This is a genomic window from Pseudomonas sp. ME-P-057 (assembly GCF_030208975.1).
GTDB lineage: Bacteria > Pseudomonadota > Gammaproteobacteria > Pseudomonadales > Pseudomonadaceae > Aquipseudomonas > Aquipseudomonas lutea.
In genome coordinates, this window is record NZ_JARVSX010000045.1 from 1 (window position 1) to 57671 (window position 57671).

The window sequence follows — 57671 nt, forward strand, 5'->3', positions numbered from 1 at the left end:
CGGTATTCCCTATGGAAGCTGGTAATCCTGCCATGGGCGCTCACAAGGACTTTCGGTTCAATAGTCGTGTGGTGCCGCCAAGCCCACGGCGCCCGCATAAGCAACCTGAAGCCGACTGTGTATCGAGAATGAGGCGCCTGGCCTGTGCGGTAGTTTTGTTGTGCAGCTTAAGTGCGTGTGCGAATGGGCCGAGATTGCCGCCGACGCCTAATCTGCCGTACCCGGCTTGGTATGTGGGCTTCGCTGCACCCAAACATATGGAGGTGTGGGTGGAGACCGTCGATGTGCTGGACAAGCGCGGACTTGCTTTCTATCGGGTACATGGTGGTGTTGCCAGCTATACCGGAAAAACCGAGGGCTGGCACCGGGGGGGTTCAGGAGGGAAACCTATCAATAACGTCGATCTCCCTGACCAGATCTTCCTGCGCTGGCAGTCTTTGGTCGAGCCGCAGGCTTATAAGCTCAAAATTCAAATTCCGCAGTGGGTACGCGATGAGATGGTTAGGCCCGAACGGGTTCTATGCCAGTGGAATCAGCAATGGAAGATCGACTATCGGGAAACAATCTCGCTTGGCATGGCACCCGGAGGAATTGTAAAAATCTGGGTCGGCGGCTCCTGCCTGGGTTTCACCGAAATCGGTCGTTTTCAGGCCGAAGTAGAGCCGCGTGGTCCTTACCGCGGAGCCAGCAAAGGCAAGTACATACCACTTGAGCCTGAGAACAAAGCCTACATCGACCAACACGGTATTCCCTATGGCAGTTGGTAATCCTGCCCAAAGCACAAGAAAAACCGAGCACACCTAATATCTGTTCTCGCCGCCAACATCTATAAACCCCAAGCCAAAAAAAACCGCGCCGTCTCTCATGGAGACCAGCGCGGTTTCTAGACCACTATATCAATGCACAAACAGTGCAATCAAAATAATGATCGGGATTGGGATGCCGAGGAACCAAAGAAGTAATGAACGCATGATGACTCTCCTTAATCAGCGGATGCTGGAAGTATTGGTATAGGTGCGGGTGTCGACATAAGTCACCGCATCACGGCGACGGCCACCCCAGATAGCGGCGAGGCTGGCTATGAAAGCACCACACAGCAGGGCAACGAAGGTCCACAGCGCGCTCATTGCAGCAACTTTCGCAGCAGCGTCAGCGGCTTGTTGGGCTTTCAGCTTGGCGTCTGCTATAGCTTGCTTGGCTTGGCCGTAAACCTGATCAACGCGGGCCTGTGCATCGGCCTGGCTCATGTTGGTACGTTGAGCGACCAGTTGTGCAAGGTAGGTGCGGTCTTCCGGGGCCAGCTGACCGTCATTGGACATGGTTTTGGTGAAGATACGCACCACCACGCCACGTGCAGCATCGTCGCTGACGGCAGCAGGGCGGTCGTCGCGGAACAGTGAATCAACAAAATAACCGTACTGGTCGCTACTGGTATTGCCGGCAGCAGAGCCTGCGGCTGTAGCCGCTGTGCCTGCGACGCCCGCTGCTGCGGTGGCGCCGGCTTTAACGCCGCTGCCAACGATGCCGCTGACCGAGCCTACGATCAGCACCGCAGCCACGAGCGTGGCGACTGCCCACGACAGGAAGCCATGCGCGGTATCACGGAAGTAGACTTCATCGCCATGCATGTTGGACCACTTGACACGCAGACGCCCGGCTAGGTATCCACCAAGGCCCGACGCAACGATCTGCGTCAGCGCCAGCCAGACAACGGTTGAGATGCCAATGGTCTTGGCACTGGCGCCTTCATTCGCCCAAGGCGACATGGCCGAGAATCCGAGACCGGACCCCAGCAGCACCAAAATCAGAGACAACGCAGCAGCGCCCGCGGCGCCTGCGAAGATGGCGCCCCAGGACACGCCCGAGACCGAGGTGGTTTCCTCAACAGCGGCAGGATAGGAATCAGGTGTGACGTTCATGGTGCTGCTCCGTGCGAGTGATTTTGTGCTTCTCCCCAAAACGGTGCACCGCTTGTGCCAGTTCTGGAATCGGGGATAAAATCGTTTTAAATCATAGACTTATGCGATTTTACGCTGCGCTTTGGTCATGCAAAATGCATGACGTAGCTCTAAGGCATGGGCGTTCTGCCCGGTCAGCGGAATCGCTGACGCGTCAAAGGGTTGCGAGGCCTGGTTAACAGCGGCTCGGCAAACTTGTAACATTCAGGCACATTCTGTTCGGGATGGTGTCTTATGACGTCGACGCACGGCGTCTGCAGCTATAGTCCGCTCACGGCTCCACTTTCTTCGAGAGGTTAACCCGCATGTTTCTTCATCGCCCCCTGGAAGAAAAAGACGTTCCTTTCATATGCGAAATGCCACAGAGCATTGATGAGCTCTTCTATATGTTTCCCAAAGCGGTCTATCCGCTGACCCCAGAGCAGCTCAACGAGTCCATTGAGCAGCGTTCCGATAACACCGTGATCGAACTGGACGGGCAAGTGGTCGGGTTCGCCAACTTCTCCCGGTATGACTTCCGCGGCCGCTGTTCGATGGGCAATGTGATCATCGATCCGCGTTTTCGCTCCAAAGGGGTAGGGCGGTACATGATCGGCTGCATGATGGAGCTTGCATTCGGCAAGCACGAAGCCGCAGAACTGACGGCCTCCTGCTTCAATCACAATGTCCCCGGCCTGCTCTTTTATCCCAAGCTGGGTTTCAAGCCATTCGCCATCGAAGAGCGTCAGGACAAAAAAGGCGCTCGTGTCGCGCTGATCCACTTGAAACTTCCGCGCAGCTGATAATCCGATGTCACTCGTCGGCGCGCAGCGCCCTCCGACGAGTGGCGCTGCGCTTACGCTATCTCAGCCCATCTGGCAATTTCGCGTTTTCGGATCCGATTTCCTCGGCCTGAAACGATTAATGCGCACTCCTCTGTCACGTCCTGTCTCAAGCAACCGGCTGCCCTTTATCGCTCTGCATTAGAGCGGCGCCCCTGGGCGTTTGCGCCACTTTGGGGCGCGGCGTATAACCTGATATAGGCTGCCCAGCCGGATGGCGGCAGGGCGGCAAAAGGCCGTTGACACGGCACTGGGTTTATTGAAGTCAGGCGAGTGGCTGAGCGCGTCATAACAGTCCTGCCTGTGGAGGATTGAAGATGATTGCCTGCACACTTTCCAACCTGGAGCTGCGCGGAATTATAGAAAGTGCATTTCTTCCGCTGCGCTGCAATTGCACCGTCATGGAGGATGTCATGACGATGGAGGTCATAGACCCCGCCACCGAACGCGTCGAGCTGGTGGCGTCCAATATCGCTCTGGACACGCTCGACAACAGCCACGCGCTCTGCGTACTAATCCGGGAGCTGCAAGCTGAACTCGAGAAGACCCGACATTGACGGTTTGCGGCGCAGAACGGCAGAGAGGGGCTCTAGCAATAATCGCCGTTCCACTTTATGTTGATGTGCTCAGGCCGCGATCAGGCCAGGCGGGACATTGAGGATCTGCATGCCGCATACGCAACCCAACGTTGATGAGTTATCCCGGACGGGGCTGGAACAGGCCCGCCCGGACGAGCCTGTGCTTGCGGATGAGTTGCCGTTGAAGCCGTCCGACCGGCGCCGCAAGGTCGTTCTTGGAATTGGCGGGCTGGTGTGTATTGCGGTGATAGGCGGGACGACCATCAGCACGATGTTGCAGCGGCTTGAGACGCGCAATGCCAATTTTCAGCCGCCTATGACGTCGCTGGAGCGTGAGCAGCTGCTGCCTCCCGAGCCGGTCCTTGAGGTCAAGCCTCAGGTGGACGGCCTGCGTTATGGCGCTGGCAATCCGGTCGCTCAGCCCTCTGCTGTCGATGAGCAGAATTCCCCGGCGCATTCCGCGCTGGCAGCGTCGCCTTTTCAAGTGCCCCCGCCCAGTCCATTGCGCAGTCCGCCTGCGGCCCCACTCGGCGTTGCTCAGGCCGTACATGTGCACGGCACTGCGCAATAGCTCTGATCCTGATCAGTGCACCTGGTGGTGTTCGTTTTCAAACACCACCTTGAAGTGCTGCTCGCCATTGTCACGAACGACATAGTGCTCACGCACAGGACCTGCCTCTATACGTCCTTCCATTGCAACCCGAATCACGGTTGATTTGGGCAGGTACTCCGGCACGTCACCAAAGATGGTCAGCTCGCGCAGACGATGGCCGCCATGCTCCACGCTGGCCAGTTGCACCCTGCACGTTGCCTGCATCGGAATGGGCCCAAACAGCGTGTCACGCGAATAGTCAATTTCAGCGATGCTGAAAGGGTTGTCATTGTCAGTGTTCACGGGTAGTCACCTCTCTATCCCTGTCACAGTGGCGGGTCATGACAATGGAGGCACTCACGGTCTAAATAGTTCTCATCATCTATCGGCATCTGCCGCCGCCCATCGGATCGATGCACGAAAGTCGCGATTAAAGAGCCGCCTTTCCTGCAAACCTGTTAGTTGAATTTTGGCGCCAATAATGGTTCGAGGAAGTTGAAAAACTAGATGATGTTAAAAGTGCGGATCGGAAAGCGAGTTAGTGCGCGACAATCACATCGTTAAATTAAGAAATGGACTGGCTCCAACTACCCAACAGAAGGTTAAACCTATTTTATAAACAAATGACACGCCGATAGAGCGTGGTTAAAATGGCGTCAATAATAAATATGCATTTTAAATCAACGGCTTATGAGCATAGAGGTCAGTTTTTCATTCTTTCTCAAAAAATTGACACTCCATGGGTTCTTTGTAACTATCGCTTCACGTTTTCAACTTCTAAAAACGGCCGCCCCCATCAAGCGCTGAGCTTTCGTGCCAGCGGGCCATGAGTGCAGGCGCGGAGCGAGTTGACGGTAGCGTCTCGACACAGAGGCCGCGGCGTTTGTCTCATCTGTCGGGCATTTGGGTCCTGTCTGCGACCGTTGTGTCGCTGGAAACCCCAAGCCAGAGCCCTGGCCGTCATGAGCGGTTATGCGCTGATTTCGATCCTTAGATACGTGTGACGGCACAGTCGTCACTGCGGTAGTCATGCCTGCCAGGCAGCACGCCATTACGGCACTTAGTTGATTTAACTTGAACGTCAAAACATCGCGTCAGCCAAACGCCAGTAAACCGCGCACCTCATCGTGGGCGTTTATAACGACAGCGGCGATACGGTAACGACCCAGCGTGGAGTAACAGTTATGCAAGGAGATCATCTGGAAACCGTTTGCGGTTGCGTAGTGGGAGGTGCAGGACCTGCGGGAATGGGACTGCTTTTCAATGCACTGAAAAGTGGCGCCATGCCAGAACTCGCCAAGGAAGGCTTAATCATCGTCGACGCAAGTCCCACGCCGGGCACGGGTCGTTTGGGTGATTACCGCATCACGGCCAACTCGGTCGGCGATGTGTTCCTGGATTGTCTGCGCGATCCTGCCCTGCGCGACGTGTTCGAACCCCTGGAACAATCACCAGCCTATTGGCGCATCCGCCATCAGGCGCAGAGCGCACCTCAGCTGGCCGATGTCGCCGAACTGCTGGCCGAAGCCTCAAAGCTGGTGCTCGATTTTATCGTCGAACGCTATGGCGTGCAGTTATGGACCGCCACGACCATTACCGAGATCGTTCGCGATGGCGACGATTATCAGGTGTGGGTCGAATCCGAGGGCCGCACGCGACGCATACGCAGCCGTGCAGTAGTCCTCAACCTGGGCGGCTGGCAAAACCCGCAACACTTGCTCGACAGCCTGGCGGATCAGGGCCTGGCAGTGCCCCCCTCGGCGCAGATCCAGAGCGCCGATGCCCTGTTGAGGATGAATGCAGTGCAACTGCGTCATCTGTTCGCCAAGGCACTGGCTGCCAAGGGCAAGGTTTGTGTGGTCGGCGGGTCGCACAGCGCGTTCTCGGTGCTTGAGAATCTTGCGGACGCGCTGGAGTTCGCCGGGCTGGAAGAGGTCACGCTTGTCCATCGCTCGCCCATTCGCCTGTTCTACGAGACCGCTCAGGCCGCGCTCGACGCCGGCTATGCATTTGATGAAGCCAAGGACGTGTGTCCCGTTTCAGGTCGCGTCAATCGCTCGGGAGGCCTGCGTTATCGAGCACTGGACGTTGGCCGTGAAGCGCTGTCCAAAGGACGGATCGGCAAAACCGGCGTACGCGTGGAGTTGCTGCAGACCGGCCATGGTGCAGGCGATCAATTCGAGCGTGCCCGTCAGGCCCTGGCCGAAGCCCACATCGTGGTGCAGTCCACCGGGTACCAGCCTTTGCTGCCGACTCTTCGTCATGCCGACGGCGAGGCTATCCGGCTGATTGAGGTCAAAGGCGGGCTTGATTCCGATCCTACCGGGTGTCCGCTGGACGCCACGGGGCAGCGGCTGCACGGCTTGCACCTCTTTGGTCTGGGGGCGGGGCTGGGGGTTGACCCACGACTGGGCAGCGAAGCGTCTTTCGACGGCCGTATCTACGGCGTCTGGCAGTTCCATAACGACGCCAGCGGCGTGGTTATCGATTCGGTCCTGACCCGCTTGCAGACGCCCGCGATGCACCCGGCCATGGCTGTCCCGCGGCTGGTCTCCAGCCGTACCGAAGAACGGCTGCCATTCCTCTGGCCCGTACTGGCTGGCGCGCAATCCTGACGCTGCTTGCAGTACCTGAATCCCGGCGCCCTAACGGTGGCCGGGATTTTTTTTGCCCGCAGTTGAGGTGTAACGCGTTTACCTGGCCGGGGTCTTGCTCGCCAGCTCCATGATCATCCGCGTCAGCAGGTAGATGCGCGGGGACACGCTCTCGACCTCTGCGTACTCCTCGGGCGTATGGATGTTGCCGCCAACAATGCCGAAGCCGTCCAGCGTTGGCACGCCCACGCCTGCCGACAAGCTGGCGTCCGCCGCGCCGCCGCTGCCCTCGACAGTCAGCTTGCGGCCCAGCTCTGCGTAAATGCCCTGAGCCATGTCGACGAGTTTGTCGGTTTCGGGTGTCTGCGGCATCGGCGGGAGGCCGCGCTCAAGGCGGGTGGTCACTTCGGTGTCCGGTATCAATTTGTCAGCCGAAACGCGCACCAGGTCTTTCTCGATGCGGTCGAATTCTTCCGGTACGGCGGCACGCACGTCCGCCTTGGCAGTGGCGTGGTCCGGGATCACGTTGGTGCGGTCGCCTGCGTCTAGCACGGTGAAGTTGATGGTGGTCTTTTTGTCGGCGTCGCCGAGTTTGCCCAGCTGCAGGATCTGGTGCGCAACCTCCATGGCAGCGTTACGCCCCAGTTCTGGCGCAACGCCGGCGTGGGAGGCCTTGCCCTTGACGTCGACCACGGCGGTTGCGCTGCCCTTGCGCCAGATGACCAGGCCGTCGGCGGGTCGCCCCGGCTCAAGGTTCAGCGTCACGTCATGCTGTTTGGCGACCTTCTGAATCAGCGCAGTGGCGGCAGCCGAGCCGGTTTCCTCGCTGGCATCCAGGAGGAAGGAGATTTGTGCGTAATCCTTGAAGTCGAGTTTCTTGAGGATTTTCAGTGCGTAAATGCCGGCCACGATACCGCCTTTGTCATCCATCACGCCGGGGCCGTATGCCCGGCCGTCCTTGATATGGAAGGGACGCGCGGCAGCCGACCCTTCTTTGAAAACAGTGTCCATGTGCGCCATCAACAGAATTTTGGCTTTGCCGGTGCCCTTGAGCGTAGCCACCACATGCTGGCTTTTATCGGGTGCTGTATTGGGGAACATTTCGATGGTCGCGCCGAGGGCTTTGAGCTGCTCGACGACAATGTCGCGTACTTGCGTCAGGCCCGGCTCGTAACCGGAGCCGGAATCTATATTGACCAGCTGCTCCAGCAGTTTCAGGGCTTCGTCCTTGTACTGGTAGGCGCTGGTCTGGACGTTTTTGTTCGGTTCGGCCGCGCAAGCGGGCGCTACTGCGCAGACGGCGATGCCAAGCGTCAGCGCACTGGCAAGAAGAGAGCGGGTGAGGGTCAATGTCATGGTCGGTCCTTGGATGGCATGAAAGGGTCTCCACCCCTACCGTAGCCCGTTGCCCGGCATTACGCATCGCAAAAAACGCTGTTCGCTTTGGCAAAAACGCCGAACCTTTGCGCTGAGCTACCCTCAACATTCCTACATTAGTCAGTCGAGGAGAGCCACTCATGCCGGTTAAGCACGATTTGTACGCAGACTTGGGCGTCACCAAAGAAGAACTCGGCAAGCGCCGGGGTGGGGACGCGAAGCTCAACGCACTGGTCGATCAATACGATGAGCTGGACGCCCAGATCGTCGGTATCGAAGACAAGGGCGATGCTTCCGACGACGAGCTGCGCACGCTCAAGGAAAAGCGCCTGCTGGCCAAAGACAAGATTGCCAGACAGTTAAGCGAAGCCAGCTGATCCGGTTTAATGCCGCAGCAACTAAAACGGCCGACCTCTTATGGAGGTCGGCCGTTTTTAGTTGGCGTCTCCTGTTGTCTGACAACTAGCCAGACTTTCAGGAAGTTCATCTTCGGCCGGGATCAATCATGGTGTTGTGCCGGGCTTAGTTAGCGCTGGCAAACAACTATGGATCCAAAGTTCGGACGAAAAAAAACGGCGTCTGGTCAGTCGCCGTCGCCGACCTGTCAGCACCGGGTGGTGGCTGACAGTGATCGAATAAGCATAAGCCGGTCGGCTTATTGCGGATCCTGGTCCGGTGCAGTCTCGGCCTTGATGCGCTTGTAGATTTCTTCGCGGTGCACTGAAACATCTTTCGGAGCGTTGATGCCGAGACGGACTTGAAGGCCCTGAACGCCCAGAATGGTAACGGTGATGTCGTCACCAATGTTTATGCTTTCGCCGACTTTACGGGTAAGTATCAACATAATCTTTTCCTTGATGGCCTCATGAAGCGCCTCTGCCGGGAGGCTGGCGTGAGCCTTTGGGTGGTGGTAAATGCCGGATGCATCCAAATGCGTTCATCAGTATGACGCCATTGGTACGATTTTAATTCCCCAGGTGCGCGGCTTTGACACAGTTGGCGTCGTTCCCGGGGCCGACCGGCATGCGAATGTTGCCTGATGCTGGCGGTATATTCCTGTGCGAATTGGCTATCACATCGATAGCCGACCCCGCGCGGCGCCTATTCCACACTCCTTTGGGCTTTATTGCAAAGAACTCGTGCCACGCGGCAATGAAATTTTCATTAGGTTGCTTTGTGTGAGTTTTCTGGAAGGAGTGTAGGAGACTTCCCGATTGATATCGGCAAAACGGCGTAACTTTAATCCAATTGATGACCGGATGTGTGAACGGTTTTGTATCTGCGAGGATTCACGCAAGCCCGCCGGTTGAAGCAGGTTCGCCGAAGAGGCCGTTTTGGATTCACCCGGCGTCAGAAACGACATGCCCACCGCGAGGGTGGGCATGGGGTGCGGCGAGCAGGATCGCAGCAGCAGAAGGCTGCGATCAGCGCATCAGACCACGAGCGACAACAGCATGATCAGGATGATGCCAACGACCGACAGGATGGTTTCCATCACGGTCCAGGTTTTCAGCGTTTCAACCACTGTCATGTTGAAGTACTGCTTCACCAGCCAGAAGCCTGCGTCGTTCACGTGGGACAGAATCAGCGAACCTGCGCCTGTCGCCAGTACCAGCAGTTCGCGGTTGACGCCGGGCACCATGCCAACCACCGGTGCGACAATGCCCGCACCGGTGATGGTCGCGACCGTTGCCGAACCCGTAGCCACCCGGATCACCGCAGCCACCAGCCACGCCAGCAAAATCGGCGAGATCTGCGCCTGAACCGCCATGTGGCCGATCAGGTTGCCCACACCGCTGTCCACCAGCATCTGCTTGAAGCCACCGCCAGCACCGACGATCAGCACGATGGCTGCGACCGGTGCCAGGCTCTGGTCCAGCAGCTTCATGACGTGCTCACGGCTGAAGCCGCGTGCCGAACCGAAGGTGTAGAAAGCCAGCAGCAGGGCGAAGAGCAGGGCCGAAATCGGGTGACCGATGAAGTCCATCCAGATGCGGAAAATATGACCGGCTGGCAGGGCAATGTCTGCAAACGTCTTGAGCAGCATCAGGAACACCGGCAGCAGGATCGTCACCAGGGTGATGGCGAAGCTTGGCAGGTTTTCGTTGGTCGACTCCTTTGCAATCTGGTCCATCAGCTCCTGCGAAGGATTGCCCGGGATGCGCTTGGCAATCCACTTGCCGAAGATCGGGCCGGCAATGATGGCCGTCGGGAACGCTACGATCAGGCCGTAGAAAATCGTCTTGCCGATGTCCGCGTTAAAGATGCCGATGGCCAGCAGCGGGCCCGGGTGCGGCGGCACCAGGCCGTGAACAGCAGACAGGCCTGCCAGCAACGGGATACCGATCTTGACGATGGACACACCGCTGCGACGGGCAACGATGAACACCAGCGGGATCAGCAGCACGAAGCCGATTTCGAAGAACAGCGGGATACCCACCAGAAACGCCGAAAACATCATGGCCCAGTGGACGCGATCCTTGCCGAAGCGACGAATCAGCGTCTGGGCGATCTGGTCGGCGCCGCCGGAGTCGGCCATCAGCTTGCCGAGCATGGTGCCCAGGCCGAGGATGATACCGACGAAGCCCAGCACGCCGCCGAAGCCGTCCTGGAACGACTTCATCACTTTTTCCACTGGCATCCCGGAGGTCAGCCCGAGAAAACCTGCGGCAATGGTCAAGGCGATGAAAGGGTGGACTTTGAACTTGGTGATCAACAGCACAAGGCCGATGATCGTCACCAACGCATCGACCAGCAGATACGTCTCTTGAGTCATACCAAACATGGGGGTGTCTCTCCGTTGTATTTTGTTTTTTTGGAGCTACTGCTCAGCGCCGTTGGTTGGGGGCCTGCCGGTTAGCCGGGCAGGTCCGTCAGAGACAGCGCTATCTTTGTCGCTCACGCCTGATCAGTGATCAAGAGCCGGTGAGAGCACTGGCAGATTGGAGTTGCGAATCGCGCCACCAGCTGGCTGCCTCAACACCGATGGTCTCGATCGGCTTTGTGGCATCCACGACCAACGTGCGGTCTTCGTTGTACGGAGGCTCGAGGGTGGCGAACTGGCTGTCGACCAGGCTGGCCGGCATGAAATGCCCGGGGCGGTGAGCGCAACGTTCGGTGGCCAATTCCCGGGTCAGCTCCAGAAACACAAAACCCAGGCCCGGCACGGCTGCACGCAGACGGTCGCGGTAGATGAGCTTGAGGGAGGAGCAGGTCAGGACAGGCTTTTCGCCTTTGGCCAGTGCTGCGGCGACTTCCTCGCCGAGGCGGGTGAGCCAGCCGGCACGGTCTTCGTCGTTGAGCGGATGGCCGTCGCTCATCTTTTTGATGTTGGCAGGAGGATGGAACGCATCACCCTCGATCAGGCGGCCGCCGCTGTTCTCAGCGATGGCAGCACCGACGGCACTCTTGCCGCAGCCGGAAACACCCATTACCACGATGGCGGAAATAGCTTGTGGAGCAGTAGTCATAAAAACCTCGTCCCGGAGACAGCGCTGTCTTCGCCGAATGGTGTGCAAGTCCGGAAAGACTGTTTCCAGGTGTAGTCATTGTTATGGGTATCTCGCTGATCCATGAGATGCACCGATCCAGTCGTTGAAGCGATCGAAAAGTTGCGGGCCTCCGTGAGATAGCGCTACCTTAGAGCCCATCCGAGACAATCGCAACCCCCGCCGCTTTCTTCCAATCAGTTGGCAACGCATGACACGAATTGGTTCCCGCTCCACTGGTCGTCCCACCCTGAATGAAGTCGCAAAACTCGCCGCTGTGTCGCCGATTACTGCCTCCCGTGCCTTGCGCGGCGTGGCCACGGTGGCGCCGGAGCTGGTTGAAAAAGTCCGCGCTGCTGCGTTGAGTCTAGGCTATGTCGCCAATCCTGCTGCGCGGGCTCTGGCATCGTCGCAAAGCCAGTCAGTTGTGGTGCTGGTGCCGTCGCTGTCCAACCAGCTGTTTATCGAAACCCTTGAGGCCATTCAAACCGTCCTGCGGCCCCGCGGGCTCGAAGTGGTGATCGGCAACTATCACTACTCGCCCATAGAAGAAGAGAACCTGTTGCGCAGTCATCTTTCCCAGCGACCGCGCGGCATCTTGCTGACCGGCTTTGACCGCAGTGCAGCGGCGCAGCAGTTGCTGGCTGCGAGCGGTGTGCCCTGCGTGCACATGATGGAACTGGACCCGTCTCGTGCCGAGCCGTGCGTGGGATTTTCCCAGCAACAGGCGGGGGCTGAGGCGGCGCGGCATTTATTGAGCCGAGGCCGGCGGCGTCTGGCCTATGTCGCGGCGCAACTCGACCCTCGTGTGCTTCAGCGCGGGGTTGGCTTTCGCAGCGCGCTGGAAGACCAGGGGCTGTATGACGAAACGCTGCAAGTGGCCTCGCCGCTGCCTTCTTCCATCGGTTTGGGCAGCGAGCTGTTCGGCCGACTGATCGAGGAACATCCGGACGTGGACGGCGTCTTTTTCTGCAACGACGACCTGGCCCAGGGAGCAACGCTGGAGGCGCTGCGGCGGGGCATCCGGATTCCGCAGCAGGTGTCGTTGATCGGCTTCAACGACCTGCCGGGCTCCGCGCACATGGTCCCCCGGCTTACCTCTATCCGCACCCCGCGTGAACAAGTCGGACAGCGCGCCGCGCAATTGCTCCTCGGTCTGCTGGACGGCACCGTTCAGCAGGCGCAGGTGGATTTGGGGTTTGAATTGGTGGTGCGGGAAAGCACCTGACGGGTTGGCCAGCAGGATGAGTGTCGGGCTTTAAAACCTTTTCGCGGGCAAGCGCGCTCCTACAGTGGTTTTGCGGCGAACGCATAATCTGTAGGAGCCGGCTTGCTGGCGAACGCGGTGTATGGGGCACACCGTCGTTCGCCTGGCGATCAATGCGCTTTCTTGAACGCCAGCCGGAACTCGTGCAGCAGCGGTTCGGTATAACCGCTCGGCTGCTCGCGGCCTTTGAACACCAATGCAGTCGCGGCCTGGAACGCCACCGACTTCTCAAAGTTGCCCGCCATCGGCGCGTAGGCCGAATCGCCGGCATTCTGCCGGTCGACCACCTTCGCCATGCGCTTCAAAGCGTCTTTCACGTAGTCCTCGGAGACCACCCCGTGGCGCAGCCAGTTGGCGATGTGCTGGCTGGAAATGCGCAGTGTCGCGCGGTCTTCCATCAGCCCTACGTTGTGAATGTCCGGCACCTTCGAGCAGCCCACGCCTTGCTCCACCCAGCGCACCACGTAGCCAAGCAACCCCTGAGCGTTGTTCTCCACCTCTTCGCGAATCTGATCCTCGTTCCACTTGGCCTCGTCGACGACGGGGATGCTGAGCAGATCAAGCAGGATGTCCTCGCTGATGCTGTCCAGATCGACCTGCTCCAGCTCCTGCTGCACGGCTTTGACGTCCACTTTGTGGTAGTGCAGCGCATGCAGCGTGGCCGCGGTCGGGGAGGGGACCCACGCGGTAGTGGCCCCGGATTTGGGATGGCCAATCTTTTGTTCCAGCATGTCGGCCATCAGGTCCGGCATCGCCCACATGCCCTTGCCGATCTGCGCGCGACCACGCAGCCCGCAGGCCAGACCGACCAGCACGTTGTTGCGCTCGTACGCCTTGATCCACGGCGTGGCTTTCATGTCGCCCTTGCGCAGCATCGGGCCAGCTTCCATGGAGCTGTGCATCTCGTCGCCGGTGCGGTCGAGGAATCCGGTGTTGATGAACGCCACCCTTGAAGAAGCAGCTTCGATGCACGCCTTGAGGTTGACGCTGGTGCGCCGCTCTTCGTCCATGATGCCCATCTTCAACGTGTTGCGCGGGATCTTGAGCACATCTTCAATACGGCTGAACAGCGTGTTGGCGAACGCAACTTCATCAGGTCCGTGCATCTTCGGCTTGACGATATAGACGCTGCCGGCACGAGAGTTGGTGCGATTGTGCAGGTCGTGCAGGGCGATCAGGCTGGTGATGACGCCGTCGAGAATGCCTTCCGGAATTTCCCTGTCACCGTCATAGAGAATCGCCGGGTTGGTCATCAGATGGCCGACGTTGCGGATGAACAGCAGCGAGCGCCCGTGCAATGTCATTTCGCTGCCGTCGGCTGCGGTGTACTGGCGGTCGGCGTTCAGGCGCCGCGTGATGGTCTTGCCGCCCTTGACGAGTGCTTCGGTCAGGTCGCCTTTCATCAGGCCCAGCCAGTTGCGGTAGATCACCAGCTTGTCTTCGGCATCCACCGCGGCCACCGAGTCCTCGCAGTCGATAATGGTCGACAGGGCTGCTTCCAGCAGCAGGTCCTTGATTCCGGCCGGGTCCGTGCCACCGATGGGGCTGGCGGGGTCGATCTGAATCTCGATGTGCAGGCCGTTGTTTTTCAGCAAGATCGCCTGCGGCTTAAGCGGCTCCCCCTGATAGCCGACGTATTTTTCCGGCTGGGCCAGACGCGACTGGCTGCCATCGGCCAGGGTTACCAGCAGCTCGCCACTGTCGACGGCATACGCTTTGGCGCCGACGTGGGAGCCTGAGGCCAATGGCGCCGCTTCATCCAGAAACGCACGGGCGAAAGCAATGACCTTCTCGCCACGCAGCGGGTTGTAACCGGCCTTGATCTCGGCGCCGTTGGCGGTAGGGATTGCGTCGGTGCCGTATAGCGCATCGTACAACGACCCCCAGCGCGCATTCGCAGCGTTCAGTGCGTAGCGGGCATTGGCCGCTGGCACGACGAGTTGCGGACCGGCCTGTTCGCTGACTTCGATGTCCACCTTGTTGGTGGAGACCGCGACCTGCTCGGGCACCGCCTTCAGGTAGCCGATGCTGTCAAGAAACGCGATGTACGCCGGCATGTCGGTCACCGGGCCGGCGTTGGATTTGTGCCACTTGTCGAGCTGCGCCTGCAGGCGATCACGCTCTTTGAGCAGCTCTCGGTTGACGGGCGCAAGGTCATGGACCAGTGAATCGAAATCGGCCCAGAACAGTTCGGGGGTCAAACCTGTGCCGGGGATCACCTCCTCGTCGACAAAGCGCTTGAGGCTGGCGGCCACCTTGAGGTTGTGGCAATTGACGAACTCGGTCATCTCGGTCTCCATCATGAATTAAGTTGGCACGTTCAGGTGCGGGCGCGAGCAGGTTCTCGCAACCGCTCTACTGAGCGCTCACCACGGCAACGCCAGCCTTGGCCACTTGCGCATCCTGATCGGCCTTGACGCCGGACACACCCACGGCGCCGATGGTCTGGCCATCGATAATGATCGGCACGCCGCCTTCCAGCGAAGTCAGCAGCGGCGCCGTTACGAATGCGGTGCGCCCGCCGTTGACCATGTCTTCGTAGCCTTTGGATTCGCGGCGGCCCAGCGCCGAGGTGCGGGCTTTCTCGATGGCGATGTAACCGCCAATCGGCGCGCAGCCGTCCAGACGCTCGAAGCCCAGCAGGTGGCCGCCGTCGTCGGTCACGGCAATCGACACCGCCCAGCCGTTGTTCTGAGCCTCGGTGCGGGCGGCGGCAAGGATCTGGGTGACTTCGGACTGCGTCAGTACGGATTTGGTTTTCATGCGGTTCTCCTGGACTTGAAAGGGGTGAGCAGCGTCATGTTCCGTGGCGCGGGTGCGCGGGGTAATCAGGTTGGAGGCAGCGCGTCCTCGACGAGTTCGATCCAGTGCATCACCGGCGTGCGGTTTGCGCTGGCCAGGTGCGTCTGGCAGCCAATGTTGGCCGTCGCGATGACGTCCGGGTTGCCGCTTTCCAGCGCGTTCATCTTGTTGTCGCGCAGCTGCGTTGCCAACACGGGCTGGGTGACCGAGTAAGTACCCGCCGAGCCACAGCATAAGTGACTGTCGGGCACCGGTGTAAGGTTGAAGCCCAGCCGAGTCAGTACCGATTCGACGGCGCCGCCAAGCTTCTGTGCGTGCTGCAGCGTACACGGGCAGTGAAAGGCCAGTGTCTGGCGGGTGCAACCGCCAAGCTGTTCCAGCGGTTCGGCGCGCAGAATTTCCACCAGGTCTTTGGTGCGCTCGCTGATCACGGCGGCTTTTTGCGCATAAGCCGGATCGTCGCGCAGCAGGTGACCGTAGTCCTTGACGAAGGCGCCGCAGCCGCTGGCTGTCTGCACGATCGCTTCCGCACCGGCTTGCACGCTGGGCCACCATGCATCGATGTTGCGACGGGCGCGCTGCAAGCCCTGTTCCTGGGCATTCAAGTGGTAATCCACCGCGCCGCAGCACCCGGCCTGGGCGATCGAGACAGTGCCGATGCCGAGGCGGTCGAGTACTCGCGCCGTGGCCGCATTGGTATTCGGCGACAAACCCGGCTGCACGCAGCCTTCGAGCATGAGCATCTGCCGAGCGTGCTGCGCCGTTGGCCGGGCCTTGGCGGGACGGATGGTGTCCGGCAGTTTCGTTTTAAGCGCGCCGGGCAACAGCGGCTTGAATGAATGGCCCAACTGAGTGAGCGTTTTAAACAGACCGGTGTTTGGCACCACCGCGCGCAAGCCCTCACGCAACAGCCGCTGGCCAAGCGGGCGCGGCACGGCGGCGTCGACCACCGCCCGGCCGATGTCCAGCAGGTTGTGGTAATCGACGCCGGAAGGGCAGGTCGTCTCGCAATTGCGGCAGGACAGGCAGCGGTCCAGATGCAGCTGGGTTTTCTCCGTGACTTCGTGGCCTTCCAGCACCTGTTTGATCAGGTAGATACGCCCGCGCGGGCCATCCAGCTCATCGCCCAGCAATTGATAGGTCGGGCAGGTGGCATTGCAGAAGCCGCAATGTACGCAGCTGCGCAGGATGCTTTCGGCTTCTTCGCCACGCGGCAGGCTTTTGGCGTGGTCGCTCAGGGTCGTCTGCATGGTTCAGATCTCCGCGTACATCCGGCCCGGATTGAAAATTCCGTGCGGGTCAAGTTGCGCCTTGAGCTGGCGGTGGTAGCGCAGCAGCGGCGTCGCCAAGGGGTGAAACGGGCTGTCGTCCAGGCCGTGGCTGTAGCAGGTGGCGTGACCGCCCGCGGCACTGACGATCCGGCGTATCTCGCTGGCACTGGCGTCGGATTTCAGCCAGCGCTGCGCGCCCGCCCAGTCAATCAGCTGGTCGCCCGGCAGATTCAGCGCCCCGGTGCTGACCGGCAGCGACAAGCGCCACAACGGACGGCCGTCGGTGAAAAAATCCAGCCGGTGCTCATTGAGCGCGCGCCAATAAGCCGGGTCGATGGATTCGCCACCCAGCCGGTCATGAGCCGCCGCCACCGAGCCTTCGCCGCCTTCAAGGCGCAACCGCAATACGCGGCCGTCGTGGCTGGCCGCGCTGATCGGCAGAGGTTCTTGCCCCCATTGAGCCAGACGGGCGAGGGCGGTGGTGCTGTCCATTTCCAGGGCGATGCTGGTGCACAGTCGCGGCCGTGGCAGGACTTTCAGCGAGACTTCGGTGATCAAGCCCAGGCAACCGAAGCTGCCGGCCATCAGGCGCGACACGTCGTAGCCCGCGACGTTCTTCATCACCTCGCCACCGAAGCGTAAGTGCTTGCCCAGACCGGTGATCACCCGCGTACCGAGGACGAAGTCCCGCACCGAGCCGGACCACGGCCTGCGCGGCCCGGACAACCCTGCGGCGACCATTCCGCCAACCGTTGCGTCGCCAGCCCCGCCATCGCTGTACGTGGGTGGCTCGCATGGGAGCATCTGGCCGGCTTGCTCCAACGCAGCATTCAGCACTGACAAGGGCGTGCCGGCACGTGCGGTGATGACCAGTTCGGTCGGGTCGTAGCTGACGATGCCGCAATGGGCGCGGGTGTCGAGCACTTCACCGGCCACCTCGCGGCCCAGAAAGGCCTTGCTGTTGGCGCCCTGAATGCGCAGCGGCAGGGCCAGCTGAATCGCTTGATTGACCTGTTCGAGCAGCGCGTCGCTGGCGTCGCGGTCCTGGGCCACAAGAGGTGACAGGCGTTGAGCATCCATCAAAAACGCTCCAGTTCAGGGAAAGGCACTTTGCCCATGTGCACGTGCATGGCACCAAATTCGGCACAGCGATGCAGCGTCGGAATATTCTTGCCGGGGTTGAGGGTGCCGGCGGGATCGAAGGCGGCCTTTACCGCATGAAACAGCGTCAGCTCATCGCTGTTGAACTGCGCGCACATCTGGTTGATTTTCTCGCGCCCGACGCCGTGCTCACCGGTGATGCTGCCGCCGACCTTCACGCACAGCTCAAGAATTTTGCCGCCCAACGCTTCAGCGCGGTCGAGCTCGCCCGGCTGGTTGGCATCAAACAGAATCAGCGGGTGCATGTTGCCGTCCCCGGCGTGGAACACGTTGGCGACGCGCAGGCCGTATTCCTCCGAGAGCGCGGAAATGCCTTTCAATACGCCCGGCAATTCCCGACGGGGGATGGTGCCATCCATGCAGTAGTAATCCGGCGACAACCTACCGACGGCGGGGAACGCGTTCTTGCGTCCGGCCCAGAAGCGCACGCGTTCGGCTTCGTCCTTCGCCTGGCGAATTTCGGTCGCACCGGCGCGCTGCAGCACGGCGCGGACCCGGTCGCAATCGTCGTGGACATCCGCTTCCACACCGTCCAGCTCACACAGCAGGATGGCTTCGGCCTCAACCGGGTAGCCCGCGTGGATGAAATCTTCGGCAGCGCGAATGGCCAGGTTGTCCATCATTTCCAGGCCGCCGGGAATGATGCCTTCGGCAATGATGTCGGCGACAGCGCGCCCGGCTTTTTCCACCGAATCGAAGGCGGCCAGCAGTACCCGCGCCACTTGCGGTTTGGGCAGCAGTTTGACCGTTACTTCGGTGATCACGCCGAGCATGCCTTCGGAGCCTGTGAACAGCGCCAACAGATCGAAGCCCGGCGAATCCAGCGCATCGGACCCCAGCACCATGTGCTCGCCTTCAACGGTCAGGATGTCGACCTTGAGCAGGTTGTGCACGGTCAGGCCGTATTTCAGACAATGCACGCCGCCCGCGTTCTCAGCGACATTGCCGCCGATCGAGCAGGCAATCTGTGAGGACGGGTCAGGCGCGTAGTAAAGATCGTGCGGCGCGGCAGCCTGGGAGATGGCCAGGTTGCGCACGCCGGGCTGCACACGGGCGTATCGCCCGGCTGGATCGATGTGAAGAATTTTGTTGAACCGCGCCATGACCAGCAGCACGCCTTTTTCCAGCGGCAGGGCGCCGCCTGAAAGCCCGGTTCCGGCACCGCGCGCAACCACTGGCACGCCGCGCTCGTGGCAGACCTTGAGCAAGGTTTGCACCTGCTCGACGCGTTGCGGCAGCACCACCAGCATTGGCGTGGTGCGGTAGGCGGAGAGGCCATCGCACTCGTAGGGGCGCAGCTCTTCCTCGCGGTGCAGAATGTCCAGATCGGGCAGGCGCGCTTGCAGGGCCTGGAGCAATTGCTGTTTGTCGATGGTCGGCAAGACGCCGTCGACGCGTTCGTCGTACAGGATATTCATGATGGGTCTGCAACCCTGTCTTGTTTTTATTGGAGGCCATGCTCAATGGAGCCCGGGTACGGAACCCGGGCACGGAACTTGAGTGGCCGACTTGCATCATTGGCTCGGCGGGGCTTAGTGTCTACCGCGTGGAGTACTGGTCGAACCAGTTTCTTGGGGCTGACACTTTGGACTTTCCGCGATTCTCCATATTTTTCAGTGAGATGCCTCCCGCTTGCCAACCCTGCGATTTAGCTGGCGTGGATGGTCTTACCAGTTCGCCGCAGGATCACTCCCGCTCTCAAGGCAATGTTGACGTTGAAGCCGCACAATTTGTAGGAGCCGGCTTGCTGGCGAAGCCGATCTGTCATTCGGCACGGTGTCGGCTGAATAATCGCGTTCGTAGGAGCCGGCTTGCTGGCGAATCCGATCTGTCATTCAGCACGGTGGTGGCGGAATAACCGCGTTCGTAGGAGCCGGCTTGCTGGCGAATGCGGTCTGGCATTCGGCACGGTGGTGGCGGAATAATCGCGTTCGTAGGAGCCGGCTTGCTGGCGAATGCGGTCTGGCATTCGGCACGTTGGTGGCGGAATAATCGCATTCGCCAGCAAGCCGGCTCCTACAGAGGAATGCGTTTGGTCAGCTCCATCCGGGTCATACAGAGGGATGTGGTTGGTCAGGTCCATTGGCGGTGCATGCCAAACCTGGTCAGCTCCATCGGCGGTGGATGACGAATCGCGTTCGCCAACAAGCCGAGTCATACGGAGGGATGTGGTTGTTCAGGTCCATTACAGTGGATGACAAAGCTGGTCAGCTCCATCCGCGGTGGATGATGAATCGCGTTCGCCAGCAAGCCGGGTCATACAGAGGGATGTGGTTGGTCAGGTTCATTGATGGTGCATGACAAATCTGGTCAGCTTCATCGGCGGTGGATGACGGATCGCGTTCGCCAGCAAGCCGGCTCCTACAGAGGGGTGTGGTTGGTCAGGTCCATTGGCGATGCATGACAAACCTGGTCAGCTCCATCGGCGGTGGATAACAAACCGCACTCACCATCACGCGGTTTTTTGACAGATCGGGTCTTGCGCCGACGCGGCGGGGCCGGCCGGCTTTAACCGAGGAAATCACCATGGAAAGCAACGCATCCCGACGCCCGCAACAGGTGGCCGATGTGGTCAGTGAGCGGATTGAGCGGCTGATCGTCGACGGGGTACTGAAGGTCGGCCAGTTGTTGCCCTCCGAGCGGCGGCTGACTGAAAAACTGGGCGTGTCGCGCACGGCCCTGCGCGAGGGGCTGCACTTGCTGCGCGCCAGAGGGATCATCGAAACACGCCACGGCAAGGGCTCGTTTGTTGCGCAGATGGGTGGCCTGGGTCTGACAGCGGCTTCGCCCCTGATGCACCTGTTTGCCTCCCAGCCGCGGACCCTCTACGACCTGTTCGAAGTGCGCAGCCTGCTCGAAGGCGAATCGGCGCGCCTGGCAGCATTGCGCGGCACCGACGCCGATTTCGTGTTGATCACCCGCGCTTACGAGGCGTTGGTGGCGGGCCACGATCACCCGCTGGCAGCATCCGAGCACGCGCGTCTCGACCATGCGTTTCATCTGGCCATCTGCGAGGCCTCTCACAACCCGGTGCTGGTGCAGACCCTGCGATCGCTGACAGACCTGTTGCTCAATACCGTGTTCGCCTCGGTCAACAACCTCTATCACCGTGACGCCCAGAAGCGCCAGATCGACCGTCATCATGCGCGGCTCTACAACGCGGTGACCGGACGCCTGCCGGAGCAGGCGCGCAAAGCGGCGGTGGCGCATATCCAGAACATCTGTGAAAACCTGCGCGAGATCGAAAGTGAGGAGCAGCGCCTGGTGCGCGCCACCCTGCGGCTGGAGGGCTGGACCTGAACTTGACAGCCCTCACGCATTACCGCAGTTTACGCATTGCGTAAGTCTTTTACGCGAGCTCCACCCCAGCGACGACCAAAACAACAACAATGACAGGCCCTGCCGTGGATCTTTTCACCTATTACCGTTCGACCTCGTCCTACCGGGTGCGCATTGCTCTGGCGCTGAAGGGCCTGGCGTTTGATGCGATCGCGGTCAACCTGATCCGGGACGGGGGCGAGCATCGTCAGCCCGATTATCTGTCGGTCAATCCTCAGGGCCGGGTGCCCTCGCTGCGGCTCGACGAGGGCGCAGTCATCATTCAGTCGATGGCGATCATCGAATACCTCGAAGAACTTTCCCCTGAACCGGCCTTGCTGCCCGCTGGCTTGCTTGCGCGTGCCCGGCATCGGCAGGTGGCCGCCTTGATCGGGTGCGACATCCATCCGCTGCACAACGTCGCGGTGCTCAATCGCTTGCGCGGCATGGGCCATGATGAAGGCGACGTGACGGCGTGGATCGGTCACTGGATCACGGAAGGATTCACGGCCGTCGAAGCCTTGATCGGCGACAGCGGCTTTTGTTTTGAGGACGTGGGCCTCGCCGATGTGTATCTGCTGCCTCAGGTATACGCCGCCCGGCGCTTCAATGTGGACCTGAGCGCCTTCCCGCGCGTCTGCCGGGTTGAAGCGCTGGCGTTGCAGCACCCGGCATTTCGGATTGCTCATCCCGATGCGCAATCGGACAAGCCGGAGTAACCTTCCCCCATGAAAAGCTTCGGTCTGCAGTTAATCTTTGGCGACTTCCTCGCCCGCAGCGTGCGGGGGATTCCCTGCGCGCCACCCGCTGAATCGTGATCCGAGCCGCTGTGCCTCTCACTTTTCAGCAGGAGCAAGACCATGACCGATCTCTACGAAAACCCGATGGGCCTGATGGGCTTCGAATTCATTGAATTCGCCTCGCCCGTGCCCAATGTCCTTGAGCCGGTGTTCCAGATAATGGGCTTCACCAAAGTCGCCCATCATCGCTCCAAAAACGTGTCCCTGTACCGGCAGGGGGCGATCAACATCATCCTCAACAACGAACCCAACAGCGAAGCGTCTTACTTTGCCGCCGAGCATGGTCCTTCCGTGTGTGGCATGGCATTCCGCGTCAAGGATTCGCAACTGGCCTACAAGCGCGCCCTGGAACTGGGCGCGCAGCCTGTCGAAATCGGCACCGGGCCCATGGAGCTGCGCTTGCCGGCCATCAAGGGCATTGGCGGCGCGCCGTTGTACCTGATTGACCGTTTCGGCGAAGGCACGTCGATCTACGACATCGACTTCGTGTTCATCGACGGTATCGACCGCCATCCGAAAGGCGCGGGCTTGCAATTCATCGACCACCTGACCCATAACGTTTATCGCGGCCGGATGGCCTATTGGGCGAACTTCTACGAGAAGCTGTTCAACTTCCGCGAACTTCGCTATTTCGACATCAAGGGCGAGTACACCGGGCTGACCTCCAAGGCGATGACCGCACCGGACGGCATGATCCGCATCCCCTTGAACGAGGAATCGTCCAAGGGGGCTGGGCAGATCGAAGAGTTCTTGATGAAGTTCAACGGCGAGGGGATTCAGCACGTCGCGTTCTTCACCGAAAACCTGGTCGATACCTGGGACCGGCTGAAAGCGCTGGGCATGCGCTTCATGACGCCACCGCCTGATACCTACTACGAAATGCTGGAAGGGCGACTGCCCAACCACGGTGAACCCGAGCATGAGCTGAAAGCGCGGGGCATCTTGCTGGACGGCAATTCGGAAGGCGGCAGCCAGCGCTTGCTCCTGCAGATATTCTCGGAAACCCTGATGGGGCCGGTGTTCTTCGAGTTCATTCAACGCAAGGGCGACGATGGATTCGGGGAGGGCAATTTCAAGGCGCTGTTTGAATCGATCGAGCGCGACCAGGTGCGGCGCGGGGTGTTGACCGCAGATTGACCTGAGTTCAAAAGGTCCGCACACCTTGTAGGCCCCGGCTTGCTGGCGAACCCGGTTGGACGTTAATGACGACGTCAGGTAAACCGCGTTCGCCAGCAAGCTGGCTCCTACAAATGTGTGTCACACCCGCTGCCTTGACCGACCGGCATCGGTGGTCGCGCTCAGTCCATTTGCGGAAGAGGCCCGTTTGAACACCATCAATTTTGTGGCGTAACCGCCGACGCCTTCCCGCTAAAGCCGGTCCTGCCAGATGCACGCGGTCCTGCCATTCTGATTCTGAAGGATCATTCCAACTGCGGCATTTCCCCGCCCATCCGCAGGCTGATGGCCTGCGCCGTCTGCAGCAATTTCTGCGCCGCGATGGCCTGGCGTTGATCGGTGAACACCGACGCCGAGCCAACAACGGTCACTACGCCCACCAACTTGTTGCCCATGGCGAACATCGGCGACGACACGGCGTTGACGCCCGCCATCAGCAGGCCGTGGATCTGATGCACGCCAGTGCTGCGGATCTCTCGAACGTGCCGATCAATCTCCTTCAACTGCGCAACGGTCAACGCGGCCGACTCGGCCTTTCTCAAGGACGCGGTTTCGGATGCCGAGAGGAACGTGTCAAACACCAGCCCCGTGGACGAGCTGAGCAATGGCAACACCGAGCCGATCTGGGTGATCAGGGTGACGGCGCCCAATGACTGCTCGACATACACCACCGTCGGTCCCTTGTTGCCCCAGACCGCGAGAAAGCAGGTTTCGTTGAGTTCGTCGCGCAGCGCAATAAGCGCTGGCGCAGAGGTCTTCAGCACATCCAGCTGGTTCAGCGCCGCCAGGCCGACCTGCAAGGCCGAGCGCCCCAGACGGTAGTGATTGCTGGCCGGGTCCTGCTCGGCAAAGCCGCTGTCCACCAGTGCCTGAAGATAGCGATGCACCTTGCTGGCGGGCATGTCGACGTGCTCGGCCAGTTTCGAGAGCGACGTCGCTGGGGACAACTCGGCGAGGGCCTTGAGAATGCCGACGCCGACTTCCGCCGACTGGACCTTCTGCTGGCGGGGCGCTGTTGCGGGGGTGGAGTCGTCGGTCATGGAAGGGAGGCCCCCAGTCTGGAAAGGCTGCTTTATAGCTTGACCCTCCAGCAAACTCAAATTACGTTATGCGTAAGCCGTTTACGCATAATCTGCGTCACATAACAATAAGAGGTCGCGATGCCGACAAACTCCGTCTCCAGTGCCTTGCGCTACCAGTGCGGCTTTGGCAATGAATTCAGCAGCGAGGCGCTGCCCGGCGGCTTGCCCCACGGGCAGAACTCACCGCAGCGCCATCCACTGGGTTTGTACGCCGAGCAATTCTCCGGCACCGCATTTACCGTACCGCGCGCCGAAGCCCGGCGCACCTGGCTTTACCGCATCCAGCCGTCCGCCGCGCATCCGCGTTATCAACGCCTTGAGCGGCAGATCGCGGGCCAGCAGCAAGGCCCGGTCACCCCAAATCGCCTGCGCTGGAATGCGTTCGACATTCCGGCTGAACCCACTGACTTCATCGACGGTCTGCACGCCCTGGCCAGCACTGCGTGTGCCGAACAGGCTGAGGGCGTAAGCATCTACGTCTACACGGCCAACCGCTCCATGCAGCGGGCATTCTTCAATGCCGACGGCGAGTGGCTGGTGGTGCCGCAACAGGGTCGACTGCGCATCACCACCGAACTGGGGTTGCTGGAGGTCGAACCGCAGCAAATCGTTGTCCTGCCCCGTGGCCTGAAATTCAGCGTCGAGCTGCTCGACGGCACGGCGCGCGGCTATATTTGCGAGAACCACGGCGGTGTACTGCGCCTGCCGGACCTCGGCCCGATTGGCAGTAACGGCCTGGCCAATCCGCGCGACTTCCAGGTCCCGCATGCGCACTTCGAAGACAGCGCGCAACCCACCGTGCTGGTGCAGAAATTTCTCGGCGAACTGTGGGTCACGCAGCTGGCGCATTCACCTTTCGATGTGGTGGCCTGGCACGGCAACAACGTTCCGTACCGTTATGACCTGCGCCTGTTCAACACCCTGGGCACAGTCAGTTACGACCATCCTGACCCGTCGATCTTCACCGTGCTCACCTCGCCGGGCGCGGTGGAAGGCCAGGCCAACGTTGACTTCGTGATTTTTCCTCCGCGCTGGATGGTGGCGGAAAATACCTTCCGGCCGCCGTGGTTTCATCGCAATCTGATGAACGAATTCATGGGGCTGATCGATGGCGCCTACGACGCCAAGGCAGCGGGTTTCATGCCTGGCGGGGCGTCGCTGCACAACTGCATGAGTGCCCACGGCCCGGACAATGCCAGCGCGGAGAAGGCCATGGCCGCCGAGCTTAAACCGCACAAGATCGAACACACCATGGCCTTCATGTTCGAGACCGGCAAAGTGCTCAGGCCCAGTTATCACGCACTGGAATGCCCGCAGCTGCAAAGCGACTACGATGCTTGCTGGGAGGGTATCGCCAGAACCTTCAAGCCTTTTGACACGGACAGCCACCGATGAACACAGCCTCTCACCCACGCAGCTGGGTCGCCAGCGCGAACGATCACGCCGACTTCCCGCTGCAAAATCTGCCGTTCGGAGTGTTCAGCCGTCCCGGTTTCGGCAGGCGCGGCGGTGTCGCCATCGGTGATTTCATTTTCGATCTGCAAACCGCTCATGAGATCAGCCTGTTCAACGGCGCTGCTCGCGTGGCCGTTGAGGCTGCAAGCCGCGGGCACTTGAACGAATTCTTCGCCCTTGGCGGCTCTTCCCGGCAAGCCCTGCGCACCGAGTTGCTGCACCTGCTGGATGAAAAAAGCCTGCAGCGTGAACGTCTCCAGGCCATGGGCTCAAGCCTGCTGGTGCCGATGGCCGACTGCCAGATGCACATGCCGGCGCAGGTCGGCGACTACACCGATTTTTACGTCGGCATTCACCACGCGATGAACGTCGGCAAACTGTTTCGCCCTGACAATCCGCTGCTCCCGAATTACAAATACGTGCCCATTGCCTATCACGGTCGGGCGTCAACGCTGGGCGTTTCCGGCATGCCGGTCAGACGTCCCAGCGGTCAGACCCTCAAACCAGGTGCCGAAGTCCCGGATTTCGGTCCGAGCAAGCGTCTGGATTACGAGCTGGAAGTGGGCGTGTGGATCGGCCAGGGCAACGAGGCCGGTGAACCGATTCACATTGGCAAGGCCGGCGAACACATCGCCGGGTTCTGCCTGCTGAACGACTGGTCAGCTCGCGACCTTCAGGCGTGGGAATATCAGCCGCTGGGACCGTTTCTGTCGAAAAGCTTCGCAACCAGCATTTCGCCTTGGGTGGTGACCGCCGAGGCATTGGCGCCGTTTCGCGCGGCTCAGCCGACGCGTCCGGCGGGGGATCCGCAACCTCTGCCGTATCTGCTCGACGAGGCGGATCAAAACGGTGGCGCACTGGACATCGATCTTGAGGTGTTCCTGCTCACGGTGCAGATGAAAGAGCAGGGCACGCCGCCCCACCGGCTTGCCTTGAGCAACACGCTGAACATGTACTGGACCGTCGCGCAAATGGTCGCCCACCACAGCGTCAATGGCTGCAAGTTGCAGGCGGGCGATCTGTTCGGAACCGGCACGCTTTCAGGCCCCGAGCCAGGCCAGTTCGGCAGTTTGCTGGAAACGACCGAGGGCGGGAAACACCCGATTGCTTTGCCCAATGGCGAAACGCGGACGTTTCTTGAGGCCGGCGACGAGATCATTCTCAAAGCTCGCTGCCGCAAGGAAGGTGAGGTCAGCATCGGGTTCGGGGAGTGCCGAGGGGTAGTGCTCGGCTGATTATTGGCCGATCAAGAAGGTGGTGGGCTGATGGGGGCAAGCTCGGCGTTTATCGTGATTCGGGTTCGGCATTCGCGGTTCGGCTCGATAGGGCATTTCCGCACCGGATTAAACCTGTAGGAGCCGGCTTGCTGGCGAATGCGGTGGGGCAACCCGGAAGATGCCGCCTGACACACTGCATTCGCCAGCAAGCCGGCTCCTACGGACCTGTGTTCAACCGGGAGCTTCGGGTGGGGTAGAAACCGCTCATCCAAACGCATTCATGCAGTGTAGGAGCGCGCTTGCCCGCGAATGGGTTGTGTCAGGCCATGCAGCGACAACAGACAGCTCGCATCGCGGGCAAGCGCGCTCCTACAGGATCCGGTCTACGTGAAAGATATCCGTATGGAGCGTATCCGTTTACCCGCAAGTCCAACGCAACACCTGAAATACCCGTACCACGGGCAATCGTGTGCGGATCATCTCGATAACCCGAACCCCTCCACCAACGACCCGCTGCGTGGCAGGAACCTTCCTTGCCGCTCGCCCTGGGGCTTGCCTTCTGCATAACTCAAATGGCCATTGACCCACACCGCATCGATACCCTCGGCTGCACGCTTGGGCTCTTTGAAATCAGCCACGTCACGTACCGTTTCCGGGTTGAATAACACCAGGTCCGCCCAGTAGCCCTCCCGCACCAAACCGCGCTGGTGCAGCCCGAAGCGCGTGGCGGTGAGTCCGGTCATTTTGTGCACGGCGGTGTGCAGCGGAAACAATCCAAGGTCGCGACTGAAATGCCCGAGTACGCGGGGGAACGCCCCCCACAGCCGTGGGTGTGGAAACGGATCCTCCGGCAGTCCGTCCGAGCCGATCATCGACAGCGGATGCTTCATGATCCGCTGTACGTCGTTTTCGTCCATGCCGTAGTACACCGCGCCTGCGGGTTGCAGTCTGCGCGCAGCCTCCACCAGTGAAAGTCCCCACTCAGCGGCGATGTCCGTCAGGTCACGCCCTCCCTGATTCGGGTGCGGCGTCGACCAGGTGATGGTGATCCGAAACGCATCGGTAACCTGTTTCAAATCCAGCGTCGAAGAGCTGGCCGCATAGGGGTAGCAGTCGCAGCCTACCGGGTGTGTCAATGCGGCGTTTTCCAGGGCGGCCAGCAGTTGCGGGCTGCGGCCCCAGTTGCCAGCGCCCGCGCACTTCATGTGGGAAATCACCACTGGAGCTTTGGCATGCCGGCCGATCTGGAATGCTTCGTCCATGGCCTCCAGCACCGGCTCGAACTCGCTGCGCAAGTGCGTGGTGTACACCGCGCCGAACGCCGTCAGCTCCTCGGCCAGTTGCTTGACCTCATCGGTTTCGGCCGAGTAAGCCGAGGCGTAAGCCAGCCCGGTGGACAGCCCCAAGGCACCGTCGGCCAGACTCTCGCGCAACTGCGCGCGCATGGCGCTGATCTCCTCCGGGCGTGCCGTGCGCATCAGATCATCCATGTGATTACTGCGCAACGCGGTGTGGCCAATCAGCGCCGCCACGTTGACTGCAGGCTTTGCCGCATCCACCGCGTTGCGATAGTCGATGAAGCGCGGGTAAGCGAACGCCGCCGCAGGGCCGAGCAGGTTCATCGGGTCCGGTGGGTCGCCCGCCAGTGACACCGGCGACGCGCTGATGCCGCAGTTGCCGACAATCACGGTGGTCACGCCCTGGGTGATCTTCGGCAGCATCTGCGGCTGACGAATCACCACCGTGTCGTCGTGGGTATGAACGTCAATGAAGCCCGGCGCCAGCACCCGCCCCGCGGCGTTGAGCTCTTCGCTGGCGGAGACGTCGTGCAGGTCGCCGATGCGCTGAATGCGTCCGTCGCGAATCGCCACGTCGGCTCGGTAGCCCGGCGAATCACTGCCGTCGATCACCAGCGCATCGCGAATGATCAGGTCGTAAAGCATGGGGTCAGTCTCCAAGGGGCAGGTCGTCGCCGCCGCGATAGTCGTCCAGCGCCAGCTTGATCCGCCGCAGCCGCTCGCGGTTGGCGTCGGGCGCGGTCAGCGCCAGTTCGGTCGCCAGCACGTCTATGGTCAGCAGCATGCCGTAGCGGGCCGCCGTGGGTTTATAGATGAATTGGGTTTCAGCGATCTGCAATGGCAAGAGCACATCGGCCAACGCAGCCAGAGGCGAGCCGGGCAGGGTGATGGCGAGAATCTTCGCGCCGTAGCTGCGTGCCAGCTCCGTGGCGTCGAGCAATTCCGGGGTGCGGCCGCTGAGCGAACAGACAATGATGCTGTGCTCGGGGCCAAGGGTCGCGGCAATCAGGCGCATCATCACCGGATCGCGGCTCGCCGCTATCGGGTAGCCGAGGCGCACCAGGCGGGTCTGCAATTCTTCGCTGCACAGGCTGGAAGCGCCGCCCATCCCGAAGCTGTGAATCATCCGCGCCGGCGTCAGCAATGACACGGCGGCCTGGAACCGCGACTCATCAAAACCGGCCAGGTGCTGGCGCAGCGTCGTCTCGATATCCCCGACAATCTGGGTGAAAAAAGCGGACTGCTCCGGCGCTTGCCCCGAGGCCAAAAAACGGCTGCCCACGGCGCTGGCCTGGGCCAGTTGCAGGCGCAAATCGCGCAGGTCCTTGCAGCCGACCGTACGGGCAAAGCGCGACAGCGTCGCACTGCTGACCTCGGCACGGGCGGCAAGGTCCTCAAGACTGGCGCTGGCCGCAAACGCCACGTCACTCAGTATCAGTCTGGCGATGCGCCCTTCGCCGGCACTGAAGGAATCCTGACGCGCGCGGATCTGGTAAAGAATGTCCACTCAGATAACCTGCGCCAGCCCGAGGGTCAGCACGAAGGCGATCACTGAAATCAGTGTTTCCAGCACGGTCCAGGTCTTGAAGGTCTGTGCCACCGTCATGTTGAAATACTCCTTGATCAGCCAGAATCCGCCGTCGTTGACGTGAGAAAAGATCACCGAGCCCGCACCGGTCGCGAGCACCAGCAGTTCGGGGTGGGGATAGCCGAGGCCCAGCGCCACCGGGGCAACGATGCCGGACGCCGTGGTCATCGCCACCGTTGCAGAACCGGTGGCGATGCGCATCAAGGCCGCAAACAGCCAGCCCATCAGCAGCGGCGACAGATGAAAATCCTGCGCCAGGCCGACGATCTCGTTGGTCACGCCGCTGTCCACCAGAATCCGGTTCAGACCGCCGCCAGCGCCCACCAGCAAGGTGATGCTGGCCGTGGGCGCCAGGCATTCCTGGGTGAACTTGAGGATCGAGTCTCGGGAGAAGCCCTGGGCGATGCCCAGCGTCCAGAAGCTGAGCAACGTCGCCAGCAACAGGGCGATGACCGAGTTGCCGATGAACAGCAGGAAACTGTTGAAACCACTGCCCGGGGTGGAAATCAGGTTCGCCCAGCCACCCAGCAGCATCAGCAGCACCGGCAGCAAGATCGTCGCCATGGTGATGCCGAAGCCGGGCAACTGCGCGCGGGGTTCGCGGTCGAGAAATTGCTTTGCCAACGGGTTTTCATCGGGCAAGTGGATGCGCGGCACGATAAAGCGCGCGTAGACCGGGCCGGCAATGATCGCCGTCGGGATGCCGATGAGAATGGCGTAGAACAGGGTCTGGCCGACCGACGCCTGGTAGGCCTGCACCGCGAGCATGGCCGCAGGGTGGGGCGGGACCAGCGCGTGGACCACCGAGAGGCCGGCGACCATCGGCAGGCCGACCATCAGAATCGACACGCCGACCCGGCGCGCGACGGTGAACGCGATGGGCACCAGCAGCACGAAGCCGACTTCGAAGAACAGCGGCAGCCCCACCAGAAAGGCGATGCAGACCATGGCCCAGTGTGCATTGCGCTCGCCGAAGCGGTCGATCAGCGTGCGCGCCACCTGCTCGGCACCGCCGGACTCGGCCATCATCTTGCCAAGCATGGTGCCCAGGGCGACGACCAGGGCGATGTGCCCCAGCGTCTTGCCGACGCCGCCCTCGTAGGAGGCGACGACGGCATTGGCCGGCATCCCAGCGACCAGCGCAAGGCCGACCGAGACCAGCGTGATGACAATGAACGGATTAAGACGAAAGCGCGCAATCAGCACGATCAAGGCGATGATCGCGACGGCGGCATAGACCAACAGAGACAGGCCGGTTGACGGAGGCATGCAACGGATTCCTTGCTGAGAAAGAAGAGGTCAGGGCTTGAACGGCGCCGGGGCTAGCCGGTGCGCACGCAAACGTTGAAAACGATCTCGGCAGTGGGTGTCGCAAGCGCCATAAACGGCGAAATAAGTGCAGGGGCAGGACGATCACAGGAGGTCATTATTGTTATCTCTGATTTCGTGGTGGAAAGTAACTTACACGAAACAGGTTTGAGATTTCAATTTATGAAAGTTAATTTCTAGACAGGGATCACGATCACGGATTCATTGCGTGCTGAACCGCTCCCGATACGCCTGCGGTGTCACCGACACGGCGCGCATGAAACTGCGCCGCAACGTCTCTTCAGTGCCAAATCCGCATCTATCGGCGATGCGCTTGATCGGCAGGGTACTGTCGCCCAGCAGGCGCCGGGCCGCTTCGACGCGCAGTTGTTCGATGGCCCGCGCGGGGGTGTTGCCGGTGTGAGCGCGGTAGTGGCGGACAAAGCTGCGCTCGCTCATTCCGACCTGCGCCGCCAGGGAGGCCACCGACAGGTCGCTGGTCAGATTCTCGAGGATCCAGGCGTGAAGATCGCGGAAGCGACTGTTTTGATCCCGCGTCTGGTGTTGCATTGACAGTGCCGTGCTGAATTGCGACTGCCCACCAGGACGCTTCATAAACACCACCAGGTCCCGCGCGACAGCCAGTGCGATGTCGCGTCCCAGGTCCGCCTCGACCATCGCCAGTGCCAGGTCGATCCCCGCCGTCACCCCGGCCGAGGTCCACAGACTGCCCTCATTGATAAAGATCGGGTCCGGGTCAACGCGCAGGGCCGGGAAACGCTGGGCCAGCACGTCGCAACTGTCCCAGTGCGTGACCACTCGATGGCCGTCCAGAACACCGGCCGCGGCGAGCAAAAAAGCGCCGGTACAGACTGACGCCACACGTCGTGCACTGGCCGCTTGAGTCCGTATCCATTCCAGCAGTTGCGGGTCCAGCGACGCAGCGTGAACCCCGCCGCCGCCCGCGATGATCAACGTATCCGACGCGCCGCTTGGGAGAGGATGAGTCACCAGGCCCAGGCCGGCCGAAGACGTGATGCTGCCGTCTTCGCGGGCAATCACTTCAGGCCGGTAAGGCATTTTGATCCCGGCTTCAAGCGCCTGCTGATTGGCCGAGGCAAATACCTGGAGCGGTCCGGTGACATCCAGTAACTGAACGTTGGGAAACGCCAGCACGTGTACCGGCCTGGGTTGATGGGGCATGACGGCCTCGTTCAGAAAATTGGCGTGAATTGTGGGTTTTATGGCGTATCCGCCAGAGGCTAGCTCGTTAGAGTGCATTCGTCCAATGGCTGCCTGGTGAGCCCGAGCTCACCCCGCACCTTTTCACCACTTTTCAGACCACACTCTTCACAACAAGGAACACGCCATGACCCTGCATATCGGCCTGCTGGTCTTCCCGAAAGTCCAGCAACTGGACCTGACCGGGCCTTACGATGTTTTCGCCACCATGCCCGGCGTGGTCGTGCACCTGGTCTGGAAAGACCTTGAGCCGCTGCTGTCCAGCACAGGCCTGACACTGGTGCCAACGGTCACTTTCGCCGAATGCCCCGACCTCGACGTGATCTGTGTACCGGGCGGGGTAGGGGTCGATGCCCTCATGGAAGACCCGGAAACCCTGGCCTTCATCCGGCACCAGGCCTCTACCGCCCAGTACGTCACGTCGGTCTGCACCGGTGCGCTGGTGCTTGGCGCCGCCGGACTCTTGAAGGGCCGTCGCGCCACAACCCATTGGGCGTCTCATTCGCTGCTCGAACAGTTCGGCGCGATCCCGGTGAAGGAGCGTGTGGTCCGTGACGGAAATCTGATGACGGGCGGGGGTGTCACGGCAGGGATCGATTTCGCACTGACCTTGATCGGCGAAGTGTTCGACGCGGACAAGTCGCGGACCATTCAGCTTCAGCTGGAATACGCCCCGGCACCGCCTTTTGATTCAGGGCGTCCGGACACCGCACCGGCCAATGTGCTGGCCGTTGCGACTGATCGTGCCATGCCGGGTTTGCTGGCGCGTCGCCAGATTGTCGAGCGGGTCACGGCGGCGATGGATTAAACCCGAGTTTGGGGCGTCTTCACTTCATACCAACAGAGAAACAGGTCCAGCGCTGATTCCACCACCTCCCGTTGTTTGTCGGGAGGCAGCAGCGGTTCGTTAAGGGTGACTTGCGGCCAGAAGGCAAATGCCTTGAGCAAGGCGTGAATCTGTGACGCGGCAAATACGGGCTCGACAGCCTTCAGGCGACCGTCCTGTTGAGCGCCGCGTACCCACACGGTAAAGGTCTCTTCGCGTTGATTGAGCCGGCTGACCCATGTTTGCGCGCGTTCCGGGGAGTGAATCGTCGCGCCGATGGCCACTCGCGCCAGGTCGATGAAGTTGCTGTCGCCGAGGGTTTTCATTTTGGCGTCGAGCAACTCACGGAGCTGGTCACGCAGCGGGACGCCGGGTTTGTAGGTGGTATCGGCCTGAGCCGCGGCGGTGGACCAGAGACGATGGAGCATTTCCGAGAACAGTTCTTCCTTGCTGGGAAAATGGTTGTAGACGGTACGCTTGGAGACTTCCGCACGCGCGGCGATCCGGTCCATGCTCGTAACCTCGAACCCGTTGTCGCGGAATTCGGCAATCGCCGCCTGAACAATGGCTTCGCGCTTTCGGTCGGTTAATCGCAATGGGACAGTCATGGATTCGCTTCTGTGAGATAAGACGGGGCGACTCAACGGCCCGGCAAGAAAATTACACCGAGCAGTTTACTTCGCTTTCCTGATCGTGCAAGCTTGAAACTACACTGTGTAGTGTAGGTGCAGGGTTTAGCTTCAAGCTTCAAGCTTCAAGCATGTGGCAGCGATTATCCATACGCTGCCCGCTTCGCACTTGCAGCTTGCAGCTTGCAGCTTGCAGCTCTTCACTCCCACCCGTTTCATGGAGTCAGCCTCATGGCCACGATTGAAAAAAACCTCGACACCACGCCTGCGTTACCTGTTTTGACTCAGCGGGAAGGCCGTTATTTCAATCGCAAGCCAATGGCGCGCTCCGGCACCCTTAAAACCCTGCGCATCTTCTGGAACGCTCTGTTCAACAAGCCACGTCACACGCGCCCGGCCGGGGAGATTCCGGTGCAGCCGTTGTCGCGTCAGCAATTGCTCGCAGCGCCGGACAACACGGTGTATCGGCTGGGGCATTCCACTGTATTGCTGAAACTGCGCGGTGCCTATTTCCTCACTGACCCGGTGTTTGCCGAGCGTGCTTCACCAGTGCAATGGGCAGGCCCCCAGCGTTTTCATCAGCCACCCATCAGCCTGCATGACCTGCCGCCGCTCAAAGCCGTGATCCTCTCCCATAACCACTACGACCACCTCGACCACATGACCGTCCTGACCCTGAAGGACAAGGCCGAGCATTTCATTACGCCGTTGGGGGTTGGGGATACGCTGATCGAGTGGGGCGTACCGGCTCACAAAGTGCAGCAGATGAACTGGTGGGAGTCGACGGACATCCACGGTATTCGGTTCGTGGCAACGCCGGCCCAGCATTTTTCGGGCCGCACCCTGCGCGATGGCAACCAGACGCTCTGGGCCTCGTGGGTGATGCTCGCCGATGAGCAGCGCATCTTCTTTAGCGGCGATACCGGCTACCACGACGGCTTCAAACTGATCGGCGAGCAATACGGGCCGTTCGACCTGACCCTGATGGAGACCGGGGCTTATAACGTCGACTGGCCGGATGTGCACATGCAACCCGAAGAGACGTTGCAGGCGCACATCGACCTGCGCGGCAAATGGCTGCTGCCGATTCACAACGGCACCTTCGACCTGGCCATGCACGCCTGGCACGAACCCTTCGACCGGATCCTGGCGCTGGCCTGGGACCGCAGCATTTCCATCACGACACCCGAAATGGGGCAGCCTTTTTACGTTCAATACCCCAGCCGCGGAGAGGCATGGTGGCTGAAGGTAGATAAAGCGTCGCAGACCGAGTCCGCCCGCCGAGACCCGCAGCAAGAACAACCCCGGCAGGCCGCCAGTCGCGGCTAGCCAGGTCCATCAGGCACTCATGGCTTGTCGTCGGTTTCGTCAGCCGGGTGTTCGCGCTCGGGCGGGCGCTGCTGTTCGCCGCTTTGATTGGCCTGCTTGTGTTCTTCGCCCACCTTGCCTGCGTTTTCAGGTTTGTGGTCAAGGTCTTCACGAGTGGATTCTTTAGGCATGGTGCCCTCCGGTTTTGGATGAATGAATGGTTTGAAGCCAGTGTGATGCAGCGGCGGTTTAAGCCCCGAACCGCTCGATCAGCATCAGTGCTTCGTCTTTGAACAAGGGTTGCTTCAAGCGTTCGGCCAGCATCGCGGTGGGTCGTTCCCGTTCGCAGCTGATGACGGCCGCGACCAGGCCCTGCTTGCACACCAGCGCCAGAAAATCGAAGCGCTCAGGTTCACCGAGGTAATGGATCTCGTCCCATTCCTCGGCATGGCCCAAATAGTCGATGCGTTTTTCAAAGTGGTAGGTCCAGAAATACGGCACGTCGTGGTAGTGCTGTTTCTCGCCCAGCATGTTGCCTGCAGCGATCCGCGCCTGCTGCTGGGCCAGACGCCAGTGTTCGATGCGCGAGGGTCGCTCGTTGAGCGGGAAGGTGGCGATGTCACCCGCGGCCCAGAGGTCTTTGCCGGCGCGCATGCCGCCATCAACGGCCAGTGAACCGTCGTCCTGTCGCTCGATGCCGTCAATGAAGTGCGTCACCGGGTTCACGCCCACGCCGATCAACGCCAGGTCCACCGGTAACTGTTCTCCGTTGCTCAACACCGCCGTGCGCAGCACGTTGCTGCCAGCCTGTTGGTCCCCTTCAAATCGGCTGACATCGAGATGGGTGCGGAACAGCACGCCGTTTTGCTCATGGAGCGTGCGCAGCGCCTTGCCGATGCGCTCACCCAGCTGGCTCGCGAAAGGCACCTCATGGCGGGCAAGAACGGTCACTTGCACGCTCTGGGTGCGCAGCGCCGATGCGGCTTCGAGTCCTATAAAGCTGTCGCCAACGATCAGCGCATGATCGCCGGGCTTGATCGTCGCAAGTATCCGGCTGGCGTCATCACGACAGCGCAGCGTCAGCACCTGAGGCAGATCCGCACCCTGAAGAGACAACGCACGCGGTTCGCCGCCGGTGGTGACCAGCGCCGCGTCGTAGTCAAAGCGGCGGCCGTCGGCCAGGGTCAGGCGCTTATTGAGTGCGTCCAGCTTCATGACTTCGCCATGGATCCGCTCGATCCGCTGGCGCTGGTAAAAATCCTCCTCGCGAAGGGCCGGCACCTCATCCGGTGCCATGTCCGACGAGAGCACAAATTTGCTCAACGCGGTGCGGTCGTATCCCGGCGCTGCTTCTCTGTCGATCAGCAACAGCTCACCGGTGAAACCTTTTTCCCGCAACGCACACGCCGCAGCGGTGCCGGCCGCCCCGGCACCGATGATCACAAAGCGCCTGGCATCTTTCGTTTGCGTGGGCTCAGGCGCAACCATGCGTTGGTCATCAACATGGATCTGACCGTCGATGACTTGAGTGGGATATCGAATTAACGCGTCCAGCGCGGGCGGCTCGCACAGGTGGCCGTCATCGACCGCGAATTCCGCCTTGTGCCAGGGGCAGATCAGATGGCCGTTGCAAATCGCACCATCGGCCAGGGGCGCACCGGCATGGGGGCAAAACGCCTGGAAGGCGCGGACTTCATCGCCGTGCAGAACCAGCAGCGCCTGGGTTTCGCCAAACTCCACCTGCAGACCGCGGTCTCGTTGGAGATCGGACAGGTGGGCGACTCGATGCAGTGGCATGTGCACTTCCTCTTGGTCTTTTTATTGGGAGTGGGCCGTAGCGCGAGAGGTTCAGGGAATTACAGGCGCACGGGACGGGCGTTGCAGCGCCTGTGCCGTCTCGGCGCTGCAAAACCCGCGCTCATGGCCGTCAGTGAGCCGGGTCTAGCCTCACCGCGTCAGACCGAGCCGCTCGTGCCAGTCTGCAATAGACTCTTCGGGGAATTCTTCAAACTGCTGGTCATTAGGCCCCGCGGCCACCTCCACCCACGAAGCTTTGGAGTTCAGCAGCAGATGCGTGTGCTCCGGTGGGGTTGGCAAGGGGGTGTCGATGGCCGACGCAAACGGATGGATCAATTCGGGCCACTCCGGGCTGAACAGCCACAGTCCGCTGCCGCACTGCTTGCAGAAATGCCGCTCGGCGCTGCTGGTGTGGGTCTGATGGTGGTCTGCGTCGCGCATTTTGGCGTGATAGATGGCGATGCTGTCTTTGCCTTTTACGTTAAGGCTCTTGGCGTCGCCGCCAAGGTTTATCGCGTAGCCGCCGCCACCCTGGGTCTTGCGGCAGATGGAGCAGTAGCAGCGCTGATAGGGATAGGGATGCGCGCTGCTCAGGCTGAACTCAACGGCGCCGCAATGGCAGGAACCTTCCAGATGCATGAGTAACCTCCTCAAAAATAATCGAACGGGCTCAGGGTTCTAGACCGCTCAAGCTGGTGGCGTTCGAAGTTTTCTCGAACAGCTGTTCGGATTCTTCATCGTCAGACACTCAAGAAGCGCGCAGCGGCGTCGATATGCGGTAGTCATACGACGACTTTGCCTGAGCGCTGCCGACACATTCCGACCCGCACGGCGCCGACCGATACAGCCACCATAACAATGAGCCAACAGCTATGAACCTACGCAATCTGACCATCGCCCGCCGCGCCGGCCTTGGGTTTACCCTGATTTCCCTGTTGGTCGCATTGCTCGGCTGGTTTGCGCTGAGCCAGATGTCGACGATTCGCCAAAGTGAGGTCGCGGTCGAGAGCAACTGGATGCCGAGCATGCGGCTGGTCAACGACATTCGCGAAGCCATGCTGCGCATCCGAACGATCTCGTTGCGCATGGCCCTGGACACCGACCCGAAAAACGTGAGCGTCTATAAAGGACAGATGGACGCGCGTTCGAAGATCCTCAATGAGAAGCTCACCAGCCTCGACACCTTCATCGACACCCCGGAAGAGAAGGCGCTGTACGACAAATTCCGCTCCACCCTGGCTGATTACCAGCGCGGTTTGACCCAATCTTTCGTGCTCGCCGAAAGCGGCGACCTCAAGGCGCTGAACAAGCTGCTGCTGGTGGACATGAAGACCGCTGTCGACAATTCCGGCTCGCAACTGGGCGACCTCGGCGACTTCTACTCGCACCAGGTCGAGCTCGAAGGCAAGGCCGCTGAAGCGCAATATGGCCAGTCGCGCAACGTGGTGCTGGTGTTCGTGCTGATCGCCGCCCTGGCGACCGTCGTGCTGGCGCTGTGGCTGACCCGCAGCATCATCCGGCCGCTGCAGGAAGCGGTGGACGCTGCCGAATACGTGGCCAAGGGCGACCTGACCCACGACATTCGCGTTGAGGGCAAAGATGAAGTCACACGGCTGTTGAGCGCGTTGCAACAGATGCAAAACAACCTGCGTTCGACCTTGAGCCTGATCGGCAACTCGGCGAGCCAGCTGGCGTCGGCGGCCACCGAGCTGAATTCGGTCACCGAAGACAGCCATCGCGGCCTGCACCAGCAAAATGCCGAAATCGAACAGGCGGCCACGGCGGTCAACGAGATGACCTCGGCGGTCGAGGAAGTGGCGCGCAACGCCGTTTCGACCTCCCAGGCGTCGAGCGAATCAAACACTGCGGCCCGCGACGGCCAGAGCCGCGTCATCGACACGGTCAACTCGATCCAGACGCTGTCCGGCAACGTGCAGCACACTTCCGCACTGGTGCAGAACCTGGCCGATCAGTCCAAGGACATCGGCAAAGTGCTCGACGTGATTCGCTCGATTGCCGAGCAGACCAATCTGCTGGCGCTCAACGCCGCGATCGAAGCGGCGCGCGCGGGTGAGTCCGGGCGCGGTTTTGCCGTGGTGGCAGATGAGGTGCGCGCATTGGCCCACCGCACTCAGCAATCGACGCTGGAAATCGACAAGATGGTGTCGACCATGCGCACCGGCTCCAGCGAAGCGCTGGAATCGATGTTGGTCAGCCGGTCACGCGCGACTGAAACCCTCGAGTTGGCCCAAGGCGCCGGCGAATCGCTGCACCGCATCACCTCGTCGATCAACGAGATATCCGAACGCAACCTGGTCATCGCCAGCGCCGCTGAACAGCAGGCCCAGGTCGCCCGCGAAGTGGACCGCAACATCGTCAACATCCGTGACCTGTCGATGCAGTCGTCGTCCGGCGCAAACCAGATCAGTGCGTCAAGCAACGAGCTGTCACGGCTGGCGGCAGAACTGAATCAGGTCGTCACCCGTTTCCGCGTCTGACCCTGGTTTCAACACAGCTTCCCGGCTAAAGCCGGTCCCACACGCAACGCTGTGTGAGTGGCTGGCCAGAGCCGGTCCCACGCCGTAATGCTGCGCGAGTGGCTGGCCAGAGCCGGTCCCACGCCGTAATGCTGCGCGAGTGGGACCGGCTTTAGCCGGGAAGAGGCCGGTTTGAGCACCCTCGGTGTTGCAGTGTGACGCATGACGTCTTCCCCGCTAAAGCCGGCCCTCCAGACTACACCCTTTCACCTCATTCACTTGCCTGTGACGGCCCTCGGCTTGCATCATTCGCCACGACTAATAATTCCTGGCGGGCCGAACCTGCCGACGACACAGGTGAAGGGCAATGGATGATGTGAATCGCGATTTCAGCGGCTGGCTGCGCTCCCCGGGCCACAAGGCCTGGCTTGCGCAGGAGGGCGATCGGCTGTTGATGTTTGCCAAGGCTGCCAGGCTGCCGCAGGGTTTCGGCAATCTGGACGACCATGGTCGCCTTGCCGCAGATGCCGTGGCTGAGACCATGAACACCGCACGCATGACCCACAGTTTCGCCATGGCGCATATCAACGGCATTCCCGGTTGCGCCGCGCTGGTCGATCACGGCATCGTGGCGCTGAGCGGGCCATTGCGTGATGCCGAGCATGGCGGCTGGTTCGACAAGCCCCTGGAGCACAGCGCCGACAAAGGCAAGGCTGCTTACCTGCACGCCTTTGTCGCGCTGGCGGCCAGCTCGGCGGTGGTCGCACGCCGCCCGGGCGCTCAGGCGCTGCTGGAGCAGGCCATTCACGTGATTACGACGCGCTTCTGGAGCGAGGAAGAAGGCGCCATGCGCGAGTCGTTCGACCGTGACTGGAGCCACGAAGAACACTACCGCGGTGCCAACAGCAACATGCACAGCACCGAAGCCTTTCTCGCCCTGGCCGATGTCACTGGCGATGCCCGCTGGCTGGACCGGGCGCTGAGCATCGTCGAGCGGGTCATCCACCAGCATGCCGCCGGCAACCAGCATCAGGTAATCGAGCACTTCACCCTGCAATGGCAACCCGTCCGGGACTACAACGTCGACAAGCCCGACGATGGTTTCCGGCCCTATGGCACCACGCCCGGTCATGCCTTCGAGTGGGCGCGACTGGTGTTGCACCTGGAGGCCGCGCGACGCAAAGCCGGCCTTGATGCGCCGGCCTGGCTGCTGGATGACGCCCGCGGATTATTCGAAAACGCCTGCCGCTTTGGCTGGGACGTCGACGGCGCACCGGGCATCGTTTACACCCTCGACTGGGAGAATCGTCCGGTGGTCCGTCACCGCCTGCACTGGACCCACGCCGAAGCCGCCGCAGCCGCCGCCGCGCTGCTGCAACGCACTCATGAGCAAGGTTACGAGGACTGGTATCGCACGTTCTGGGAATTCAACGAAACGCTGTTCATTGATCGTGAGAACGGCAGCTGGCGCCATGAATTGAACCCGCAGAACCAACCCAGCGCCGACATCTGGCCCGGCAAACCGGACCTCTACCACGCCTACCAGGCGACCCTGTTGCCGGTCTTGCCATTGGAACAGAGCCTGGCGACGGCGTTGGCGAACAGGTCGTAAAGGCATTGGCCCTGCAAGGCCTTTGCCTGCCGCAAGATGTCGGGGTTGGTTAAACCCCCATTCGCGGAACGGCATCCGCACACCTGATCCGCATGGTCGAAAACCACTGTAGGAGCCGGCTTGCTGGCGAACCGGCTCTGCCAGAAAAAGGCGATGCTTCTGCCCGGTCGCGTTCGCCAGCAAGCCGGCTCCTACAAGGCCGTGCCCGCCGCGAAGGGTCCGGATTGCCGAAATTCCGCTGTAGGAGCGCGCTTGCCCGCGAACAGCGGTGGGTCAGGTTGGTGTTGTGTCGAGGGTCATGATCTTTCGCGGGCAAGCGCGCTCCTACAGGTTTTTGCGGCGGCCTGGTGTTGCGCGTTGGTCACAAAAACGCTGTTGCTCACGCGCACCGAAGCTAAAGGAGCCGGCTTGCTGGCGAACCGGCTCTTCAGGCGACGGCGATGCGCTTGAACGGGCGCGGTCGCTGTAGGAGTGAGCTTGCTCGCGAATGCATGGTGCCCGTGGCATTGATCGCGCCTGACCCGCCGCAATTCGCCGACAAGCTGGCTCCCACAGATCATGGGTTGTTGCTCAGTCCGCACGCCCCCATTAAACCTTCAGCTCGATCCACGTCGGCGCATGGTCGCTGGCGTGGGGCAGGTCACGGACCCAGCGGTCCACGCCGGCGTTTTTGAGCTTGGGCTTCAGGCCCTTGCTCAGCAGCAGATGGTCGATGCGCAAGCCTGAGTTGGTCTTCCAGTGATTGCGGAAATAGTCCCAGAACGTGTAGATCCGCTCGTCCGGGAATTTCGCGCGCAAGGCGTCGGTCCAGCCTTGGTCGAGAAGCCGCTGAAAGCATTCCCGGCTTTCCGGTTGCAGCAGCGCATCCTTGAGCCATGAGCGGGTGTTGTAGATGTCCTCGTCGGTGGGAATGACATTATAGTCACCGGCCAGCACCACGGGATGCTCGCTGTTAAGCAAGGAATCGGCGTGCTTGATCAAGTGCTCGAACCAATCCAGTTTGTAGTCGAACTTCGGCCCCGGCTGAGGGTTGCCATTGGGCAGGTAGAGGCAGCCGACGATCACGCCCTGAACCGCTGCTTCCAGATAACGGCTGTGGCTGTCTTTTTCATTCCCGGGCAAACCCCGGCGGATCTCCAGTGGGTCACTGTCACGGGAAAGAATGGCTACGCCGTTCCAGGACGGTTCCCCCTGCCAGATCACCCCATAGCCGGCGTTGCGAATGTCATCCGCGGGGAAGGCCGAGTCGGCCGCTTTCAGCTCCTGCAGGCAAACAATGTCGGGTTTTTCGGTTTCCAGCCACTGCAGCAGAATCGGCAAACGCGCGCGAATGCCGTTGATATTGAACGTGGCGATTTTCAGCGTGGCCATCGCGTTCTCCTCCAATGCGTGTGAAGCGTTGGAGGGCGCAGGTGTGCCGAAGATTCAATCCGGACGCCAGACCCGTCACAAGGCCTGATGGCACGCTCAGGGAAATCGCTGCGAGACCCGGATAACCTGCCGGGCGATATACGCGCCGCTGACAATCACCCCGAACAACCGCAATGTCTGCATGGCCAGCACAAAGCCCACGTCCGAGTGAGTATCGATGGCGATGATCGCCATCGCGTCCAGCCCGCCCGGACTGGTGGCCAGATACACCGAGAGGAAATCCTTGCCCATCATCTCGGCGATGACCCAGGCCGACAGTGCGCACAACAGAATCAGCACCAGCGCACCGGCAATCATCGCGGGCAGCCGTCGCCAGACGTAGTTGATGGTGATGCGATCAAAGCGCAAGCCGATGTAGCTGCCAATCGCGCCGTAGGCAATGGCCAGCAACCAGGTGGGCAGGGTGATCTGCAGCAGGCCGCTCAATTGCAGCGCGCCGCCGAGCAGCAAAGGTACGAGCAAGGCGCCGGCAGGCAAGCGACTGCCAAGTGTTACGCCGACCGCGATCACCAGCAGGCTCAAACCGAGGTTCAGCAGGTTCATGCCGTGCAGCAGCGCCTCGGTGCTGTGGGCCTCCGAGCCGCCGGCGTCGGCGCCGATCAACCGGCTGACCAGCGCACCGACCATCACCACGCACACCACTCGTACGTACTGCATGGTCGCCACCACCCGGGAGTCCGCGCCATAGTCCTCGGACATCGCGACCATGGCAGACGCCGCGCCCGGCGAAGTGCCCCACGCAGCGGTGCTGCTTTGGATGCCGCCCCAGCGGGCCATGGCGATCCCCACCACCGCGCTTAACGCAACGGTGAGCACCGTGGCAAACACCATGACGTGCCAGGACTCCATCGCGGTGAGCAGAACGCCCAGTGTCATGGAGTGGGCAACCAGCACGCCCACCGTGCCCTGCCCAAGACGAAACACATGCTTGTTCAAGCGAATGCTGGCCCCGGCCACGCCGAAGCCGATCGCCACCAGCATCGGGCCGAGAAACAGCGCGGCGGGGACGTTGAAGTACTTGAACAGCTGGCCGGCGCTCCCGGCCATCAGAATGAGCAGCAACCATTGAATGAGCGCTGGTTGTTGGGCGAGGGCGAACGAGGCGGGGCGGGGCAACGCGGATCTCCAGAGCATTGGCTTTTCCTGAAAGGACAGTCCTGAGCGGTGCTTCCGTGCCGGGTGCAGTTCCAATGAGCCGAAGTATCGACAGGTGAATCGATCAAGTCTATTTTCTAATAATCATGAATCGATAACTTTGGTTGATATATGGACCTGCGTGACCTCACCTACTTCGAAACCATCGCCGAGCTTGGTCATCTGGGGCGCGCAGCGGAAAGACTCAATCGCAGCCAGCCGGCGTTGACCAAGAGCATTCAGCGACTGGAGGAGTCCTTCGGGACCAAGCTGTTTCAGCGCGATGGCCGCAGAATCAAACTGACGCCGGTCGGCGAGTTGTTGCAGGCCCGGGGCAAGGTGCTGCAGCAAAGCATCGCCCAGACCCAGCGTGAGGTGCGCGATTTTGCCAGTGGCGCGGTAGGCGATATCCGTCTGGGCTGTGCGGCGACCATGGCCGAATACCTGTTGCCGGAGTTGACCAATACGCTGCTCAAGCGCTCGCCGCAGGTCACACTGAAGCTGGTCATCGGCCAGGACGACATGCTGCGCGAGCAACTGCGCTCCGGGCATCTGGACATGATCATTTGCGCCCAGCGCAGCGCCGAGGAGGAGTTCACGTTTTACCCGATTCTCACGGACGAGGCGGTGGTGATTGCCAGCCGAAACCATCCCATCTTCAAGGCACCGTTTGAGATGAAAGATCTGTGCCGCTACCGCTGGGTGTTGCCGCCGGCCGGGGTGTCCTCACGCATCTGGGTCGACGACGCCTTTGCCCGTCATGATTTGCCGTTGCCGGAGGTGCAGATTGAAGCCAATTCCATCTCGCTGCTGCCGCGTCTCATCGCTCAGACCAGCCTGCTGAGTTTTATTGCCAGGGAAACCCTCGAGTTCGGCAAAAACATGCAGGACCTGCGTGAGGTAATGCTGGAGCAGACCACCATGGCAAGGACGATCTGCGTGATGTTGCGCCGCGAGGGCTACCTGTCGCCCGCCGCCCACGCCATGGTGCAGATGCTGCGCGATGACGGCGGCTCGTTCCTCAATTGGTCCTGAACAATGCCCCGAGCCGTGCTTTTCTGCGGTCAGCTGGGTTAGCCTGCGCAGAGACCCTTTACCCACGGAGCAGCAAGATGCCGAAACCACACAGCCAGCTTGGAACACCCGTTGGACCTTATGCTGCGAGTGACGATGACTTGCATCACGGCGGTGATCAATCGCCGCTCAATGACGCCGACTCAGACGAGGACCGCGACCCCGAGGGCGAGCTTGATCTGACCGAGCTCGACCTGGACGGCTTCGCCGACGCCGACAAGCTGGACATCGGGTCGGCCAACCTGAGCTAGTCAGGCTCGCGCCCACTGTTATTGCATTTTGAATGCGCAGGACTACGCGCTATGCAGCCAGCGGTTGCCGCAGACAACTGTGGAACCGCGCTTGCCCGCGAAAGCTTCGTGTCAGCTAAACATGCGTAACTGACACACCGTCTTCGCGGGCAAGCGCGCTTCTACAGGATGTTGCGCTCGTCAGCCATAAACGCAGCCAGCGCTGCAATCGCTTGTTCTGGCGTCGCGCTGCTGCCGGTCCAGGTGCAGGCCAGCATCAAGTTGCGCGGCAGACCGAAATCCTCCACCTGGAACCCCTGCGCATCGAACCCCTCTGCGTCATGGGCGATCTGCTCGCGCAGCGACCCGCTGCCCTCAAAGTAAACCCAGACCGGCTTGCCCAACGCCACGGCCATGCCCACCTCGAAAACCGTGCCTGAATCCGGCTCGGCACCCCGGAATACGTTCAGATTAGCCAGTAACGCATCGCATCTTCTGATCATCGCCATGTTGGCGCTGCAGATGATCGCAGCCGTTTCATCAGGCCTCAGCCCGGACGGCACCTCGTTGTCGAAGGGATAAAGACCCTGCAGGCCGTGCTGCTCACACAGGCTTTTCAGGTAGCGACCGTGTTCGACGGCATCAGCGCGAAACACGTCGAAACCGGCGAGGTAAACCAGGGGTTGTTCGGGCACTGGCATGGCTGCCTCCTCAAAAATGGGTAGGCGAAGTCTAACTGCTCAGCGCCGCCGTTGATCGGGCTGCCGGCCTCCTGCGGCGGGCAGGGCTGGAATCTGTACGGATAACCAGTATCCTGTGTCTCTTTCTCGGCCGCCTCTACGTGACCTTGCTGTGAGTATTTCTCCCCTCGACAATCCCTTTTACTACCTGGAAAACTTCCGCCAGGTGCTGAACTGGATCGCCCAGCGCTACGACGACCTGCTTGATGATGACGAGCGTGGGTTTATCAACGACTTTGCGCGGCTGCCGCAGCCGGCTCAGGCCCTGTTGGTGCGAATGGTCATGCGCAAGGGCACGCTGTTTCGGGCCAGCAAACTCGATTACGCCGAGATTGGCGATGTCCGGCTCGCTGCCGCTCCGTTGCTGGCGTCCGGTTGGGTCGACGGTCAGCCGCCGCTTGATCTGCACGCGTTGTTCGCTTTGTTGCGCAAAGACGAACTGGGCCAGTGCTTCAAGGCCCATGGCGTCAAAAGCGCCGAGAAAAAGTCCGACCTGTTGCAGCGCCTGCTGCCCCTGTATGAGTCGCCTCAACGACTGGAAGAATGGTTTGCCGGGTTCGAGGAAGTGGTCTTTGCGCTTCAGGTGATGCCGCTGTGTGATCGGCTTCGCTTGCTGTATTTCGGCAATCTCTATCAGGAGTGGTCGGAGTTTGTCCTGGCGGACCTGGGCATTTATCGCTACGAAAAAGTAGAGTTTTCAGTCGAGTCCCGCGGCATCACCCAGCGCGCTGACATCGACATCTGCGTGCACCTGCACACTTGCCGTCAGGCGCTGGATGCGGGGCTGCCGCTGGCGGAGCTGGCCGAACAGGCCCTGGCGGTTCAGACCGACAATCCCTGGCTGGCCATGCGGCGTGCCAAGCTGTTGTTCAAGATCGGACATCAGGCCGAGCGCGAGCAGGACTGGCCCCTGGCGCTCAGTGTCTATGCCCAGTCCAGCTACCCCGGCGCCCGAGTGCGCCGTATTCGCGTATTGGAGCGCAGCGAGCAGTTCAGCGAAGCGATAACGTTGTTGCTCAACGCGCGGTCGGCCCCCGAAAACGATGAGGAAACCCAGCATCTGTTGCGGATCGAACCTCGCCTGAAACGCAAGTTGGGCGAGGGCAGCGTGCAAAAAAGAGCCAAACGCACCGTCAGCCGGCTCGACTTGAGCGTGTTGCCACTCCCGGATCACAGCGTTGAACGGCTGATCCAGCAGCACCTTTCGGAAGAGGGCAGCGAGGTGCATTACGTCGAGAACGCGCTGGTCAATTCATTGTTCGGGCTGCTCTGTTGGCCGGCCATCTTTGCACCGCTGCCGGGAGCGTTTTTTCATCCCTTCCACAGCGCGCCGAGTGATCTTTACAGTCCGGATTTCTACCAGCGGCGCGCGGCCTTGTTCGATCAATGCCTGGCGAAGCTCGACGATCAAGGTTACGAAGCAGCGATCCGTGATACCTATGCGAGGAAGTTTGGCCTGCAATCGCCCTTTGTTTTTTGGGGCACCTTGACCCCGGAACTGCTGGATCAGGCGCTGCACTGCTTGCCGGCGCAGCACCTCAAACGTTGGTTCCGACGTCTGTTGCAAGACATCAAGGCCAACCGCACCGGCATGCCCGACCTCATCCAGTTCTACCCCGAGCAACGCCGCTATCGGATGATCGAAGTCAAAGGCCCGGGCGATCGGCTGCAGGACAACCAGCTGCGCTGGATCGATTTCTGCGCCGAGCACGAAATGCCTGTGGTGGTGTGCTACGTGAAATGGGCGGAAGACGAAGCCCGCGCCGCCGGTTGAAGCCGGATACACCCGCCGGATGATCGCCGGCTTGCTGGCGAATACGTCATTCCATTCACCCTCGCCGTAGCTGACACACCTCCATTCGTAGGAGCCGGCTTGCTGGCGAACCCGGCGGACAGTCACCCTCGCCGCAGCTGACACACCTTCATCTGTAGGAGCCGGCTCGCTGGCGAACGCGTCAAGCCAGTCACCCCCGCCGTTGCGGTGCTATCGCGGTTCGCCAGCAAGCCGGCTCCTACAGATTCGTGTAGGCCGCAGGTTTCTATATGCCGCAGATTCCTTGGGCGGCCTGGATCTGTTGTAGGAGCGCGCTTGCCCGCGAAAAATACCAGCCCGCGATATCGCCCAACCTGACCCACCGCGTTCGCCGGCTTGGCGAACGCGTCAAGCCGTTCAACCTCGCCGTAGCTAACACACCTCCATCTGTAGGAGCCGGCTCGCTGGCGAACGCGTCATGCCATTCACCCTCACGGTAGCTGACACACCTCCATTCGTAGGAGCCGGCTTGCTGGCGAACGCGTCATGCCAGTCACCCTCAGCGTTGCGGTGTCATCGCGGTTCGCCTGCAAGCCGGCTCCTGTAGATTCGCGTCGCAGCCAGCTTCGCCTTACCGCTTCGCCTTCTTCGGCGCCGCGGGCAACGGCGCGAACAGCGCGGCGATGTCATCGTCCTGCAGCTTCCAGTCGCCGGCCGTGCGGCCATCGAGCACACCGGCTGCCAACGCAGACTTTTCCTGCTGCAGGTGCTGGATTTTCTCCTCCACCGTGCCACGGGCGATCATCTTGTAGACGAAAACCGGCTTGTCCTGACCGATTCGGTACGCACGGTCGGTGGCCTGATTCTCTGCCGCAGGGTTCCACCAAGGGTCGTAGTGAATCACCGTGTCGGCCGCCGTCAGGTTCAGGCCGGTACCACCCGCTTTCAGACTGATCAGGAAGATCGAGTGCTTGCCGTTCTGGAAATCCTGCACCGGGACACGCCGGTCCTTGGTCTTGCCGGTCAGCAGGGAGTAAGCAATCCCGCGCTGTTTGAGTTCCGCTTCGATTAACTCCAGCATCGAAGTGAACTGCGAAAACAGCAGGATCTTGCGGTTTTCGGCAAACAGCTCTTCCAGCATCTCCATCAGGCTGTCGAGCTTGCCCGAGCTCGACTGGCGCGGGCCGAGCGGTGCGCTCTTCACCAACCGCAAGTCACAGCAGACCTGACGCAGCTTGAGCAACGCCTCGAGGATGATGATCTGGCTACGCCCCACGCCCTTGAGGGTAATTTCGTCGCGGACCTTCTTGTCCATCGCCAGACGCATGGTTTCGTACACGTCGCGCTGGGCATCGTTGAGCTCGACCCAGTGGACGATCTCGGTCTTGGGCGGCAACTCGGTCGCCACCTGTTCCTTGGTCCGACGCAGCAGAAACGGCTTGATCCGCGCGTTGAGGTGCTCCAGGCGCTGTTCATTGCCAAACTTCTCGATCGGGTTGCGGTAGTTGCTGTTGAACTGCTTGGCATCGCCCAGCCAGCCGGGCATCAGGAAATGGAACAACGACCACAGCTCGCCCAAGTGGTTTTCCAGCGGCGTGCCGCTCAGGCAGAGGCGCTGACGGGCGTTCAGCTGACGCGCCGCCTGCGCCGCTTTGCTGTTGGGGTTCTTGATGTATTGCGCTTCGTCGAGCACCAACACATGCAGCAACTGCTGGCTGAGGACTTCCACGTCCCGCGGCAGCAGGGCATAGGTGGTCAGAATCAGGTCGTAATCCTGCAGGTGTTTGAAATCCTGATGGCGCTGGGTCCCGAACAGGGCCAGTACCTTGAGCTGCGGGGTAAAATGCTTCGCTTCGTCCATCCAATTGGGAATCAGGCTGGTGGGCATTACCACCAGCGCAGGGCGATCAAGGCGTCCGGCCTGCTTTTCCACCAGCAGATGCGCCAGGGTCTGCAGTGTCTTGCCCAGCCCCATGTCATCGGCGAGCACGCCGCCGACCTCCAGTTCGCGCAGCGCCTGCATCCAGCTCAGGCCTTCAAGCTGATAGGGTCGCAACGTCGCGTTAAGGCCCTGGGGCGCCTCACCTCGGGCATCCTTGATGTTCACCAGCCGTTCGGAGAACTGGCGCAGCCGATCACCGCCTTGCCAGATCAGCGGCAGGTCATCGAGCTGCATCAGCCTTGCAGCGTCAGCGGTGTTCAGGCGGATCGCGTTGTTGCCGTCTTCACGCCAATAAAAGTCACCAAGCGTCGCCAGCACCGGCTTCAGCCGACCGTAGGGCAGGGCGACCTGAATCGGCACGCCGCCGCGCTGGGTGAAATGGTTGAGCTGCACCAGCAGTTGCTCGTCGTCGCGGCGCTTGGCGATGCCGCTGGCGGTCATCAGTTCAGGATGGGTGCGCAGCAGGTTAATCAGGATCGGCAGCAGGCTCAGCCGCTCGCCGTTGACGATGATGCCCAGCTCCAGATCGAACCAGTCGCGCTCGGGCTCGTCGGTGACAGTGGCGTACCAGTCGTCCACCGGCGTGACATCAAAACCGAAATCTTCGCTCATCTCGATCTGCCAGCCCTCGGCGCGCAGCCGCGGCAAGTCGTCGAGGATGAAACTCAGCCAGGCACGATCAGTGGGCAGCTCGAACATCTCGCCAGCGCTGTCGGGCAATGCCTTGCTCTGCCGCGTTGCGATGCGGAACCCCAGCTCCTGAAGCTGCTTGCGATACTCGCCTTCACGCTCCGGATGGCGACGCATGCGCAGCGTTTCGTCCGGCAGGTGCCAGAGAATGTCCCCGCCACGGCCCGGTGCCGGTACGCCGCTGACGTAGGATTCGCGATAGCGGAATGCCAGGGCAGCGCGGTGTTGAATGTGCCGCTGCATCTTGCCATTGCGCGGCTCGTAGGCGCTGTACTCGAAGCTGGCGAGGATCAGCCGCGGCTCGGGCTTGATGTTCTTCTCCAGGCGCTCGGGCAGTTTGGGTTTTGCCTCGACCGTGGGTCTGCGCGCCGCCGACTGATTGTCAACGGCCGAAAGAATCCCGGCGTTGTTCTCCGGGTCCTGCAGGAAAAACAGCGCGGCCGCGCAATGCTTGCAGTTGTTCCTCACCGGGCAGGTGCATTTGCCGACGATAAAGTTACGCGTGCGCTCGGGGTCTTTGAACAGCAGCGTCTGGGTGTAGATTTCCAGATTCGACCCCCGGCACACCGTACGCACGACGTCGCCGCTCAGGTGTTCGAGCATGACGCGTTTCTGCCGCGTGTATTCGAGGCCGCGCTCGACGCTCTGCGCCTTGAACAGCGGTTCCCATGGCAAGGCCAGGGCTTTTTCGAGAAGAGATGCCACGTCTAGCCCCGCGTCAACGAGGAGGCTGAACGGGAGAAACCTTGATCAGCATGGCCAGGCTTCCGTTGTCCATGTAGGTCAGTTCTCCGTTTCTGACACGAGTGGCCTGGCGCATGCGCTCGCTGGTCACCAGCACCCCGTGGCTGTCCAGCTGGTTGACCCAGAAGTTGGCGTCGATGTCGGTAAAGCGCGCCAGGCCCAGGCTGACCGTGCCTTCGATGGGAAAGTGGCCAAATTGCTCCTGACCGTCACTGATCGCCACTTTGCTCGGCGTCGCGCTGAGGTCTTGCTGCCATGCCTTGTGCAGAAGGACCGTATAACCGTCGCTGGCCCCCAGCTTGTTCACCAGACTGTCCAGCGCCGTGGGCGTCTGGTTGTCCGCACCCAACCGCTGCGCCCCGGCTGCCCAGTCTTCGGGTGCGGGCTGATTGGTAGCCGCCGGCTCGCCATTCTGGCGGAACAGGATCAACTCCACCTGATAGGCGCCATCGGCGAAGGCCAACGGGGCAAACAGCACCAGCAACAGGGCGAGCGAGCGGAACAGACGCATGGTGAATCCTTAAACCGGTTTTTTGGAAGACTGCGGGGTCAGGCGTTCGAACAGCGCCTCCAGCGTCGTGAAGCGTTCCTCGGGACGCTCCATCGGCACCATGAATTTGAACAGCGTGGCGCCCTCGAACTTGTAACGCTTGGGCTGGCCCTGGATCAGTTTGATCAACGTCAACGGGTCCACGGGTGTATCGGCTGCAAACTCGATGCGGCCCCCTTGAGGGCCAGCGTCGACTTTCTTGATGCCTAGCTGCTCGGCTTTCAGCTTGAGGGACGTCAGGCGCACCAGGTTCTTGGTCGGTTCCGGCAACAGGCCGAAACGGTCGATCATTTCCACCTGAAGGTCCTTGAGGCCGTCTTCGTCAGCGGCGTTGGCGATGCGCTTGTACAGGATCAGCCGCGCATGCACATCGGGCAGATAGTCTTCCGGGATCAGCCCCGGTACGCGCAGATTCACCTCGGGGCCGCCGCCCAGGGGCTGGTCGAGGTTCGGCTGCTCACCCTTGCGGATCGACTTGACCGCACGCTCGAGCATTTCCATGTACAGCGTGAAACCCACCGCCTGAATCTGCCCGCTCTGGCCTTCGCCCAACAGCTCGCCGGCGCCACGGATTTCCAGGTCATTGGTGGCAAGCACAAAGCCGGCGCCCAGGTCTTGAGTGTTGGCAATCGCCTCCAGGCGCTTCTCGGCATCCGGGGTGATCTGTTTGCGCGGCGGCGTCAGCAGGTAGGCGTAGGCCTGGTGGTGACTGCGTCCGACCCGGCCGCGCAACTGGTGCAGCTGGGCCAGACCGAACTTGTCGGCGCGCTCGATGATGATGGTGTTGGCGCTTGGCACGTCGATGCCGGTTTCGATGATGGTCGAGGCAATCAGCACGTTGAAGCGCTTGTGGTAGAAGTCGCTCATGACCTGTTCGAGGTCACGTTCATGCATCTGCCCGTGGCCAATGCCGATACGTGCTTCGGGCACCAGTTCGGCCAGATCGGCCGCGCATTTCTCGATGGTCTTCACGTCATTGTGCAGGTAGTAGACCTGACCGCCGCGCAGCAGCTCACGCAGCAACGCCTCTTTGACGGTCGGCTTGTTCTGCTCCATGACGAAGGTGCGCACCGACAGACGACGCGCGGGTGGCGTGGCGATGATCGACAGGTCGCGCATACCTGCCACGGCCATGTTCAGAGTGCGCGGGATCGGCGTGGCGGTCAGCGTCAGGATGTCGACCTCGCTGCGCAGGGCCTTGAGCTGCTCCTTCTGACGCACCCCGAAGCGGTGCTCTTCGTCGATGATCACCAGCCCCAGGTTTTTGATCTTGACGTCGTCCTGCAGCAACTTGTGCGTACCGATGACGATGTCGATTTTGCCCTCGGCCAGATCAGCCACGGCGGCGTTGATTTCCTTCGCCGATTTGAAGCGGCTCATCACCTCGACCGTCACCGGCCAGTCGGCGAAGCGGTCGCGGAAACTGTTGTAGTGCTGCTGGGCGAGGAGGGTGGTCGGCACCAGGATCGCCACTTGCCGACCACCGTGTACCGCAATGAATGCCGCGCGCATGGCCACTTCGGTCTTGCCAAAGCCGACATCGCCGCAGACCAGGCGGTCCATGGGCTTGGGCGCAAGCATGTCGGCGCGCACGGCCTCAATGGTGGTCTGTTGATCGGGGGTTTCTTCAAAAGGGAAGCCGGCGCTGAAGGTTTCATAATCCAGCTTCGGATCGGCGAACGCGTAGCCTTCGCGGGCGGCGCGGCGGGCGTAGATGTCGAGCAGCTCGGCGGCAACGTCGCGCACCTGTTCGGCGGCCTTGCGCTTGGCTTTCTGCCAGGCCTCGGAACCCAGGCGATGCAAGGGAGCCAGCTCGTCATCGCTGCCGGTGTAGCGGGCGATCAGGTGCAGGTTGGTCACCGGCACATAGAGCTTGGCGTCCTCGGCGTAGGCCAGCATGAGGAACTCGGCGACCTGGTTTTCGACTTCAAGCGTGGCCAGCCCGAGATAACGGCCGACCCCGTGGTCAATGTGCACCACCGGCGCGCCTTCGCGCAGCTCGGCAAGGTTCTTGATGACCGCATCGCTGGCATGGCTGTCGGCGCGCTTGTCACGGCGGCGACGCTGCATGACCCGCTGACCGAACAGCGGGCTCTCGGCAACCAGCGCCAGAGCGGGCTCGTCCAGCACCAGACCTTCGTCCAGCGGTGCGATGGTGATCGCCAGACGCTCCTTGCTGTCGACGAACTCCTGCCAACTGTCCAGGGTTTTGGGGCGCAGCTTCAGGCGTTCGAGCAATTCCAGCAGCACTTCCCGGCGCCCGGCGGATTCGGCGGTGAACAGCACCCGGCCGGGAAACTCGCTGAGGAAGCCCGATAACGCGGCCAGCGGCTGACTGGCCTTGGCTTCGATGGCCAGGTCAGGCAGCGGCTGCGCCTGGAAACGTTCGCGGCCGACGCCGCTGTCGACGTCGTCCTGACTGACCACCACGCGCGGCCAGCTCTTCAGCCGCGCGAAACAGTCATCGACCGGCAGGAACAGCTCGGCCGGTGGCAGCAACGGGCGTTCGGGATCGACCCGGCGTTCTTCGTACCGGTTGCGCACATCCTTCCAGAACGTTTCAGCCGCCGCTTCGATGCCCGGCAGGGAAAACACCTGGGTGTCCTGCGGCAGGTAGTCGAACAGGGTGGAGGTTTCTTCGAAGAACAACGGGATGTAGTACTCGATACCAGCCGGCGTAATGCCGCTGTTCAAGTCCTGAAAGATCGGGCTGCGGCGGAAATCAACGTCGAAGCGCTCGCGGAACCGCGCCTTGAAGCGGGTGACGGCCTCCTTCTGCAGGGGGAACTCTTTCGCCGGCAGCAGGCGCACCGAATCGACCTTGTCGATGGAACGCTGGGTCTCAGGTTCGAAGGTGCGCAGTGTTTCGATTTCGTCATCGAACAGGTCGATGCGGTAAGGCAGTTTGCTGCCCATCGGAAACAGATCGATCAGCGCGCCACGAACGGTGAATTCGCCGTGCTCGTACACCGTGTCGACATAGCGATAGCCGCTGGCTTCAAGGCGGGTGCGCATGGCTTCGACGTCAAGCTTCTGGCCCACGTCCAAAACCAGGCTGCTGCCCAGCAGGAAGCTCGTGGGTGCCAGCCGGTGCAGTGCGGTGGTGATCGGCACCACCAGCACGCCGTGCACCAGCTCCGGTAGCCGGTAAAGGCTGGCGATGCGCTGGGAGATGATGTCCTGATGCGGCGAGAACAGGTCGTAAGGCAGGGTTTCCCAATCGGGGAAGTGCAGGACCGGTAGATCGGGCGCAAAGAACTTCAGCTCCTGCTCCAGTCGCTCGGCGCTCTGGCTGTCTGCGGTGAGCAACAGGGTGAAGCGTTTCGCGGCGCTGGCAGCCTCGGCAATGGCGAGACTGAGGGCGGCACCGGGCAGATTACCCCAGTGTTGTTTGCCTGCAGCGGCAGGCAGATTCGGGAGGCGCAGAACGGGCACGGAAGTTAAAGCTCCAGGCGTTGCGGCAAAGCCGGGGAGTGTAACTAATCCGCAGAGACGCTGTCAGTTTTGTGCGCTCGCAATTATGTAGTGCTCCACAGTCGGAAAACTCTGGATTGCTCATAAACAAAGGCCTGTGCATAATGTAGTCCCTTTTTTCAGCCCCTACATGTGGAAGGTTCCCGTGACTCAGAAGCCCGACCAGTGTCTTGGTGAATGGATTGATCGTGAAGCCCTTGCCGAGGCGATGATCCCGCTTATCGGTCAGCTCTACCGCAACAATAATGTGGTGAGTTCGATCTATGGCCGCAGCCTGATTAACCGTTCCGTCATCGCGATTCTCAAAGCCCACCGCTTTGCCCGTCACCGTCAGGCTGACGCTACCGAGTTGTCCGTCCACGAGACGTTCCCCCTCGTCAAAGCCATGAGCGAGCTCAAACTGGGCGCCGCCTCGGTTGACCTGGGCAAGCTGGCCGTCAAATTCAAGGCCGAGGGCAATGGCCGCTCCGCCGAGCAGTTCGTCCGCGAAGAAATGGCCGACATCGTCGGTCAGCAGCACTCCGGCGAACGCAAGGGCACCGACGTCGTGCTGTACGGCTTCGGTCGCATCGGCCGTCTGCTGGCGCGCATCCTGATCGAGAAAACCGGTGGCGGCGATGGCCTGCGTCTGCGTGCCATCGTGGTCCGCAAAGGGGCAGAGAACGATCTGGTCAAGCGCGCCAGTCTGCTGCGTCGCGATTCGGTACACGGGCCTTTCGACGGCACCATCACCATCGATGAAGCCAACAACACCATTTGCGCCAACGGCAATCTGATTCAGGTGATCTACGCCAAGAACCCGGCCGAGGTGGATTACACCCAGTACGGCATCAAGGACGCGCTTCTGGTCGACAACACCGGTGTGTGGCGTGATGCCGACGGCCTGGGCCAGCATCTGCAGTGCCCGGGCATCGACCGCGTGGTCCTGACCGCGCCGGGCAAGGGCAAGCTGAAGAACATCGTTCATGGCATCAACCATCAGCAGATCACTGCTGACGACAAGATCATCTCTGCGGCGTCGTGCACCACCAACGCCATCGTGCCTGTGCTCAAGGCGGTCAACGACAAGTTTGGCATCGTCAACGGGCACGTCGAAACGGTTCATTCGTACACCAACGACCAGAACCTGATCGACAACTTCCACAAAGGCGATCGCCGTGGCCGCAGCGCTGCGCTGAACATGGTCATCACCGAAACCGGCGCGGCAACGGCAGCGGCCAAGGCATTGCCTGAGCTGGCTGGCAAACTGACCGGCAACGCGATCCGTGTGCCGACGCCCAACGTGTCGATGGCTATCCTGAACCTGAACCTGGGAACGGCCACCACCCGTGAAGAGATGAACGAATACCTGCGCCACACCGCGCTGTATTCGGATCTGCACAAGCAGATCGACTTCGTCAATTCGCTGGAAGTGGTTTCCACCGACTTCGTCGGCTCGCGCTACGCTGGCGTGGTGGATGCGGAAGCAACCATCGCAATGGACAACCGCGTTGTGCTGTACGTCTGGTACGACAACGAATTCGGCTACAGCTGCCAGGTGGTCCGCGTCATGGAAGAAATGACCGGCGTCAACCCGCCAGCCTTCCCGAAGTAGGTTGAAGCAGCTGCAAGCTGCAAGCGGTCAGCCGCAAGCTGCAAGCAACAAATAAAAACGCCCCGACAAGTTCGGGGCGTTTTTGTTTTACTTGCAGCTTGCAGCTTAGAGCTTAAAGCTCTCGGCGATCAGCCGACTGCCGTCACACCCTGAATCCGCGTCTGGCCCTTGCGGAACAGCACCAATGTGGCAACCAGACCCAGTACGGCCGCGCCGCTCAGCCAGATGCCTGGAGCCGCTTTGTTGTCCAGCACGTGAATGAGATAGGTACAGGCTGCCGGGGTGAAGCCACCGAACGTCGCCGTCGCCAGGCTGTAGGCCAGGGAGAAGCCAGTTGTGCGCACTTCAACCGGCATGATTTCGGTCAGCGAAACCACCATGGCGCCGTTGTAGGAGCCATACAGGAAAGACAACCACAGCTCGACCATCAACAGATTGGCAAAGCTTGGGTTGGCGGTCAGCCAGGACAGGGCAGGGTATGCCGTGATAATCGCCAGGATGGTCGCCGCCAGCAGCAGCGGCTTGCGCCCGATCCGGTCCGACAGCGCGCCCATCACGGGCAGCCAGATGAAGTTCGAAATGCCGACGCAGACCGTTACCAGCAAGCTGTCGAGATCAGACAAGTGCAGCTCATTCTTGCCGAAGGTCGGGGTGTAAGCCGTGATCAGGTAAAACGACACAGTGGTCATGACCACCAGCGCCATGCCAGCAACCACCAGGCCGAAGTTCTGCCCGATCGACTTGACCACCTCGCCCAGGCTTGGGCGGTGATGCTGGGCGCGGGCTTCGAACTCGGGAGTTTCTTCCAGCGAACGACGGATCACGAAAATCGCCGGAACGATCAGGCAGCCAATCAGGAACGGCACGCGCCAGCCCCATTGGCCCATGTCTTCCGGGCTCAGCCAGTGGTTCAGGGCGACGCCAAGCAGGCCGGCAAACACCACCGCTGCCTGTTGGCTTGCCGACTGCCAGCTCACGAAAAAACCCTTGCGACCGGGCGTGGAGATCTCTGCCAGGTACACCGAAACGCCACCCAGTTCGACCCCGGCCGAGAAGCCTTGCAGCAGCCGGCCCACCAGCACGAGGATCGGTGCGGCAACGCCCAGGGTCGCATAACCCGGCACGCAGGCAATCAGCACCGTACCCATGGCCATCATTGCCAGAGTGATGACCAGGCCTTTCTTGCGACCGTGATGGTCGATGTACGCGCCGAGAAAAATGGCACCCAGAGGGCGCATGAGGAAGCCGGCGCCGAAGGTCGCCAGCGACAGCA

47 protein-coding genes and 1 pseudogene (1 of these 48 running past the window's edge) are annotated in these 57671 nt (G+C 61.1%); 21 read left to right on the forward strand and 27 right to left on the reverse strand.

Features of this window, described 5'->3' with window-relative positions; translation table 11 throughout:
- Positions 1-767: DUF2931 family protein (locus QRN48_RS22945; protein ID WP_285353496.1), on the forward strand; the 767-nt coding region annotated here is incomplete at its 5' end.
- Positions 768-986: 219 nt separating this feature from the next.
- Here QRN48_RS22945 and QRN48_RS22950 read toward each other — a convergent pair.
- A complete protein-coding gene (locus QRN48_RS22950; RefSeq protein WP_285353498.1) occupies positions 987-1919 on the reverse strand; it encodes a hypothetical protein in 933 nt (310 codons plus the stop codon).
- 344 nt (positions 1920-2263) lie between these two features.
- Here QRN48_RS22950 and QRN48_RS22955 point away from each other — a divergent pair, with 344 nt between their 5' ends.
- The 3 genes from QRN48_RS22955 to QRN48_RS22965 all read left to right on the forward strand — a co-directional run bounded on the left by QRN48_RS22955 (position 2264) and on the right by QRN48_RS22965 (position 3928).
- Entirely contained in the window at positions 2264-2740 is a 477-nt protein-coding gene (locus QRN48_RS22955; protein ID WP_037009164.1) for a GNAT family N-acetyltransferase, read from the forward strand.
- A 356-nt stretch (positions 2741-3096) separates the two neighbouring features.
- On the forward strand, positions 3097-3336 hold the full coding sequence (locus tag QRN48_RS22960; protein WP_037009165.1) for a DUF1652 domain-containing protein: 240 nt from the start codon (positions 3097-3099) through the stop codon (positions 3334-3336).
- A 109-nt stretch (positions 3337-3445) separates the two neighbouring features.
- Positions 3446-3928, forward strand: a complete 483-nt coding sequence (locus tag QRN48_RS22965) for a hypothetical protein (protein WP_285353499.1) — start codon at positions 3446-3448, stop codon at positions 3926-3928.
- Between the two features lie 12 nt (positions 3929-3940).
- On the opposite strand, the gene QRN48_RS22970 is transcribed toward QRN48_RS22965, so the two are convergent.
- Positions 3941-4252 carry a hypothetical protein gene (locus QRN48_RS22970; protein WP_285353501.1) on the reverse strand — a complete coding sequence of 104 codons (312 nt, stop codon included), beginning with the start codon at positions 4250-4252 and terminating at the stop codon, positions 3941-3943.
- Positions 4253-5196: 944 nt separating this feature from the next.
- On the opposite strand from QRN48_RS22970, the gene QRN48_RS22975 reads away from it, so the two are divergent.
- Positions 5197-6564, forward strand: a complete 1368-nt coding sequence (locus QRN48_RS22975; RefSeq protein WP_420806871.1) for a pyridine nucleotide-disulfide oxidoreductase — start codon at positions 5197-5199, stop codon at positions 6562-6564.
- A 78-nt stretch (positions 6565-6642) separates the two neighbouring features.
- On the opposite strand, the gene QRN48_RS22980 is transcribed toward QRN48_RS22975, so the two are convergent.
- Positions 6643-7899 (reverse strand): M20/M25/M40 family metallo-hydrolase, encoded by a 1257-nt coding sequence (locus QRN48_RS22980; protein WP_285353502.1) that lies wholly within the window; start codon positions 7897-7899, stop codon positions 6643-6645.
- A 161-nt stretch (positions 7900-8060) separates the two neighbouring features.
- On the opposite strand from QRN48_RS22980, the gene QRN48_RS22985 reads away from it, so the two are divergent.
- The gene (locus QRN48_RS22985) at positions 8061-8297 is read left to right on the forward strand and encodes an HP1242/YdcH family protein (RefSeq protein ID WP_037009174.1); all 237 of its coding nucleotides are present in this window, start codon (positions 8061-8063) and stop codon (positions 8295-8297) included.
- Positions 8298-8575: 278 nt separating this feature from the next.
- Here the strand turns inward: QRN48_RS22985 and csrA are convergent, their stop codons facing one another.
- The 3 genes from csrA to QRN48_RS23000 all read right to left on the reverse strand — a co-directional run bounded on the left by csrA (position 8576) and on the right by QRN48_RS23000 (position 11351).
- Positions 8576-8764, reverse strand: a complete 189-nt coding sequence (gene csrA, locus QRN48_RS22990) for a carbon storage regulator CsrA (RefSeq protein ID WP_037012727.1) — start codon at positions 8762-8764, stop codon at positions 8576-8578.
- 588 nt (positions 8765-9352) lie between these two features.
- Positions 9353-10705 (reverse strand): GntP family permease, encoded by a 1353-nt coding sequence (locus QRN48_RS22995; RefSeq protein ID WP_191945138.1) that lies wholly within the window; start codon positions 10703-10705, stop codon positions 9353-9355.
- A 130-nt stretch (positions 10706-10835) separates the two neighbouring features.
- Entirely contained in the window at positions 10836-11351 is a 516-nt protein-coding gene (locus tag QRN48_RS23000) for a gluconokinase (RefSeq protein WP_285353584.1), read from the reverse strand.
- A 268-nt stretch (positions 11352-11619) separates the two neighbouring features.
- On the opposite strand from QRN48_RS23000, the gene gntR reads away from it, so the two are divergent.
- Complete coding sequence (gntR, locus tag QRN48_RS23005) at positions 11620-12636, forward strand: HTH-type transcriptional regulator GntR (RefSeq protein WP_285353503.1); 1017 nt, start codon at positions 11620-11622, stop codon at positions 12634-12636.
- 149 nt (positions 12637-12785) lie between these two features.
- Here gntR and QRN48_RS23010 read toward each other — a convergent pair whose 3' ends face one another.
- From QRN48_RS23010 to glcD, 5 genes are all read right to left on the reverse strand, one after another.
- Positions 12786-14963: a malate synthase G gene (locus QRN48_RS23010; RefSeq protein WP_285353504.1), complete on the reverse strand. Its 2178-nt coding sequence runs from the start codon at positions 14961-14963 to the stop codon at positions 12786-12788.
- A 67-nt stretch (positions 14964-15030) separates the two neighbouring features.
- Positions 15031-15438 (reverse strand): heme-binding protein, encoded by a 408-nt coding sequence (locus QRN48_RS23015; protein ID WP_285353505.1) that lies wholly within the window; start codon positions 15436-15438, stop codon positions 15031-15033.
- Positions 15439-15503: 65 nt separating this feature from the next.
- Entirely contained in the window at positions 15504-16727 is a 1224-nt protein-coding gene (glcF, locus tag QRN48_RS23020; protein ID WP_191945142.1) for a glycolate oxidase subunit GlcF, read from the reverse strand.
- 3 nt (positions 16728-16730) lie between these two features.
- On the reverse strand, positions 16731-17828 hold the full coding sequence (glcE, locus tag QRN48_RS23025) for a glycolate oxidase subunit GlcE (RefSeq protein ID WP_191945143.1): 1098 nt from the start codon (positions 17826-17828) through the stop codon (positions 16731-16733).
- Positions 17828-19327: a glycolate oxidase subunit GlcD gene (glcD, locus tag QRN48_RS23030; protein WP_037009186.1), complete on the reverse strand. Its 1500-nt coding sequence runs from the start codon at positions 19325-19327 to the stop codon at positions 17828-17830. The genes glcE and glcD overlap by 1 nt, the downstream gene beginning before the upstream one ends.
- Positions 19328-20435: 1108 nt before the next feature.
- On the opposite strand from glcD, the gene glcC reads away from it, so the two are divergent.
- From glcC to hppD, 3 genes are all read left to right on the forward strand, one after another.
- Entirely contained in the window at positions 20436-21209 is a 774-nt protein-coding gene (glcC, locus tag QRN48_RS23035; RefSeq protein ID WP_285353509.1) for a transcriptional regulator GlcC, read from the forward strand.
- A gap of 104 nt (positions 21210-21313) precedes the next feature.
- Positions 21314-21946, forward strand: coding sequence for a maleylacetoacetate isomerase (maiA, locus tag QRN48_RS23040; RefSeq protein WP_285353511.1), 633 nt, complete (start codon positions 21314-21316; stop codon positions 21944-21946).
- Between the two features lie 141 nt (positions 21947-22087).
- Positions 22088-23164, forward strand: coding sequence for a 4-hydroxyphenylpyruvate dioxygenase (gene hppD / locus QRN48_RS23045; protein WP_285353513.1), 1077 nt, complete (start codon positions 22088-22090; stop codon positions 23162-23164).
- Between the two features lie 284 nt (positions 23165-23448).
- Here the strand turns inward: hppD and QRN48_RS23050 are convergent, their stop codons facing one another.
- Positions 23449-24243 carry an IclR family transcriptional regulator gene (locus tag QRN48_RS23050; RefSeq protein ID WP_285353515.1) on the reverse strand — a complete coding sequence of 265 codons (795 nt, stop codon included), beginning with the start codon at positions 24241-24243 and terminating at the stop codon, positions 23449-23451.
- 120 nt (positions 24244-24363) lie between these two features.
- On the opposite strand from QRN48_RS23050, the gene hmgA reads away from it, so the two are divergent.
- Together hmgA and fahA are read left to right on the forward strand one after the other, a co-directional pair.
- Positions 24364-25680, forward strand: coding sequence for a homogentisate 1,2-dioxygenase (gene hmgA / locus QRN48_RS23055; protein ID WP_285353517.1), 1317 nt, complete (start codon positions 24364-24366; stop codon positions 25678-25680).
- Positions 25677-26975 (forward strand): fumarylacetoacetase, encoded by a 1299-nt coding sequence (gene fahA, locus QRN48_RS23060; RefSeq protein WP_285353519.1) that lies wholly within the window; start codon positions 25677-25679, stop codon positions 26973-26975. Before hmgA ends, fahA begins: the two co-directional genes overlap by 4 nt.
- A gap of 458 nt (positions 26976-27433) precedes the next feature.
- Here fahA and QRN48_RS23065 read toward each other — a convergent pair whose 3' ends face one another.
- The 4 genes from QRN48_RS23065 to QRN48_RS23080 all read right to left on the reverse strand — a co-directional run bounded on the left by QRN48_RS23065 (position 27434) and on the right by QRN48_RS23080 (position 32354).
- On the reverse strand, positions 27434-28900 hold the full coding sequence (locus QRN48_RS23065) for an N-acyl-D-amino-acid deacylase family protein (protein WP_285353521.1): 1467 nt from the start codon (positions 28898-28900) through the stop codon (positions 27434-27436).
- 4 nt (positions 28901-28904) lie between these two features.
- Positions 28905-29762 carry a MurR/RpiR family transcriptional regulator gene (locus QRN48_RS23070; RefSeq protein WP_285353523.1) on the reverse strand — a complete coding sequence of 286 codons (858 nt, stop codon included), beginning with the start codon at positions 29760-29762 and terminating at the stop codon, positions 28905-28907.
- Positions 29763-31112: a GntT/GntP/DsdX family permease gene (locus QRN48_RS23075; RefSeq protein ID WP_191945153.1), complete on the reverse strand. Its 1350-nt coding sequence runs from the start codon at positions 31110-31112 to the stop codon at positions 29763-29765. It abuts the gene before it with no gap.
- Between the two features lie 261 nt (positions 31113-31373).
- Complete coding sequence (locus tag QRN48_RS23080) at positions 31374-32354, reverse strand: GlxA family transcriptional regulator (RefSeq protein WP_285353526.1); 981 nt, start codon at positions 32352-32354, stop codon at positions 31374-31376.
- Between the two features lie 166 nt (positions 32355-32520).
- Here QRN48_RS23080 and QRN48_RS23085 point away from each other — a divergent pair, with 166 nt between their 5' ends.
- A complete protein-coding gene (locus QRN48_RS23085) occupies positions 32521-33201 on the forward strand; it encodes a DJ-1/PfpI family protein (RefSeq protein WP_285353528.1) in 681 nt (226 codons plus the stop codon).
- Here QRN48_RS23085 and QRN48_RS23090 read toward each other — a convergent pair.
- Positions 33198-33827: a TetR/AcrR family transcriptional regulator gene (locus QRN48_RS23090; RefSeq protein ID WP_191945156.1), complete on the reverse strand. Its 630-nt coding sequence runs from the start codon at positions 33825-33827 to the stop codon at positions 33198-33200. The two genes, QRN48_RS23085 and QRN48_RS23090, sit on opposite strands and share 4 nt — an antisense overlap.
- A gap of 252 nt (positions 33828-34079) precedes the next feature.
- Here QRN48_RS23090 and QRN48_RS23095 point away from each other — a divergent pair, with 252 nt between their 5' ends.
- Positions 34080-35177 carry an MBL fold metallo-hydrolase gene (locus QRN48_RS23095; protein ID WP_285353531.1) on the forward strand — a complete coding sequence of 366 codons (1098 nt, stop codon included), beginning with the start codon at positions 34080-34082 and terminating at the stop codon, positions 35175-35177.
- A gap of 17 nt (positions 35178-35194) precedes the next feature.
- Here the strand turns inward: QRN48_RS23095 and QRN48_RS23100 are convergent, their stop codons facing one another.
- The 3 genes from QRN48_RS23100 to QRN48_RS23110 form a co-directional block, all read right to left on the reverse strand.
- Positions 35195-35347 carry a hypothetical protein gene (locus QRN48_RS23100; protein WP_162835385.1) on the reverse strand — a complete coding sequence of 51 codons (153 nt, stop codon included), beginning with the start codon at positions 35345-35347 and terminating at the stop codon, positions 35195-35197.
- A 58-nt stretch (positions 35348-35405) separates the two neighbouring features.
- Positions 35406-36953: an FAD-dependent oxidoreductase gene (locus QRN48_RS23105; RefSeq protein WP_285353534.1), complete on the reverse strand. Its 1548-nt coding sequence runs from the start codon at positions 36951-36953 to the stop codon at positions 35406-35408.
- A gap of 150 nt (positions 36954-37103) precedes the next feature.
- Positions 37104-37592 carry a GFA family protein gene (locus QRN48_RS23110; RefSeq protein ID WP_037009224.1) on the reverse strand — a complete coding sequence of 163 codons (489 nt, stop codon included), beginning with the start codon at positions 37590-37592 and terminating at the stop codon, positions 37104-37106.
- A 233-nt stretch (positions 37593-37825) separates the two neighbouring features.
- On the opposite strand from QRN48_RS23110, the pseudogene QRN48_RS25480 reads away from it, so the two are divergent.
- The 3 genes and pseudogenes from QRN48_RS25480 to QRN48_RS23120 form a co-directional block, all read left to right on the forward strand.
- Positions 37826-38593: pseudogene (locus QRN48_RS25480) on the forward strand (MCP four helix bundle domain-containing protein); the annotation flags it as partial.
- The gene (locus tag QRN48_RS25485) at positions 38588-39451 is read left to right on the forward strand and encodes a methyl-accepting chemotaxis protein (protein WP_420806882.1); all 864 of its coding nucleotides are present in this window, start codon (positions 38588-38590) and stop codon (positions 39449-39451) included. The pseudogene QRN48_RS25480 and the gene QRN48_RS25485, both read left to right, overlap by 6 nt.
- Before the next feature lie 346 nt (positions 39452-39797).
- Entirely contained in the window at positions 39798-41042 is a 1245-nt protein-coding gene (locus QRN48_RS23120) for a D-mannose isomerase (protein WP_285353537.1), read from the forward strand.
- A 588-nt stretch (positions 41043-41630) separates the two neighbouring features.
- Here the strand turns inward: QRN48_RS23120 and QRN48_RS23125 are convergent.
- The gene (locus QRN48_RS23125; protein ID WP_191945161.1) at positions 41631-42413 is read right to left on the reverse strand and encodes an exodeoxyribonuclease III; all 783 of its coding nucleotides are present in this window, start codon (positions 42411-42413) and stop codon (positions 41631-41633) included.
- A gap of 96 nt (positions 42414-42509) precedes the next feature.
- Positions 42510-43607 carry an AbrB family transcriptional regulator gene (locus QRN48_RS23130; protein ID WP_285353539.1) on the reverse strand — a complete coding sequence of 366 codons (1098 nt, stop codon included), beginning with the start codon at positions 43605-43607 and terminating at the stop codon, positions 42510-42512.
- A gap of 132 nt (positions 43608-43739) precedes the next feature.
- On the opposite strand from QRN48_RS23130, the gene QRN48_RS23135 reads away from it, so the two are divergent.
- Both QRN48_RS23135 and QRN48_RS23140 read left to right on the forward strand, forming a co-directional pair.
- Complete coding sequence (locus QRN48_RS23135; RefSeq protein ID WP_191945163.1) at positions 43740-44642, forward strand: LysR family transcriptional regulator; 903 nt, start codon at positions 43740-43742, stop codon at positions 44640-44642.
- Positions 44643-44719: 77 nt separating this feature from the next.
- Positions 44720-44932, forward strand: a complete 213-nt coding sequence (locus QRN48_RS23140) for a hypothetical protein (RefSeq protein WP_191945164.1) — start codon at positions 44720-44722, stop codon at positions 44930-44932.
- A 161-nt stretch (positions 44933-45093) separates the two neighbouring features.
- Here QRN48_RS23140 and QRN48_RS23145 read toward each other — a convergent pair whose 3' ends face one another.
- Positions 45094-45612 (reverse strand): nucleoside 2-deoxyribosyltransferase, encoded by a 519-nt coding sequence (locus tag QRN48_RS23145; protein ID WP_285353542.1) that lies wholly within the window; start codon positions 45610-45612, stop codon positions 45094-45096.
- 151 nt (positions 45613-45763) lie between these two features.
- Here QRN48_RS23145 and QRN48_RS23150 point away from each other — a divergent pair, with 151 nt between their 5' ends.
- On the forward strand, positions 45764-47425 hold the full coding sequence (locus tag QRN48_RS23150; RefSeq protein ID WP_191945166.1) for a VRR-NUC domain-containing protein: 1662 nt from the start codon (positions 45764-45766) through the stop codon (positions 47423-47425).
- 610 nt (positions 47426-48035) lie between these two features.
- Here QRN48_RS23150 and QRN48_RS23155 read toward each other — a convergent pair.
- From QRN48_RS23155 to mfd, 3 genes are read right to left on the reverse strand one after another with little or no spacing between them, the layout of a single operon-like run.
- Complete coding sequence (locus QRN48_RS23155; RefSeq protein WP_037009240.1) at positions 48036-50741, reverse strand: DEAD/DEAH box helicase; 2706 nt, start codon at positions 50739-50741, stop codon at positions 48036-48038.
- Between the two features lie 13 nt (positions 50742-50754).
- Complete coding sequence (locus tag QRN48_RS23160; protein WP_285353545.1) at positions 50755-51291, reverse strand: CsiV family protein; 537 nt, start codon at positions 51289-51291, stop codon at positions 50755-50757.
- 9 nt (positions 51292-51300) lie between these two features.
- Positions 51301-54765, reverse strand: a complete 3465-nt coding sequence (gene mfd, locus QRN48_RS23165) for a transcription-repair coupling factor (protein ID WP_285353547.1) — start codon at positions 54763-54765, stop codon at positions 51301-51303.
- A gap of 169 nt (positions 54766-54934) precedes the next feature.
- Between mfd and QRN48_RS23170 the strand changes: the two genes are divergently transcribed.
- Positions 54935-56398 carry a glyceraldehyde-3-phosphate dehydrogenase gene (locus tag QRN48_RS23170; protein ID WP_037009247.1) on the forward strand — a complete coding sequence of 488 codons (1464 nt, stop codon included), beginning with the start codon at positions 54935-54937 and terminating at the stop codon, positions 56396-56398.
- Between the two features lie 128 nt (positions 56399-56526).
- On the opposite strand, the gene QRN48_RS23175 is transcribed toward QRN48_RS23170, so the two are convergent.
- Positions 56527-57671, reverse strand: the 3' portion of a protein-coding gene (locus tag QRN48_RS23175; RefSeq protein ID WP_037009249.1) for an MFS transporter. 148 nt of this gene lie beyond the right edge of the window; only the last 1145 of its 1293 coding nucleotides appear in the window; its start codon lies beyond the right edge, outside the window; its stop codon occupies positions 56527-56529.

Coding starts and splice junctions, on each gene's coding strand:
- QRN48_RS22980 (WP_285353502.1), bottom strand. CDS start 7,899: ATGACATTGACCCTCACCCGCTCTCTTCTTGCCAGTGCGCTGACGCTT.
- QRN48_RS25485 (WP_420806882.1), top strand. CDS start 38,588: ATGCAAAACAACCTGCGTTCGACCTTGAGCCTGATCGGCAACTCGGCG.
- QRN48_RS22975 (WP_420806871.1), top strand. CDS start 5,197: ATGGGACTGCTTTTCAATGCACTGAAAAGTGGCGCCATGCCAGAACTC.
- hmgA (WP_285353517.1), top strand. CDS start 24,364: ATGCCGACAAACTCCGTCTCCAGTGCCTTGCGCTACCAGTGCGGCTTT.
- QRN48_RS23120 (WP_285353537.1), top strand. CDS start 39,798: ATGGATGATGTGAATCGCGATTTCAGCGGCTGGCTGCGCTCCCCGGGC.
- QRN48_RS22950 (WP_285353498.1), bottom strand. CDS start 1,919: ATGAACGTCACACCTGATTCCTATCCTGCCGCTGTTGAGGAAACCACC.
- fahA (WP_285353519.1), top strand. CDS start 25,677: ATGAACACAGCCTCTCACCCACGCAGCTGGGTCGCCAGCGCGAACGAT.
- QRN48_RS23010 (WP_285353504.1), bottom strand. CDS start 14,963: ATGACCGAGTTCGTCAATTGCCACAACCTCAAGGTGGCCGCCAGCCTC.
- QRN48_RS23065 (WP_285353521.1), bottom strand. CDS start 28,900: ATGCTTTACGACCTGATCATTCGCGATGCGCTGGTGATCGACGGCAGT.
- QRN48_RS22995 (WP_191945138.1), bottom strand. CDS start 10,705: ATGTTTGGTATGACTCAAGAGACGTATCTGCTGGTCGATGCGTTGGTG.
- QRN48_RS23100 (WP_162835385.1), bottom strand. CDS start 35,347: ATGCCTAAAGAATCCACTCGTGAAGACCTTGACCACAAACCTGAAAAC.
- csrA (WP_037012727.1), bottom strand. CDS start 8,764: ATGTTGATACTTACCCGTAAAGTCGGCGAAAGCATAAACATTGGTGAC.
- QRN48_RS23050 (WP_285353515.1), bottom strand. CDS start 24,243: ATGACCGACGACTCCACCCCCGCAACAGCGCCCCGCCAGCAGAAGGTC.
- QRN48_RS22960 (WP_037009165.1), top strand. CDS start 3,097: ATGATTGCCTGCACACTTTCCAACCTGGAGCTGCGCGGAATTATAGAA.
- QRN48_RS23085 (WP_285353528.1), top strand. CDS start 32,521: ATGACCCTGCATATCGGCCTGCTGGTCTTCCCGAAAGTCCAGCAACTG.
- glcD (WP_037009186.1), bottom strand. CDS start 19,327: ATGAATATCCTGTACGACGAACGCGTCGACGGCGTCTTGCCGACCATC.
- QRN48_RS23110 (WP_037009224.1), bottom strand. CDS start 37,592: ATGCATCTGGAAGGTTCCTGCCATTGCGGCGCCGTTGAGTTCAGCCTG.
- glcE (WP_191945143.1), bottom strand. CDS start 17,828: ATGGATGCTCAACGCCTGTCACCTCTTGTGGCCCAGGACCGCGACGCC.
- QRN48_RS23140 (WP_191945164.1), top strand. CDS start 44,720: ATGCCGAAACCACACAGCCAGCTTGGAACACCCGTTGGACCTTATGCT.
- QRN48_RS23135 (WP_191945163.1), top strand. CDS start 43,740: ATGGACCTGCGTGACCTCACCTACTTCGAAACCATCGCCGAGCTTGGT.
- glcF (WP_191945142.1), bottom strand. CDS start 16,727: ATGCAGACGACCCTGAGCGACCACGCCAAAAGCCTGCCGCGTGGCGAA.
- hppD (WP_285353513.1), top strand. CDS start 22,088: ATGACCGATCTCTACGAAAACCCGATGGGCCTGATGGGCTTCGAATTC.
- QRN48_RS23130 (WP_285353539.1), bottom strand. CDS start 43,607: ATGCTCTGGAGATCCGCGTTGCCCCGCCCCGCCTCGTTCGCCCTCGCC.
- QRN48_RS22985 (WP_037009174.1), top strand. CDS start 8,061: ATGCCGGTTAAGCACGATTTGTACGCAGACTTGGGCGTCACCAAAGAA.
- QRN48_RS22955 (WP_037009164.1), top strand. CDS start 2,264: ATGTTTCTTCATCGCCCCCTGGAAGAAAAAGACGTTCCTTTCATATGC.
- QRN48_RS23160 (WP_285353545.1), bottom strand. CDS start 51,291: ATGCGTCTGTTCCGCTCGCTCGCCCTGTTGCTGGTGCTGTTTGCCCCG.
- QRN48_RS23000 (WP_285353584.1), bottom strand. CDS start 11,351: ATGGGTGTTTCCGGCTGCGGCAAGAGTGCCGTCGGTGCTGCCATCGCT.
- gntR (WP_285353503.1), top strand. CDS start 11,620: ATGACACGAATTGGTTCCCGCTCCACTGGTCGTCCCACCCTGAATGAA.
- QRN48_RS23125 (WP_191945161.1), bottom strand. CDS start 42,413: ATGGCCACGCTGAAAATCGCCACGTTCAATATCAACGGCATTCGCGCG.
- QRN48_RS23145 (WP_285353542.1), bottom strand. CDS start 45,612: ATGCCAGTGCCCGAACAACCCCTGGTTTACCTCGCCGGTTTCGACGTG.
- glcC (WP_285353509.1), top strand. CDS start 20,436: ATGGAAAGCAACGCATCCCGACGCCCGCAACAGGTGGCCGATGTGGTC.
- QRN48_RS22965 (WP_285353499.1), top strand. CDS start 3,446: ATGCCGCATACGCAACCCAACGTTGATGAGTTATCCCGGACGGGGCTG.
- QRN48_RS23105 (WP_285353534.1), bottom strand. CDS start 36,953: ATGCCACTGCATCGAGTCGCCCACCTGTCCGATCTCCAACGAGACCGC.
- QRN48_RS23170 (WP_037009247.1), top strand. CDS start 54,935: ATGTGGAAGGTTCCCGTGACTCAGAAGCCCGACCAGTGTCTTGGTGAA.
- QRN48_RS23090 (WP_191945156.1), bottom strand. CDS start 33,827: ATGACTGTCCCATTGCGATTAACCGACCGAAAGCGCGAAGCCATTGTT.
- QRN48_RS23075 (WP_191945153.1), bottom strand. CDS start 31,112: ATGCCTCCGTCAACCGGCCTGTCTCTGTTGGTCTATGCCGCCGTCGCG.
- QRN48_RS23015 (WP_285353505.1), bottom strand. CDS start 15,438: ATGAAAACCAAATCCGTACTGACGCAGTCCGAAGTCACCCAGATCCTT.
- QRN48_RS23080 (WP_285353526.1), bottom strand. CDS start 32,354: ATGCCCCATCAACCCAGGCCGGTACACGTGCTGGCGTTTCCCAACGTT.
- QRN48_RS23095 (WP_285353531.1), top strand. CDS start 34,080: ATGGCCACGATTGAAAAAAACCTCGACACCACGCCTGCGTTACCTGTT.